The organism is Aureimonas sp. Leaf427 (genome assembly GCF_001425485.1).
Taxonomy (GTDB): domain Bacteria; phylum Pseudomonadota; class Alphaproteobacteria; order Rhizobiales; family Rhizobiaceae; genus Plantimonas.
The window spans coordinates 1-57,671 of sequence record NZ_LMQW01000051.1 but is presented as its reverse complement, the minus strand read 5'-3'; the positions used below and the strand labels follow the sequence as shown (position 1 = coordinate 57,671).

Genomic DNA, 57,671 nt, shown 5'->3' with positions numbered 1-57,671 from the left:
ATGATCGTGTAGACGCGGCGCGCCCGCTCGTCCGCCAGGAAGCGGGTGATCATCTCGACCGTCGCCTCGTGCAGAGCATCGAGATTGCGGTTCTCCAGATCGACGATCCGGCTTTCGAAAAACTGGCGCTGCGGCAGGCGGGCGCGGTCCTGCATCGCGCCGAAGAGATCGGTCTTGTCGCGAAAATGCCAGTAGATCGCGCCGCGCGTGACTTTGGCCGCCTGCGCGATAGCTTCCAGCGACGTGCGGGCGACGCCGCTTCGATCGAACAGGACTTCGGCGGCGTCGATGATCGCATCGCGCGTCGCGGCGGCCTCTTCCTTCGTTCGACGTGACAATTTCGTGTCCTTGCTTACATTCAGTCCCGTATGTAAATACCGCAGCGCAGCAGTCCACCCCTCTTGTCCGGTCGCGGATCGCCCCATGACGAATTTCAAGTTTTCCGGTCTCGCGGCCACAGCGGCCCTTTTCCTTCTGCCGACGAGCCTTGCCGAGGCGCAGGCGCCCGGCGGGGCCGCCCCGCCGCCGCCGGCCGTGACGGTGGAGACGATCGAGGAGAAGCCGCTTCCGATCACCTACGAATATGCCGGGCGCGTCGTCGCCTCGCGCGAGGTCGAGGTGCGGGCGCGCGTTCCCGGCATTCTTCTGCAGCGCACCTTCGAGGAAGGCACGCGCGTCCAGCCCGATCAGGTTCTCTTCCGCATCGACCCGCGCGAGTTCGAGGCGCAGGTGGCGCTGGCCCAGGCACAGCTCGCCCAGTCGCAGGCGACGCTGAGCCAGGCTCGCCGCACCGAGGAGCGCCAGCAGACGCTGACCCAGCGCGGCGCGGCCTCTGCGGCGACGTTCGACGACGCGACCTCCTCGCGCGAACTGGCGGAAGCGCAGGTGGAAGCCGCGCAGGCGACGCTGGAGACGGCCCGCCTGTCCCTCACCTATGCGACCGTCAACGCGCCAGTCGGCGGCATCACCAGCCTGGAGCAGGTGCCGGAAGGCAGCCTCGTCGCGGTCAACACACTTTTGACGAAGATCAGCCAGCTTGACCCGATCTACGTGAACTTCTCCGCCGCCGACACCGAGGCCGCCGCGATCCGCCGGCTCGTCGAAGGGGGCGCCGCCAGCGGCAACCGCAACGATCTCGTGGTCGAGGTCTCCTTCGGCGACGGCACGGTCTACCCCGAGAAGGGCACGATCGACTTCACCTCGTCCTCGATCGACACCGAAACGGGCACGATCCTGTCGCGCGCCGTCCTCGGCAATCCCGCCAACCGGCTGCTTCCCGGCCAGTTCGTGCGCGTTCGCGTCAGCGGCCTGACGCTGGAGAACGCGGTCTCGATCCCGACCATGGCGCTGATGCAGGGTCCGCAGGGGCCCTTCGTCTACACGGTCAATGCCGAGAACGTCGCCGAGGTCCGCCCCATCCGCACCGGAACCGAGATGGGCGACCGCACCGTCATCTCGGAAGGCCTGAAGGCCGGCGACAAGATCGTCAGCGTCGGCGTCGTCAAGGTCCGGCCTAACGCACCCGTCGCGCCGTCCGCGCCCGAGGCCGTCGCGGCCGACGGTCCCTCCGTTCCGCAGAAGGCGGCGACGCCGGCAGGCTCCAGCGAGGCGGCACCCGCCGGCAATGCCGCGGGCGCACAGGCCGGCGCCGCTGCGGCGTCCGCCAGCCAGTCGCCGAACTCCTCCACCGCGAAGGAGGGCGCGCAGTGAACGCGCGCTTCTTCGTCGACCGTCCGGTCTTCGCCTCCGTCATCTCGATCGTCATCTTCCTCGCCGGCATCATGGGCATGCGGGCGCTGCCGATCGAGCAGTATCCCGAGCTCGTGCCGCCGGAAGTGGTGGTCTCCGCCGCCTATCCCGGCGCCAGTGCCGAAACCCTCGCGCAGACCGTCTCCGCCCCCCTCGAGGAGCAGATCAACGGCGTCGAGGACATGATCTACATGAAGTCGACGAACTCCTCGTCGGGCACGGCCTCCGTCACGGTGACGTTCGCCAGCGGCACCGACCCGGATCAGGCGACGATCAACGTCAACAACCGCGTCCAGCAGGCCGTCTCCTCGCTGCCGACCGAGGTCCAGCGCCTCGGCGTCACCGTGACGAAGCGCTCGTCCTCGATCCTCGCCGTTCTGACGATGACCTCGGCGGACCCGCGCTACGACGCGACCTACGTGTCCAACTACGCGCTTCTCTACGTGCTCGACGAGCTGAAGCGCTCCTCCGGCATCGGCGACGCGCAGCTCTTCGGCCAGCGCGACTATTCCATGCGAATCTGGCTGCGGCCGGACCAGCTGGCGCAGTACAACCTGACGCCGACCGACGTCGCCACCGCCATCCGCGAGCAGAACGCGCAGTTCGCCGCCGGCCAGTTCGGCGCCGAGCCCAACCCGAACGAACTCGCCTTCACCTATTCGGTGACGACCGGCGGACGCCTGCCCGACGCGCAGGCCTTCGAGAACATCATCCTGCGCTCCAACGCCAACGCCGCCTCGCTGCTTCTCAAGGATGTGGCGCGCGTCGAGCTGGGCGCGCAGGACTATGCGTTCAACGCGACCTATAACGGCGCCTCGACCGTTCCGATCGGCATCTATCTCCAGCCCGGCGCCAACGCGCTGGAGACGCTGGAGGGCGTGCGCGCCCGGATGGACGAACTCCAGGCCTCGTTCCCAGACGGCATTTCCTATGCCATTCCCTACGACACGACGAAGTTCATCACCGCCTCGATCGAGGAGGTCATCAAGACCTTCATCGAGGCGATGGTGCTGGTCTTCGTGGTCGTCTTCGTCTTCCTCCAGAACTTCCGCGCGACGCTGATCCCGATGATCGCGGTGCCGGTGTCGATCATTGGCACGTTCGGCATGCTTCTGGTGCTCGGCTTCTCGATCAACCTCCTGACGCTCTTCGCGCTTGTCCTCGCCATCGGCATCGTCGTCGACGACGCCATCGTGGTGCTGGAGAACGTCGAGCGCATCATGACGACCGAAGGCCTGCCGCCGAAGGACGCGACGGCGAAGGCCATGTCCGAGGTGACGAGCCCGGTCATCGCGATCGTGCTCGTGCTCTGCGCCGTGTTCATCCCCGTCGCCTTCCTCGGCGGCCTCGCGGGCACGATGTATCGCCAGTTCGCCGTGACGATCGCCGTCTCGGTCACGATCTCCGGCATCGTCGCCCTCACGCTGACGCCCGCGCTCTGCGGCATCATCCTGAAGAACTCGCATTCCAAGCCCTGGGCGCCCTTCCGCTGGTTCAACACGGGCTTCGAGAAGCTGACCAACGGCTACGGAGCCGGCGTCGGCTTCCTGATGCGCCATGCCTTCCTCTCGCTGGCGCTCTTCGCCGGCATCTGCTTCGGCACCTATCATCTCTTCGCCACCCTCCCCGGCTCGCTCGTGCCGGACGAGGACCAGGGATCGAACTTCGTCGTCGGCATCCTGCCGCCGGCCTCCTCGCTCGTGCGCACGACCGAGGCGATGAAGCAGGTCAGCGAGAACATCCGCGCCAATCCCGCCGTGCAGGACGCCGTGACCTTCGCCGGTTTCGACCTTCTCTCGGGCTCGCAGAAGACGAGCGCGGGCGTCGCCTTCGTGACCTTGAAGGACTGGAAGGAGCGCACCGATCCCGCACAGGACGGCCGCAACCTGCCGGGCGCCTTCATGGGCGCCAATGCGGGCGTGCGCGACGCCATGGTGCTCGCCTTCAACCCGCCGCCGATCCAGGGCCTTTCCACGACCGGCGGCTTCGACCTCTTCGTCCAGGACCGGGGCGGCGGCGGCACGCAGCAGCTGATCGAGGCCACGGACGCACTCGTCGCCGAGGCGGCCAAGCGGCCGGAGCTTGCGGGCGTTCGCACGACCTTCACGGCGAGCGTGCCGCAGTACAAGATCGACGTCGACCGCGAGAAGGCCAAGGCCCTCGGCGTGCCGATCGAGCAGATCTTCACGACCATGCAGGCGACCTTCGGCAGCCTCTACGTCAACGACTTCACGCTGCTCGGCCGCAACTATCAGGTCAGTCTCCAGTCCGAGGCGCAGTTCCGCGAGAAGCCCGAGGACCTGAAGTTCGTCTTCGTCCAGTCGGCCTCCGGCTCGATGATCCCTCTGGATTCGCTCCTGAAGGTGACGCGCGTCGTCGGCCCCGACCTCATCGAGCGCTACAACGCCTTCACCGCCGCCAAGGTCTCGGGCGGGCCCGCGCCGGGCTATTCGTCGGGACAGGCGCTCGCCGCCATGCAGGAAATCGCGGGCGCCCTGCCCGAGGGCTACGACATCGCCTGGACCGGCTCGGCCTATCAGGAGATTCAGACCGGCGGCACGGGCGCCATCGCCATCGGCTTCGGCATCCTCATGGTCTTCCTCATCCTAGCGGCCCAGTACGAGCGCTGGTCGCTGCCGATCGCCGTCATCCTGGCGGTGCCCTTCGCCATGTGCGGCGCGCTGGTGGCGATCTGGCTGCGGGGTCTGGAGAACGACGTCTACTTCCAGATCGGTCTCGTCACCCTCGTCGGCCTCGCCGCCAAGAACGCGATCCTGATCGTGGAATTCGCGGTGATGAAGCGCGAGGAGGGCCTCAGCGCCTACGATGCGGCGCTGGAGGGAGCCAAGCTCCGCTTCCGGCCGATCGTCATGACCTCGCTCGCCTTCATCCTCGGCGTCGTGCCGCTGGCGATCTCGACGGGCGCGGGCTCGGCGAGCCGGCACTCGATCGGCACGGGCGTCATCGGCGGCATGCTGGCGGCGACCTTCATCGCGATCTTCTTCATCCCGCTCTTCTTCAAGCTCCTGACGCGGGACAAGAAGCCGAAGGCCGACGCGCCGAAGCCCGCCATCGGCCACGGGCCAAGCGACGGTGCGCCGCAGGGAACGCCCTCCGCGGCCTGACGCGGGCCCCGCCCCGCTCCGCGACCGAGCGAAGACACCCGCGCGGCGTCGCGGGGTCTTCGCTCCGGGGTCCCCGGCCCCGGCCGGGGGCGCGGCGATGTTGCGCTGCGACAACAGTCGCCAAGCCATTGCGTCCGGTCTATGATGCGCGCACTGCACGCCAGGATGCGTTCGGGGTAGGTCTCTGGCCGTGCCACCGAGCCCCGAGCATCGCGGCACGGTCTGCAGCATGCCGGAGATCTGCCTCTTGTCCTCACAGATCGGGATCGAACAGCCGGCGGGCCGGCAAGATCCTTCGCATGCGCCGAGCGGCTTCTGGACGCTTCTCCTCGGCTCGATCGGCGTCGTCTACGGCGACATCGGGACGAGTCCGCTCTACGCGCTGCGCGAGGCGCTCGTGCATTCGGCGGCGGACGGCCTGCTCGATTCCGAGGTGATCGGCGTCGTCTCCATGCTGATCTGGGCGCTGACGCTGATCGTCACGGTCAAATACGTGCTGCTGATCCTCAACGCCGACAACAACGGCGAAGGCGGCACGCTCTCGCTCCTCGCCCTCACGCAGAAGGCGCTGGGCAAGAAGAACTTCCTCGTCGTCATCGGCATCATCGGCGCTTCGCTCTTCTACGGCGACGCGGTCATCACGCCGGCCATATCCGTGCTCTCGGCCGTCGAGGGCCTGAAGCTCGTGACGCCCGCGCTGAACGACTGGGTGCTGCCGATCACGACGGCGATCCTCATTCCGCTCTTCTTCGTCCAGAGCCGCGGTACGGGGCAGATCGCCACCTATTTCGGGCCCATCACGCTCGTCTGGTTCGTCGTCATGGGCCTTCTCGGCCTCCTCCACATCGGCGACCGGCCCGACATCCTCCACGCGCTGAACCCGATGAACGCGATCTACTTCGTCGTCGACCACGGCTGGATGGCGCTGATCATCATCGGTTCGGTCTTCCTCGCCATCACCGGCGCCGAGGCGCTCTATGCCGACATGGGCCATTTCGGCCGCAAGCCGATCCGCATCGCCTGGATCGGCCTCGTCTTTCCCGCGCTGACGCTGAACTATCTCGGCCAGGGCGCGCTGATCATGGCGCGGCCGGAGACGCTGGAGAATCCGTTCTACCTGATGGCGCCGGACTGGGCTCTGATCCCGCTCGTGATCCTCGCCACGATGGCGACCGTCATCGCGAGCCAGGCCGTCATCACCGGCGCCTTCTCGCTGACGCAGCAGGCGATCCAGCTCGGCCTTCTGCCGCGCCTCGAAGTGCGCCACACGTCCGAGCAGCAGTTCGGGCAGATCTACATTCCCAAGGTCAACGCCCTTCTCTTCGTCGGCGTGATGGTGCTCGTCTGGACCTTCGAAAGCTCGGCGCGTCTGGCCAGCGCCTACGGCATCGCCGTCACCGGCAACATGGTGATCACCTCGATCCTGGCCTTCCTCTTCCTCTGGAAGTGCTGGAAGTGGTCGGTCTGGCTGTCCGCCCTCGCGATCATTCCCTTCCTCGTGATCGAGTTCATCTTCCTCGGCTCGAACCTCCTGAAGGTGCTCGACGGCGGCTATGCGCCGTTGGCGCTTGCCTCGGTCCTCTCCTTCCTCATGTGGACCTGGGTGCGCGGCACGCGGATCGTCTACGACAAGGCCCGGCGCGAGAGCATCGCGCTCGACGACCTGACGCGGATGCTGGAGCGCTCCAAGCCGATGCGCGCGCGCGGGACGGCGGTCTATCTCACCTCCGATCCCGAGACGGCGCCCTCCGCGCTCATGCACAACCTCAAGCACAATGGCGTGATCCACGAGCGCAATCTGATCATGACGATCCGCGTGGAAAACGTGCCGCGCGTGCCGCCGGCCGAGCGCGTTCACATCGAGGAGGTCTCGGAACTCTTCACCCGCGTGCTTCTCAGCTTCGGCTACATGGAAGAGCCGAACGTGCCCAAAGCCCTGTCTCTGGCGAAGAAAAAGGGGCTGAAGTTCGAGATCATGTCGACCTCCTTCTTCCTCAGCCGACGCGCCTTCCGACCGGTCGCGACCTCCGGAATGCCGCTCTGGCAGGACAAGCTCTACATCTCGATGGCCATATCGGCTGCCGATATGTCCGACTTCTATTCCCTGCCGACCAACCGCGTCGTGGAAATGGGTCAGCAATTCTCGCTATGAGGCTCGCTCCGGCCATCGTCTTGCCGAAAGCGTCATCTTTTCAGGGCATGGTCCGGCCAAGGACTGGAACAGCGGACCCCGCCCTATGATTCCCACGATGTCTCCCCGAGACGACAACCCGATCGACTGCGAGACGGGAGCCGAGGACGCGGAGACGGCGGCGGTGGTCGCAGCGCCCCCCGCGATCGTCTCCGAGGCGCCGGTCGAACCGCCGCATCTCATGAAGCGGACGCTGGCGGAAATCCTCCTCGCCATCGCCAACGACACGTCCCGCGAGCGCGTCTCGATCGCCGATCTCGTCGCGGCCATGCAGGATCGGGCCTTCGGCGCGCTCATGCTGATCTTCGCCATGCCGAACGCGATCCCGACGCCGCCGGGCACCTCGGCCATTCTCGGCGCGCCGCTGGTCTTCCTCGCCGCGCAGCTGACCTTCGGCCGCAAGCCCTGGCTTCCCGGCATCATCGCCAACCGCTCGCTGCCGCGCACCGATTTCGCCGCCATGATCGAGCGCGCCGCGCCCTGGATCGCCCGCGCCGAAAGGCTTCTGAAGCCGCGGCTCGTCGCCGTCGCGCGGCCCCCGGCGGAATACGCGGTCGGCGCGCTCTGCCTCCTGATGGCGGTCATCCTCATCCTGCCCATCCCGCTCGGCAACATGCTGCCGGCCATTACGATCTGCCTCTTCTCGCTCGGCCTTCTCGAGCGGGACGGGGTGTGGATCCTGGCGGGCGTCGTCTTCTCCTTCATCTCGAGCTTCGTCGTCTTCGGCGTCGTCTACGCGATGGTGGCGGGCCTCCTTCTCCTTTTGTCGAACATTCTCGCATAGCGAGAAACCGGGAGGCCGTCCCCGGCCGGGCACGGGGGCCGGTCGAGCATCGTTCCGGCCGGGGTCGAGGTGCCGCGGACCAGGGCGACGATCAGCCGAATTTATAGCCATGCATCCACTAAGCGTTTCCGTGGGTCGATCTTTCGCCCGAACATTGCGAAGCATCACCAGCGGCTGACGCCGGCTCGGGCTCCCCCGAGTCGGCCCTTTCGCGCGGTTTCGTCGGCGTCGCAAAGGAGATCCTGTTGGTACACGTCCTGACATTCAGGCCGGTCATCCTGCGGTTGAAGAGCATCATCGATCTGGCTCCGGACGACGAGGCGGCTTTCGAGCGGCTTCCGATGACGGTCCGGGAATTTCCGGCCGACCTCGACATCGTCCGGGACGGCGACCGGCCCCATCAGTGCTGCTTCGTCCTCCAGGGCCTGACCTGCCGCTACAAGGTGATCGCGGACGGGCGCCGGCAGATCCTGGCTTTCAACATTCCTGGCGACATGCCGGATCTTCAGAGCCTGCATCTCGACATCATGGACCACAGCGTGGCGACCGTGGTGCCGAGCCGGCTCGGCTTCGTGCCGCATGCGGCGATGCACGAGCTCTGCAACAGCCGGCCGGGCGTGGCGGCCGCGCTCTGGCGCGAGACGCTGATCGACGGCGCCACGTTCCGCGCCAAGATCACCGGCATCGGGCGCATGTCGGCGCGCGCGCGCGTCGCCCATCTCTTCTGCGAACTTCTCCTGCGGCTCGACGTCATCGGCCTTGCCGATGGCTTTCGCTACAAGCTCCCCCTCACCCAGACCGAGCTCGGCGATGCGCTCGGTCTCAGCGTCGTCCACGTCAACCGCATCCTCCAGGATCTTCGGACCGACGAGATCATCGCCGTTGAACGGCGGACGGTGACGATCCTCAACTGGGAGCAGTTGAAGGCCGTCGGCCAGTTCGACCCGACCTATCTCCAGCTTCGCGCCAAGCCCTCGGTCGAGCTTTTCGGCGGCAACTGACGGGAAAGAGCCGGTGTCCGGGCAGCCCCGGATACAAAATGTTGCACGGCCGTCATCGAACGTTATCGCGCCGCCGAAATGCGGCCATAGCTGCGGCCGATGGTCTCCCCCGACCGACACGTTCAGGGGACCGACCGATGACCGCGACCACGAACCAGCCGACAGGCGCCCGCAAGCCTCGCCCGATCTGGACCCTCGCGCGGCGGCTCGGCGTCCAGGCCGTCCTGTCCGTGACCGTCATGGCCGGGCTGCATCTCGCCTCGGTCGGCGGCTACGACATCCGCGATCTCCTGCCGGAACGCGCGCCGGGCGTGGCCGGGCCGGCTCTCCCCTCCGCCGATCCGGTCCGCGTCACGGGCGTTCCCGTCCGCTTCGACCTGCCCGTCCAGGCCGGGAGCGCGCTCGACCATATCCTGCCCAAGCCACCGGCCGAAGAGGTCGCCGCGGTCGTGCCGCCCAGCCCCGCTCCGGCGGCGGCGCGCGAGGCACGGCCGGCGGTTCTCCCGAGCGCCGCGCATGTCGCGGTGCCGACGCCACGGCCGCAGCCACGGCTCGCCGCCGCCATCCGCCCAGCCGCCGTTCCCCCGCGCCCGAGCGAGGTGCCCTTCGACGTCAGCCCGCGCGGGCTCGAGATCTACGGCGTGGCCGAACTCGCCGCCGAAGAAAGCCCGCCCATGCCGATCCAGCTCGCCGATGCCGGCTTCCGCGTCGGGGATCTCGTGCCGTCCGGCGGGGCGATCCTGACGCGCACGGCGGAGGTCACGGGATCGGCCGCCCATGCCGTGACCGGAACGGCGACGCGCCTCCTCGATCTCGTTCGATAGGGCTTTCGGCGGATCGGACGTCCGGCCTCGAGTTCGTCAGGATAAGGGGGCGCCGGGCGTCCCAAGCCAGATTGCCTGAGGGTCAGAACGAACCTGACGGACTCTGGGACAGCGGCAAGCGGACGGTCTGGCGCAGGCCGCCTTCGGTCCGGTTGGCGATGGCGATCGAGCCGCCGGCACCCTCGACGATCTCCCGCGCGATGGCAAAGCCGAGGCCCGCGCCGGGATGGGCCTGCCTTCGGGACGCATCGACGCGGAAGAAGGGCTCGAAGACCCGCGAGAGGAGGTCCTCCGGAATGCCCGGCCCGTCGTCGTCGATCTCGACGATGGCCACGTCCTCCGCTTCGCCGAGTCGGACGCGCGCGCCGCCGCCATGGGTCGCGGCGTTGTCGACGAGATTGCGCAGCGCGCGCTTCAGGCCGAAGCGCCGGCCGTCGACGTCGATGCGCGGCATCGGCAGCGCCTCCGTCACGTCGCGGCCGATCTCGCGCAGTTCCCCGGCGATCTCGCCGATCAGCGCATCCAGCGCGAAGGCGGCGCTCTCGTCGCCGCCCGCCACCTCCTCGCGCACGAGCCGGATCGCGCTGTCGGCGATGCGGTCGAGTTCGGCGAGGTCCTTCAGCCAGGTTTCCTGCTCCTCCGGCGGCAGGAACTCCGCGCGAAGCCGCATCCGCGTCATGGGCGTGCGCAGATCGTGGCCGGCGGCCGCGACGAGCCGCATCCGGCTGTCGACGGCCAGCTTCAGGCGATCGGAGAGACGGTTCAGCGCGGCGGCCGTGGCGCGCACCTCGGCCGGGCCCTTCTCGTCGATGCGCGGAATATCGCCCTGCGGCCCGACGGAAGCGACCGCCCGCTCCAGAAGCTTCAGCGGCTCCAGAATGCGGCGGGCCGCGAGCGTCGAGATCGCGACCGCACCGACGATGAGGATGGCGAGATAGGTGACGAGCGGGCTCACCGGCTGCGGCGGCGGGCCGGGAAAGGGCATGTAGGCATAGCTCGCCCCGTCGATCGGAATGGCGATGCGGCGCCGGGAGACGCCGGTGTCCTTCACCTCGACCAGGGGCACGATGTCGATGCCCATGCGCTCGGCCGCTTCCCTCAGACGGTCGGAATCCTCGCGCTCGATCCGATTCTCGGGGGGCCGGGGTCCGAGATCCAGCCCGGCTTTGGCGGCAACGGCTGTCGATCCCCCCGCGAGAACCGAGATCGCCTCCGCCTGCCGCACGAAGCTCGCCTCGAAGCTTCCATCGTCCCAGCGCCCGACGAAGCGGATGGTGATGAAACCGGCCAGAAGCACGACGCCGACGATCGAGGCGACGAGGAGGATGGCCAGCCGCGCGCCGAGCGACTTCATGGCGCGGCTCCGAGCTTCTCCACCGCGGCGGTGAACTGATAGCCGCCGTTGCGCACGGTCTTGAAGAGGCGGAACACGCCGCCGTCGCCGAGCTTTCGCCGCAGACGGCTCATCGTGACGTCGACCGAGCGGTCGAACGGATCGATGGCGCGGCCATGCAGAAGGTCGAGGAGGACGTCGCGCGACAGGACGCGGCCCGGGCGCTCCAGGAAGATGAGGAGTAGGTCGAACTCCGCGCCCGTGAGCTCCACCTCGGCGCCGGCCTCGTCCGCGACGCTGCGCCTCAAGGGATCGACGTGGAACCCGTCGAAGCGGAAGGCGCCCGTGGCCGGCGCTTCGACCGTCTCCTCGCGCCGCTCGCCAGTGCGCCGAAGCACCGCCTTGATGCGGGCGACGAGTTCCCGCGGGTTGAAGGGCTTGCCGAGATAGTCGTCGGCGCCGAGTTCGAGGCCGATGATGCGGTCCACGTCCTCCTTCAGCGCGGTGAGAAGGATGATGCCGAGGTCGGGCCGGCGGTCGCGCAGGTCGCGGCAGATGTCGAGGCCGGAGCCGTCGGGCAGCATGACGTCGAGGACGACGACCTGGACCTCGCCCTCCGCCAGCCGCGCCTCGAACTCGCGCCGGCTTCCCGCCAGCACCACCTGGAACCCTTGCTGCTCCAAGTATCGGCCCAGCAGGCGGCGGATTTCCTGATCGTCGTCGACGACGAGAATCCTGTTTCGGCTGTCCATCGGTCCAACGCCTTTCGCTTGGCCTTCCTTATCCGGCATGGCATGCGGACCGGCGAGCGCTTTTTCGTATCGAAACCTCTCCGGCCCAGGCCACAAAGCCGCGCCTCCGAGGGCCGCCTCCGCGACGCGCAACATTTCGCAACACATCGACACCACATGGTCATGGCAGGGCCATTCGAAGAGAATAGATCGGAAAGCATGGCGCGGTGTCCGAGGCCGCCCGGACCGGCGCCGTCGGTTCCGACATTGCGTCGCCGGGCCCTCGGGTCCGTCCGAGAAACAGCAGATGGAGCGTCCGTCTTTGCATCCTTCGGGACGCATGGCGCTCCAGGGAGCTGAAACGTCCGACCCTCCGGACGTTTCAGCTCCCGCCCTTTTCCGCCGGCGCCGCCGGCCTTTGCGAAAGCCCGAGCCGACGCCATGTCGAAGCCGCTCCTCTGCCTCCTGACGCTTGCGACTTTCGCATCGGCCGCCTCCGCCACCCGCGCGCAGGACGCGGCCTCGGCCGCCGTGCCCCCGACGCAGGAGCGCGTGAGCCTGACCGTCACGACCGATGCCGTGCGGCGCGAGAGCGTTGCCGCCAAGGTCTCGGGAACAGGTCTCGTCGAGGCTTGGCAGGAGGTCGCGGTGGGCGCGCCGACCGGCGGGCTGGCGCTGGTGGAGATCCTTGCCGAAGAGGGCGACCGGGTGGAAGCCGGCGCGGTCGTCGCCCGGCTGGATGCGAGCCTCATCGAGGCGGAGCTGGCGCAGTCGCAGGCCCAGCAGCGCAGCGCGGAGGCGAGCTTTTCCGCCGCCGTTTCCGCCAACGAGCGCGGCCAGCGGCTCGGCAAGTCCGGCTCGCTCGCGGCCGAGACGATCGAGGAGCGCCAGACCGCCGTCGAGACGACGCGGGCCGCGGTCGAACAGGCGAAGGCCGCCGTGAGGACGCTGGAGGTCCAGCTCGACCGAACGGTGATCCGCGCGCCCTTCGCCGGCCGGGTCTCCTCCAAGCCCGCGACGCTCGGCACCATCGTGCAGGCGGGCGCGGAAATCCTGCGGCTTCAGCGCGAGGGCCGGCTGGAAGCGGCGATCCGGCTGCCCGAGCAGTATCTCGCCCATATCGCCGTCGGCGACGCCGCCGACGTGACCGGCCCGGACGGCGCGGTCCTCCAGGCCCGGATCGCCTCCATCGCCGAAACCGTCGATTCCGCCAGCCATCTCGGCACGGTGCGGATCGGACTTCCCGGAGACACGAAGCTGAAGGCCGGCATGTTCGTTCGCGCCGGCGTCTCGGCCGGCGGCGAGCAGACGATGACGGTCGCCTCCGGCGCCTTGACCTTCCGCGAGGGGCGGCCGGCCGTCTTCGTGGTCGGCGCGAACAACCAGGTCTTCCTGAAGCCCGTCGAGGTCGGCACGCGCGGCGGCGACCGCGTCGCGGTCTCCGGTGCGCTTTCGGAGGGCGAGCGGGTCGTGACGTCGGGCGCCGGCTTCCTCAACGACGGGGCGGTCGTGCGCGTGGTCAGCCAGGCCGCCGAGACGGGCGCCCCGGTGGAGATCGTGCGTTGAACGGGATTTCCGCCTGGTCGATCCGCAACCCGATCCCGACGATCGTCCTCTTCCTGACGCTCGCCTTCACCGGCCTCTGGGGCTTCGGCCAGCTTCGCGTCAACACCATGCCGGACATCGACTTTCCGATGGTGACCGTCACCGTCGTCCAGACCGGCGCATCGCCGACGGAGATCGAGACGCAGGTCACCGATCTCGTGGAAAACGCGGTGCAGACGCTCTCCGGGGTCGAGAGCGTGACCTCCACCATTTCGGAAGGCGCCTCCACGACCGCCATCGAGTTCACGCTCGACATGGACCTGATGCAGGCGACCGACGACGTGCGCAACGCGGTGGATTCGATCGCCAGCGATTTGCCCGATGCCGCCGAGACGCCGCTGGTGGCGCGGGTCGATGCCGGCGACTTCGCGATCCTGACCTATGTCGTGGACGCGCCGGCGCTCTCGCCGGACGATCTGTCGTGGAAGATCGACAACGACGTCGCCAAGGCTCTTCTGGCGGTGGACGGCGTCTCCAAGATCACGCGCTCGGGCGGCGTCTCGCGCGCGATCCTCGTCAAGCTCGACCCGGACCGGCTGAACGCGCTCGGCGTCACCGTCGGCGACATCTCGCGGGCGCTCGCGGCGCAGAACGTCAACCAGTCGGGCGGTCGCACGGTCGTGGGCGCCGCCGAACAGTCCGTGCGCACGCTCGGCCGCGTCGATTCGATCGAGGCGCTGCGCGAGACGCCGATCGCGATCACGGGCGGTCAGTCGATGCGGCTCGCCGATTTCGGCGAGATCGTCGACGGCTGGGAGGAGCCGCGCAGCCGAGCCCGGCTCGACGGGCGGGAGGTCGTCGCCTTCTCCGTCTACAGCGCCAAGGGTTCGTCGGAGATCGCGGTGACGAACGCCGTGCGCGCCGCCATCGGGACACTGGACGCGGCGGACGCGGGCGCAAGCTATGCCGAGGTCACGTCCTCCTCGACCTTCGTGCAGGAGAGCTACGACGCCGCCTTCGAGGCGCTCTGGCTCGGCGCGGTGCTCGCGATCGTCGTCGTCTTCCTCTTCCTGCGCGACATCCGCGCGACGCTGGTCGCGGCGACCGCCCTGCCCCTGTCGCTGATCCCGACCTTCGCCGTCATGGCCTGGCTCGACCTGTCGCTGAACACGATCACGCTTCTGGCGCTCTCGCTCGTCGTCGGCATCCTGGTGGACGATGCGATCGTGGAGATCGAGAACATCGTCCGGCACATGCGCCGGAGCGGCAAGTCGGCCTACGAGGCGGCCATCGAAGCGGCCGACGAGATCGGCCTCGCCGTCGTCGCGACCACGATGACGATCGTCGCGGTCTTCGTGCCCGTCGCCTTCATGCCGGGCATTCCGGGCAAACTCTTCGTCTCCTTCGCGATCGCCGTCTGCGTGTCCGTGCTCTTCTCCCTCCTCGTCGCGCGCACGCTGACGCCGCTGATGGGCGCCTATTTCGTGAAGGCGAGCGGGGCGGACAGCCATGACGACACGCCCGGCTGGGTCTTCCTCTACCTTCGCATCCTGCGCCAGGCGCTGCGCTTTCGGTGGATCACGGTGCTTCTCGGCATCGCCTTCTTCGCCGGCTCCGTCTTCCTGGCGACGAAGCTGCCGACCGAGTTCATGCCCGCCTCGGACCAGGGGCGCTCGATCGTTTCCGTGGCGCTCCAGCCGGGCTCGACGCTGGCCGAGACCGACGCCGTGACAAAGGCCGTCAGCGCGAAGCTGAAGAGCCAGCCGGAGGTCGCCTCCGTCTTCGCCTCGATCGGCGCGACGACGGAAGGCGGGATGGGGCCGGTGCGGATGGGCGCGGGAGCGAGCGTCGTGACCGCGACGGTGACGGCCAATCTCAAGCCGCGCGAGGAGCGCACCGTCTCGCAGCAGGATTTCGAGGCGCGCTCGGTCCATCTCTTCGACGACATTCCGGGGGCGCGCATCCAGTTCGGCGCGGACGGCCAATCGGGCTCGAAGGTCGAGATCACGCTCGTCGGCGAGAACAGCGAGCTTCTGACGGCGACGGCGGCGGAGCTTGCGGCCGGAATGCGCGGCATTGCCGGCCTCTCCAACCCGATCTCGGACGCGGCCACCGCCAAGCCCGAACTGGTGATCACGCCGGACAAGGCGAAGATGGCGAGCGTCGGCGTCACCTCCGCCGAGATCGCCTCGCTCCTCAACATCGCGACGCTCGGGGATGCCGACCGGGCGCTCGCCAAGTACAATCTCGGCGATCGCCAGATCTACGTCATCCCCACGCTGTCGGACGCCGCGCGCGGCGATCTGTCGATTCTCTCCTCGCTCAGCGTCCGGGGCAGCGTCGCCACCGTGCCGCTCGGCTCGATCGCGGACTTCTCCTTCGGCGCCGGCCCGACCAGCATCAACCATGTCGACGGCGAGCGCACGGTCTCGGTCGAGGCGGAGCTGAACGGCCTGACGCTCGGCGAAGCCCGCGCCGCCATCGAGGCGCTGCCCGTGATGAAGACGCTTCCGGCGGGCATTCACGAGCGCACGCAGGGCGACGCCAAGCGCATGGCCGAGCTTTTCTCCGGCTTCACCACGGCCATCGCGGTCGGCATCCTCCTGATGTTCGGAACGCTCGTCCTCCTCTTCAACTCCTTCCTCCAGCCGGTGACGATCCTCACCGCCCTGCCCCTCTCGATCGGCGGTGCCTTCGGCTTCCTCTATGTCACCGGCGCGTCGATCGCGGTCTCGGTGCTGATCGGCGTGCTTCTCCTCATGGGCATCGCGGCCAAGAACTCGATCCTCCTCGTCGAATACGCGATCCTCGCGCGCCGCTCCGGCACGGATCGCCACACCGCGCTGATCGAGGCCGCGACCAAGCGTGCCCGCCCGATCGTCATGACCTCCATCGCCATGGCGGCGGGCATGGCCCCGATCGCGCTCGGCATCGGCGCCGACGCCGAAAGCCGGGCGCCGATGGCGATCGCCGTCATCGGCGGGCTTCTTTCCTCGACCGTGCTCAGCCTCGTCTACGTGCCGGCGGTCTATACGGTGGTGGACGACATCGAGCGCGTGCTCGGCCGCTGGCTGAAGAAGCTGCTGCCGCGCGAGGCCAGGGCGGTGGCGGAGCCGGCGGAGTAGGACCGTTCCCGGCGACCCGCGGAGCCGGCGGGAGCACGCCTCGTTTCTTGCGAAGATTTCATTCTCATCCGCCTTCGCAAAGCCGCGAAGGCGGCGGGAGGATGATGGATCGAAAGGACGAGGTGCCATGGATACGAGAGATCGCGAGGCCATCGACGGCCTTTTCACCCGGATCGAGGATGTCGAGCGGCAGGCGGGGCCGCGCGATGCCGAGGCGGAGCGGCTGATTGCCGAGCGGGTGCAGCGCCAGCCGGCGGCCCCCTACTATCTCGCGCAGACGGTCGTCATGCAGGATCTGGCGCTGACGACAATGCAGGCGAGGATCGACGAGCTGGAAAAGGCCGCGAAGGCGCAGCCAGCGGCAAGCTCGGGCGGCGGCTTCGTCTCTCGCGCGCCCGGCGCCGGCGCCGGCGCTGGCTTCGGCACGGCGGCGCGAACCTCCGTGCCCGGCGTCGGCGCGCGCGAGCCCTGGGGACAGGCCGAACCGCAACCCGGCGCCTATTCGCAGCCCGCGGCGCCGCAGGGCTACGCGCCTCAGCCTGTCGCCTATCCGCAGCAAGGTTACGCCCCGCCAACGCCAGGGTTCGGCGGCCGGATGGGAGGCGGCGGTTTCCTGGCGGGCGCGGCGCAGACGGCGGTGGGCGTCGCCGGCGGCGTCATGCTCGGCAGCGCGCTCGGCTCGATGCTCGGCGGACATGGCGGCCTGTTCGGCGGCGAAACCGCCGCGGCCGCCGGCACGACCGAGGTGACGGAGACCGTCACGAACAACATCTACGAAGCCCCGCAGGAGGATGTGCGGGATGTGTCCGATACCGGAGCGGCGGACGATGCCGGCTATCAGGATGCGTCGTTCAACGATGCCGGCACGGACGATGGGTTCGCGGCGGACGACGGTGGGTATGACGACGTTTGATATCGGGTCATGTGCGAGGGATTAGCGCGAGGCGCCCCCCTCTGCCCTGCCGGGCATCTCCCCCTCAAGGGGGAGATCGGCAGCTTTGAAGGCGTCGATCGGCTTGAGCCGTCCGCAGCGAGAATGATCTCCCCCCTTGAGGGGGAGATGGTCGGCAGACCAGAGGGGGGCGCCTCGCGCCGGCCGGCATCCATGTGCCGTGCAGCAAACGTCCACCCGCTGCGAATAATTCCGCCTCCTACTCCGCCGCCTCCGCCACCGGCACGTAATTGAGGATCGGGCCAAGCCAGCGTTCGACCTCGGCGACGGCCATGCCCTTGCGGGCCGCGTAGTCCTCGACCTGATCGCGCTCGACCTTGGCGACGCCGAAATAGTGCGACTCGGGATGGCTGAGATAGAGGCCGGAGACCGAGGAGCCCGGCCACATGGCGTAGCTCTCCGTCAGCGTCACGCCGACGGCCTTCTCCGCGTCGAGCAGCTTGAAGAGCGTCACCTTCTCCGTGTGGTCGGGCTGGGCGGGATAGCCGGGCGCGGGGCGGATGCCCTTGTAGGGCTCGCCGGCAAGGTCCTCCGGGGCGAAGGTCTCGTCGGTCGCATAGGCCCAGAACTCCCGGCGCACGCGCTCGTGCATGGCCTCGGCGAAGGCTTCGGCGAAGCGGTCGGCGAGCGCCTTGACCATGATCGAGGCGTAGTCGTCGTTCGCCTTGGCGAAGCGATTGGAGATCGCCTCCTCCTCGATGCCGGCCGTGACCACGAAGCCGCCGACATAGTCGCCCGCCCCGGAGCCGACGGGCGCCACGAAATCGGACAGGGCCATGTTCGGGCGGCCGTCGCGCTTGGAGAGCTGCTGGCGCAGGGTGAAGAAGGTGGCGAGTTCCTCTGCCCTGCTGTCGTCGGTGAAGAGGCGGATGTCGTCGCCGACGGAGCCTGCCGGCCAGAAGCCGATGACGCCCTGCGGCCGGAACCAGCTCTCCTCGATGATCTGCTTCAGCATGGCTTGCGCATCCGCGAAGAGCGACCGCGCGGCCTCGCCCTGCTTCTCGTCTTCCAGGATCTGCGGATAGCGGCCCTTCAGCTCCCAGGTCTGGAAGAAGGGCGTCCAGTCGATGTAGCGTGCCAGCGTCGCCAGATCGTAGCTCTCGAAGACGCGGGTGCCGAGGAAGCTCGGGCGCGGCGGCACGTAGGCGGACCAGTCGAGCTTCATCGCGTTCTCGCGGGCGCGTTCCAGCGGCAGGCGCTTCTTCTCGGCCTCGCTGCGCGCGTGGTTGGCGGCGACCTTCAGATACTCGTCGCGAATGCCCGCGACATAGCCGTCCCGCGCCTCCGGCGAGAGGAGGTTCGAGACGACGCCGACCGCGCGGCTCGCGTCCGTCACGTAGACGGTCTGGCCGGCATTGTAGCGCGGGTCGATCTTGACGGCGGTGTGGACGCGGCTCGTCGTGGCCCCGCCGATGAGAAGCGGGATGTGGAAGCCCTCGCGCTCCATCTCGGAGGCGACATGCACCATCTCGTCGAGCGAGGGCGTGATCAGGCCGGAGAGGCCGATCACGTCGACCTTGTGCTTCCGCGCCTCCTCCAGGATGCGCGCGGCCGGCACCATGACGCCGAGATCGATGATCTCGTAATTGTTGCAGGCGAGGACGACGCCGACGATGTTCTTGCCGATGTCGTGGACGTCGCCCTTCACGGTCGCCATCAGAACCTTGCCGGCGGCCTGCCGCTCCTCGCCGCCGTTCAGCCGCTTCTCCTCCTCCATGAAGGGCAGGAGATGGGCGACGGCCTGCTTCATCACGCGGGCGGACTTCACCACCTGCGGCAGGAACATCTTACCGGCGCCGAAGAGGTCGCCGACGACGTTCATGCCGTCCATCAGCGGGCCCTCGATGACATGCAGCGGCCGGGCGGCGGCCAGGCGCGCCTCCTCCGTATCGGCGTCGATATACTCGGTGATGCCGTTGACCAGCGCATGGGCGAGGCGCTTGTTCACCGGCCATTCGCGCCAGGCCAGATCCTGCTCGCGCGCCTGCTTTCCGGCCGAGCCGCGATAGCGCTCGGCGATCTCCAGCAGGCGGTCGGTCGCCGTGCCGCCGGCCTTGGGCTGACGGTTGAGGACGACGTCCTCACAGGCCTCGCGCAGGTCCGGGTCGATGGATTCGTAGACCGCGAGCTGGCCGGCATTGACGATGCCCATGTCCATGCCCGCCTGGATGGCGTGGTAGAGGAACACCGCGTGCATCGCCTCGCGCACGGGCTCGTTGCCGCGGAAGGAGAAGGAGAGGTTCGAGACGCCGCCGGAAATGTGGACATGCGGCAGGGTCTCCACGATCCGCCGGGTCGCCTCGATGAAGTTCACGCCGTAATTGTCGTGCTCCTCAATGCCCGTCGCCACCGCGAAGACGTTGGGGTCGAAGACGATGTCCTCCGGCGGGAAGCCGACCTGTTCGGTCAGGAGCTTGTAGGCGCGCGTGCAGATCGCGACCTTGCGCTCCTCGGTATCCGCCTGCCCCTCCTCGTCGAAGGCCATGACGACGACGGCCGCGCCATAGGCGCGCACGAGCCGGGCCTGCTTGAGGAAGGCCTCCTCGCCCTCCTTCATGGAGATCGAGTTCACCAGGGGCTTGCCCTGCACGCATTTGAGGCCGGCCTCGATGATCGACCATTTGGAACTGTCGATCATGACGGGAACGCGGGCGATGTCGGGCTCGGCGGCGATGAGGTTCAGAAACTCGACCATCGCCTTCTCGGAGTCGATCAGGCCTTCGTCCATGTTGATGTCGATGACCTGCGCGCCGTTCTCGACCTGATCGCGCGCCACCGGCAGCGCGGCGTCGAAGTCGCCGGCCGTCACGAGCTTGCGGAATTTGGCCGAGCCCGTGACGTTGGTGCGCTCGCCGACATTCACGAAGGGAATCTCCTTCGTCAGCACGAAAGGCTCCAGCCCCGACAGGCGCATCTGCGGGACATGCTCGGGGATGGCACGCGGCGACTTGCCGGCGACGGCTTTCGCGATGGCGCGGATGTGCTCGGGCGTCGAGCCGCAGCAGCCGCCGACGATGTTGACGAGGCCCTCGTCGGCAAAGCCCGCGATCTGCGCGGCCATCATTTCGGGGCTCTCGTCGTACTGGCCGAACTCGTTGGGCAGGCCGGCATTCGGATAGGCGCAGACATAGGTGTCGGCGACGGAGGAGATTTCGGCGAGATGCCCGCGCATTGCGTTGGCGCCGAGCGCGCAGTTGAGGCCGATCGTGAAGGGGCTGGCATGGCGCACGGAATGCCAGAAGGCGGTCGGCGTCTGGCCGGAGAGCGTGCGGCCGGAGAGGTCCGTGATCGTGCCGGAGATCATGACCGGCAGCGTGACGCCCTTCTCCTCGAAGACCTGCGAGCAGGCGAAGATCGCGGCCTTGGCGTTCAGCGTGTCGAAGATCGTCTCGATCAGGATGAGGTCGGCGCCGCCGTCGATGAGGCCGTGGATCTGCTCGGCATAGGCGATGCGCAGCTCGTCGAAGGAGACGGCGCGAAAGCCCGGCCGGTTCACGTCCGGCGAGATCGAGGCGGTGCGGTTGGTCGGCCCGAGCGCGCCGGCTACGAAGCGGCGCTTGCCGTCTTCGGCCTCGGCCCGCAGGCACGCCCGACGCACGAGGCGCGCGCCGTCGCGGTTCAGCTCGTAGACCTGATCTTCCATGCCGTAATCGGCCTGGGCGATGGAGGTGGAGGAGAAGGTGTTGGTCTCGATGATGTCCGCGCCCGCGATCGCATAGGCGTAGTGGATGTCCTCGATGGCCTTGGGCTGCGTCAGGATCAGAAGATCGTTGTTGCCCTGGAGGTGGCACTCGCAGCCGACGAACTTGTCGCCGCGGAAATGCTCCTCGTGGAAGCCGAGCCCCTGGATCTGCGTGCCCATGGCGCCGTCGAGAACGAGAATGCGCTCGGCAGCGGCGCGCTTCAGGGCCGTCAGCGAGTCCTCGCGAACGGGCGCTGCGTCGAAGAGGCGGTCGGTGAGGTTGGTCATGGGCACCCGGCGATCAGCTTGGGACGGTGTCTCGTCGATCATATAAACACATCCTTATATGAGAATAAGATGCTTGACGAGACGCGGTCGCTCCGCAGTTTATCTTCCTTCTAGGCGCGAACGAGCACGGCAGGAAGACGATGATCCCCGCAGCCTTCTTCGAGCGCCCCTCCTCCCTCGTCGCCGCCGAGCTGATCGGCGCGACGCTTCTCGTCGACGGCGTCGGCGGCATCGTCGTGGAGACGGAGGCCTATGACGAGACCGACCCGGCCTCGCACACGTTCGGCGGAATGACGCCGCGCAACGCCTCGATGTTCGGCCCCGCCGGCCATGCCTATGTCTACCGGTCCTACGGCATCCACTGGTGCCTCAACGTCGTCTGCGAGCGGGCGGGACACGGCAGCGGCGTGCTGATCCGCGCGCTGGAGCCGACGGCGGGGATCGAGACCATGCGCGAGCGGCGGGGCGTGGCCGATATCAGGCTCCTCGCCTCCGGCCCCGGCCGCCTCGGACAGGCGCTCGGCATCGACCGGAGCCTCGACGGGCGCGCGCTCGACGCGCCCCCTTTCGAGCTTCGCGCCGGCACCGCCCGAATCGAAACGGCCGCCGGTCTGCGCATCGGGATCACGCGCGGCGCCGATACGCCCTGGCGCTTCGTCGCCGCCGGCTCGCGCTTCCTGTCGAAGCCGCATCGCGCGAGCATCGCCTAGATTCGAGGCGCATCCGCTTTGCGCTCAGGCTTGAGGCGGTGCTAAGGATAAGGCTCCCTTTGAGCCATCGGATGCGCCGCCATGTCGAATGCCCTGCCGAACTCGATCTACGCCAAAGACGTCGAGTACCTGCTGCACGCCGTCACCAATGCGCGCAAGCACGAGGAGATCGGCCCGATCGTCATCGACCGGGGCGAAGGCGTCTATGTCTACGACACGGAGGGCCGCAAATATATCGAGGCGATGTCGGGTCTCTGGAGCGTCGCGGTCGGCTTCGGCGAGAAGCGGCTGGCGGATGCGGCCTATGCCCAGCTCCAGAAGCTGCCCTACTACCATTCGTTCAGCCACAAATCGAACGAGCCGGCCATCCTGCTCGCCGAGCGGCTGATCCAGATCAGCCCGGAGCGCCTGCGCAAGGTGTTCTTCACCAATTCGGGCTCGGAGGCGAACGACACCGTCGTCAAGATGGTCTGGTACATGAACAATGCGCTGGGGCGGCCCGAGAAGAAAGGCTTCGTCGCCCGGATCAACGGCTATCACGGCATCACGATCACGTCCGGCTCGCTGACGGGCCTGCCGACGAACCATCGCGATTTCGACCTGCCGAACATTCCGGTCAAGCACCTGACCTGCCCGCATTTCTGGCGCTTCGGCCTGCCCGGCGAGAGCGAAGAGCAGTTCACGGACCGGCTCGTCGCGGAGTTCGAGGCCTACCTGGAGGAGGTCGGCGCCGACACGATCGCGGCTTTCATCGGCGAGCCGTTGATGGGCGCGGGCGGCGTGCTGCCGCCCCCCGTCGGCTACTGGCCGAAGATCCAGGAGGTCTGCCGGAAGAACGACATCCTTCTCGTCGCGGACGAGGTCATCAACGGATTCGGTCGGCTCGGCACGATGTTCGCCTGCGACTATTACGGGATCGACCCGGACATTCTCGTCGTCTCCAAGCAGATCACCTCGTCCTATCAGCCGCTCGCCGCCATCCTCATGTCGGACGCGGTCTATCAGGCGATCGCGGACAACACGGCCAAGATCGGCACGTTCGGACACGGCTTCACGGCCGGCGCCCATCCCGTCGCCATGGCGGTGGGGCTCGAAAATCTCGCCATCATCGAGGAGCGCGAGCTCGTCGCCAATGCGGCGGCCATGGGCGAGATCCTGCAGCGCGAGCTGCGCCGCCGCTTCTCCGATCATCCGCTCGTCGGCGAGGTTCGCGGCGTCGGGCTGATCGCGGCGGTGGAGCTGGTGGCGGACAAGGCGACGAAGCAGAAGTTCGATCCCGTCGGCAAGGCGGGCGGCTATCTCTTCAACAAGGGCCACGAGCACGGCGTCATCATCCGCGCCATCGGCGACCAGATCGCCTTCTGCCCGCCGATGATCATCACCGAGCCCGAGCTGATGGACATGCTGGACCGCTTCGCCCTCGCCCTCGACGACACCACGGCCTTTCTCGGCCGCTGATCGGAGGCGTCGTTCATGCTCGCCATCAATCCCGCCCTGGCGCGGGTGCCCGCGCCGCCGATCAGCCAGGCGGCGCGCTGGGCGCAGACCTATGACGGCCGCGCCGGCCCGCTGATCAACCTCAGCCAGGCCGTGCCCGGCAACGCGCCGCCCGAGGACCTCGCCCGGCGCCTCGGCGAGGCCGCCGCCAGCGCGGAGGGCGCGCGCTACGGCGCGGTGCTCGGCGACACCGTGCTGCGCGAGGCCTATTCGGCCGACGTCTCGGCGCTCTACGGCGCGCCCGTGGCGCCGTCCGAAGTGGCCGTCACGGCGGGCTGCAACCAAGCCTTCTTCGTCGCCGTCATGACGGTGGCGGGGGCCGGCGACGCGGTGATCCTGCCGGTGCCCTTCTACTTCAACCACCAGATGACGCTCGACATGCTCGGCATCGAGATCCGCCCTCTGGAAACGCGGCCCGAGGACGGGTTCGTGCCGACGCTGGACGGGCTGAAGACTGCAATGAGCGACAAGGTGAAGGCGGTCGCGCTGGTCACGCCGAACAATCCGACCGGGGCGATCTATCCGCCGGAGACGATCGAGGCGATCTACGATTTCTGCGCCGAGAACGGACTCTGGCTGATCCTCGACGAGACCTATCGCGACTTCCTGCCGGCCGGAAACCGCGCCCCGCACGGGCTCTTCGGCAAGCCCGACTGGCGCGAGCATCTGGTCGGGCTCTACTCCTTCTCCAAGTCCTACGCCATTCCGGGCCATCGCATGGGCGCGATGACGGGCGGCGCGGATTTCCTGGCCGAGGCCGAGAAGGTGCTGGATTCGCTCCAGATCTGCGCGCCGCGCCCGCCCCAGGCGGTGCTCGCCTGGGCGATCGGGGGGCTCACCGACTACCGCCGGACGACGGCCGCCGAGATCGAGGCGCGCGCCGAGGTCTTCCGCAACGCCATGGCGCCGCATCCCGACTGGCGCATCGAGCAGCTCGGCGCCTATTTCGCCTATGTGCGCCACCCGTTTCCGGGCATTCCGGCCGCGGTCGTGGCCGAGCGGCTGGCGCGCGAGCTCGGCATCGTGACCCTGCCCGGCCCCTTCTTCGGGCCCGGCAACGAGAACCATCTGCGCATCGCCTTCGCCAACGTCTCCTCCGAGCGGCTCGGCCATCTCGGCGAACGGCTGGCGCTGGCGCAGGCGCTCTTCGCGGAGGAGACCGTCCATGGATGAGGCAAGGCTCGCCGCGCTCCGCGAGCGCTTTTCCGGCGCGAACGAAAGCACCATCCACGACGAGCATTTCGCCGGCATCGCCAAGCGGCTGATCAATCCGAGCGGCACGCGCGTCGCGCCCTTCGCGGGCCTGCCGACGCTGCTCGACATGCCGTTTCGCACCATCGACTGGTCGGCGCCCGATCTGGCCGAGCTCGACGTCGCGCTGATAGGCGCGCCGATGGATCTCGGCGTGACCAACCGCAACGGCAGCCGCTTCGGCCCGCGCGCGCTGCGCGCCATCGAGCGGATCGGCCCGTACAACCATGTTCTGAAGACCATGCCGGGATCGGAACTGGCCGTCGCCGATATCGGCGACGTGCCCTTCCGCAGCCGGTTCGATCTGGCGCGTTCGCACGAGGACATCGAGGCGACCATCGCGAAGATCGTGGCGGCCGGCGTGATCCCGCTGACCGTCGGCGGCGATCATTCGATCACGCTGCCGATCCTGCGCGCCATCGGCGCCGGGCGTCCGGTCGGCATGATCCATATCGACGCCCATTGCGACACGTCCGGCCCGTTCGACGGGTGCAAGTTCCACCATGGCGGGCCCTTCCGCCATGCGGTCCTGGAGGGCGTGCTCGATCCCGAGCGCACGATCCAGATCGGCATTCGCGGCAGTTCCGAATATCTCTGGGAGTTCTCGAAGGCCTCCGGCATGACCGTGATCCATGCCGAGGACATGCCCGGCATGGGCATCGAGGCGATCGCTTCGGAGGCGCGGCGCGTCGTCGGCGACGGGCCGGTCTATCTCTCCTTCGACATCGACAGCCTCGACCCCGCCTTCGCGCCGGGAACGGGCACGCCGGAGATCGGGGGCCCCGCGACGCGGGAGATCCAGGCGCTGATCCGGGCGCTCGCAGGAATCGCGCTCGTCGGCGGCGACGTGGTCGAAGTCGCGCCGCAATACGATGCGACCACCAACACCGCACAGGCGGGGGCACAGATGCTCTTCGAGATTCTCAGCCTCGTGCCCTTCGCGCCCTCCGAAACCCGGCGGACGCAGCCTTAAGGAAGACGCCATTGCAAGTCAGGGCCTGCCAGATCGACGCCGAACTCGGCACGCCCGAAGCCCGACGCTCCGCCATCCGCTGGCTCGTCGCGGATGCCGCGAGCGACGGGGCCGATGTCATCGTCTTTCCCGAACTCGCGCTGACGGGCTACGGCGCCGGCGACATGATCGGCAGCGATGCGCGGACCGGAACGGGGGCGGCGCTCGCCGAGCTGAAGCGGCTGGCGGACGAGCACCGCATCACCATCGTGACCGGTCTTGCCGTCCTCGGCGCGGGCGGCGTGCTGAATGCCGCCGTGGCGGCCCAGCCCGGCGCCGAGCCGATCGTCTATGCCAAGCGCCATCTCTACGGCGACTACGAGAAGGCGCTCTTCGTGCCCGGGCGCGCGCCCTCGCCGATCTTCGAGGTCGCGGGCATGAAGGCGGGGATGCTCGTCTGCTTCGACGTCGAGTTTCCCGAGCGGGTGCGCGAGCTGGCATTGGCGGGCGCCGAGATCGTCTTCGTGCCGACCGCCCTTCCCCGCAGCGAAAGCGCGCGCTTCGTCGCCGAGCATGTCGTGCCGGTCCGCGCCTTCGAGAACCAGATCTTCGTCGTCTATGTCGATCATTGCGGCGAGGACGAGCGCTTCGCCTATCAGGGCCTTTCCTGCATCGCCGCGCCCGACGGCACGCGTCTTGCGACCGCCCCGGCGGACCAGCTGGCGATCCTCAGCGTCACGATCGAGCCCGGCGATTACGAAGCCGCGCGGGAGCAGAACCCGTATCTGCAGGAACTCGCCGAATCCCGCCTGCGATAAGCGCCGGCCGCGCTCCGTGGGCAGGGACGCGTCGTCGCCCGCGGCTTTCGAAGCCCTTAATCAGCCCTTCGTGGCGAGCGCCGCGAACTCCTCCGCCGTCGCGTAGGAGGACTGCGTGCCGCGCCGGGTGATGGAGTGGCCTGCATAGGCGGCGGCTCGGTCCAGCGCCTCGCGCAGCGCCATGCCGCCCGCATAGAAATGCGCGAAGGACCCGATGAAGGCGTCGCCGGCGCCGGTCGTATCGACGGGCTCCACGCGGATCGGCTTGACGTGATGCACCCCGGCGGCCTCGACGAGCAGCGCGCCGCGGCTGCCGAGCGTCACGATCACAACCTTGATCCCGCGCGCGATCAGCGAGCGCGCAGCGGCCTCGACCTCGGCCTCCGTGCCCGTCGGAAGCCCCGTGAGCAGCGCCAGTTCGGTCTCGTTGGGCACGACGAAGGTCGCCGAGGCGATGCGCGCGGGATCGAGGCCGGCCACGGCCGGTGCCGGGTTCACCAGCGTCTCGATGCCGTGCTCGGCGGCGAAGGCGACCGTGCGATAGACCGTCTCCAGCGGAACCTCCATCTGAAGGAGGATCAGCTTGGCCGAGCGCAGGGCCTCGCCGGCCGCGTCGACATCGGCGGGCGAGAGCCGGTCGTTCGCGCCGCGCACGATGAGAATGCGGTTCTCGCCGGATTCCTCGACGAGGATCGTCGCGACGCCGGAGGCGCCTTCGGCGCGGCCGACATGGGCGGTGTCGATGCCGTTCGCGGCGAAGTTCTTCAGCTGCGCATCGGCGAAGGCGTCGTCGCCGACCTTCGACACCATCACCACATCGGAGCCGAGCCGCGCGGCGGCGACCGCCTGGTTGGCACCCTTGCCGCCATGGCCCATGGCGAAGGCGGGAGCGTCCAGCGTCTCGCCGGCCTCCGGCATGCGGCCGACATAGGTGACGAGGTCCATCATGTTGGAGCCGACGACGGCGATGCGAGCGGACATGGCGTTTCTCCCATGGGCCGATGCGCCGGGCGCATGCGGGCAGGCCGGCGGTGTTCCACATCGCTCGCCGCGCCGTCAAGCAAGAGCGTCGGACGGTCCATGGAACCGGGTTCCGTGACCGCCCGACGCTCCTCGAAGCAGAAGGGCTTGACCCTCCCCTTACTGGAAGGATCATCGTCCCCGTCGTGGCGCCGGAAGCCTCGCCAGAGCCCGCGCCTTACCGACGAGACAGGAGATTTCCATGACCCTTCGCCGCCTCCGCCACGCGATCCTCGCGGCCGCGCTTTTCTCGGCCGGCCCGGCCCTTGCCGAGGAGGCCGGCAAGGCCGCCGATCCGCATGCCGGCCATTCGATGAGCCCGATGGCCGCCGAGACGCCCGCCGCCTGCAAGGCCGCCGAGCCCAAGGCGGACGCGGCCGGCGGCATGGCGCCGGGCATGGCGATGCAGGGCTCGATGAGCGGTGATCTTTCGCCCGTCCAGGCCGCGAACATGGCGGCCATGGAGGTGATGCACGGGCCGATGACGGCGGCCGCCGCGATCGAGGATGCCGATCTCGCCTTCAATTGCGGGATGATCGCCCATCATCGCGGCGCCATCGCCATGGCGAAGGTCGAGCTGGAACACGGCAAGGACACAGCCTCTCGGACGCTCGCGGAAAAGATCATCGCCGCGCAGGAGACGGAAATCGCAGAAATGACCGCCTGGGTGGAGGCCCACGCGAAGTAGCGCGGCGGGCGCCGTGGGATAAGCCGCACCTCCCGCCGATCCGCCCGGCCAAAGCGTTGACCGGGCGGCGGCTGAGGCTATCATGTCGCACACACAAGAGCTTTGGGAGGAGCTTCGCATCGTGCCGTCGCCTGCCTCCGGGCTCTCCATCGAAACGGGTCTTCCGCAGGGCGCGCGCGACGACGCGCCGCCGGTGGAGACGGTCGTAGCCGGCCCCGCCGCTTCGGCCGGGCCCGCCTCTCATCCGACACGAGCGAAAGCCTTTCTGCCTTGAGCGACTACGACATCCGCGATCCGCGCTTCTCGCGCCTCATCTTCGGCCCGGCCAAGCTGGAGCATCTCTGGACCGGCGGACGCTGGGTGGAAGGCCCGGTCTATGTCCCGGCGGCGAAGTCGGTCGTCTGGTCGGACATTCCGAACGACAGGCTGCTGCGCTTCGACGAGGGCAGCGGCGCCGTCTCGGTCTTCGAGAAGCCCTGCGGCTATCACAACGGCCACACGCTGGACCATCAGGGTCGAATCATCGCCTGCGAACATGGCGGGCGCCGCATCTCGCGGCTGGAGTTCGACGGCCGCTGGAAGGGGCTCGTCGACAATTTCGAGGGCAAGCGCCTGAACTCGCCGAACGACGCCGTGGTGAAGTCGGACGGCTCGATCTGGTTCTCGGACCCGACCTACGGCATAGATACCCATTACGAGGGCCACCAGAGCGCACCCGAGCTCGACGGCTCGAACGTCTATCGGCTCCACCCGGAGAGCGGCGCTCTCGAATGCCTCATCACCGACATGGTGAAGCCGAACGGGCTCTGCTTCTCGCCGGACGAGAGCCTGCTTTACGTCGCCGACACCGGCGCGACGCATCGGCCCGACATGGAAGGGCTGATGCGCGTCTACGATATCGACGCCGGCGGAAAGGCCGTGAACGGCCGCCACTTCGCGACCTGCCCCTCCGGCCTCTTCGACGGCATCCGCGCCGACACGAACGGGAACATCTGGGCCTCCACGGGCGCGGGCGTCGCTGTCTACGCGCCCGACGGCACTCATATCGGCGGGATCAACGTTCCCGAGATCGTCTCCAACCTCTGCTTCGGCGGCCCGAAGCGGAACCGGCTCTACATCACCGGCCAGACCTCGCTCTACTCGATCTACGTCAATGCCCACGCGGCGGGCTGGACCGCCTGACAGGCACGGAGGCGCCGAAGGCCTGTCAGGTTCATACGGAACCAGACAGGCTCTCGATTCCATTTTTGTCGTTTGTCTATCAGGGATAACCGGTTCCCGCTTATCCCTAACAAACTCGAGGACCGGCATCGAAATGCCGATCTCTTCTCGCGAGAAACGCGCTCAGACGAGCGCGGTCGGCATCGGCCGGCCCGCGAAATGCGCTTCGAGATTGGCGAGGACGAGGTCGCCCATGGCCTTGCGCGTCTCCACCGTGTTGCTGCCGATATGGGGCGCCAGCACGGTGTTCGGCAGGCCGAAGAAGGCTTCTGGCACGCGCGGCTCGTCGGCGAAGACGTCGAGCGCGGCGCCGGCGATCACGCCCGAGCGCAGCGCCTCGATCAGCACGGATTCGTCCACCAGCGAGCCGCGGGCGATGTTGACGAGGATGCCACGCGGCCCCAGCGCCTGGAGCACGGCGCGGTCGACGACGTTGTGCGTCTCCGGCGAGGCGGAGGCGGCGACGACGAGGATGTCGGACGCTTCGGCGAGACCGATGATACTTTCCTGGAAGAGATAGTCGACGTCGTGCGGCCGGCGGCCGGAATAGGCGATCGGGCAGCCGAAGGCCTGGAAGCGGCGCGCGATCGCGCGACCGATGCGGCCGAGACCATAGATGCCGACGCGGCGCCCGGAAAGCCGAAGCCCGGTCGGCCGATCGCCCTGAAGCCAAGCGCCGGAGCGAACATGCGCATCGGCCGGAACGAGGCCGCGCAAGAGCGCGATCGTGAGGCCGACCGCGAGATCGGCGACGTCGTCGGTCAGGACATCCGGCGTGTTGGAAACGCGGATGCCGCGCGCCTTGGCGTGGTCGAGATCGACCTTGTCGAAGCCGACGCCGTTGATCGAGACGACCTCCAGCCCGGGAAGCTTGTCGGCGAAGTCCCTGGTCACGCCGATATGACCGCCCGTGACGATCGCGCGCACCGCTCCCGCATCGAGGCCCGCCACGGAAGCCGGATCGTCGGTCGGCGCGAGCCGCGTGACCTCGTAACGCTCGTGTAGAACGGCCTCCACATCGGGCGTCAGATGGCAGAGCTGAACGAGGGAAGGCTTCATCGGGAGGGTCCGGTCATCGAGGGGTTTGGAAGCGCCCGTATTGGGGAACGGGCAGGCGCTCAGCTGTGCTGAAGAACGCCGTTTCGGCAGGTTTTCCACGATCGCGGTGCCGAGGCAAGGTGACGGGGAATGGCCGCGGAGCGACGCGCCGCGAGGACGGATCGTTTGCAAGGCGGGACGACAGGTGGTCACATCACGGTCGAAATTGTCGCGGACCATCGCAACGTCCGCGGGGGAAGCGGCGTTAGCCACTCCGTGGTTAATGGAAAATCGGAAAAGGGATAGCGATGCGTGAGGACGGTATACCCGAGGAGGTTATCGAGGCGATCGAGGACGGCGTGCCGCCCGTGCGCGCCTTTCGCGTCGAGACCGAGATCACGGTCGGCGAGCTTGCGGAAGACACCGGCATTCCGCCGGCCCGGATCGACGCCATCGAAGACGGCGCCACTCCGAAGCCGGATGAACTGAAGGCGATCGGCGAAGCGCTTCACGTGCCGCCGGACGTGCTTCTGGTTCCCTCCGCCGTCTGACGGAAGGTCCTTCCGCCGGCCTTCGTGGCCGGCCCCGGGAAGTTCGGCCCGGCCGTGCCGGGCCTTTTCGTGTCGGGGCCTGACTTGTCAGATACCCTGACGATCCTTTTCCTCTTCGAAGGAAACGGCCACGTCGGCATTGGCGGACAGCCAGACCTTGTCGCCCTCGACCTCGGCGATAAGCCCTGTCGAGATGAAATGGTGGTGGCCCCTGTGGGAGCCCTCCCCGCTGTCCTTCTTGGTCAGCTTGATCCGGTCGCCTTCGACCTTGTCGACCGTGCCGATATGGACGCCGTCGGCTCCGACGACTTCCATATGTTCCTTGATGGCGGATGTGTTGGACACGCTTCAGTCTCCTTGACGATGTCGAGTTGAAACGCGCGGCGCCCCGCTTGGATGCACGCAAGCTCGCGGGAGCGATCCGATGCGCGGCCTGCCCTCAGCTCCGCTTGGGAAGACCGTTCTGCTCGGCGACGATGTCGGCGAGGAAGGGCACGAAGTCGCCGCCCCGGCCAATGCCGTCCGCCGTCGCATAGGAGTTCTTCACGGCGCTGGAGACGTGGCTGGCGACGCCCGCCTCGTTCGCCATGCCGACGAGATAGCGCATGTCCTTGTGGGCGTTGCGGATGGAGAACTTGTGCGCCTCCGGATCGCGCCCGACGACGTAGCCCATGAAGGTCTGGTAGAAGCCGCAATCCATCCGGCCGCCCGCGATCACGCCGTGGAAGGTCTCGGCCGAGACGCCCGCCTTCTCGCCGATGGCGAGCGCCTCGGCATAGAGCGCGGCATAGCCGAGCGAGAGGAAGTTGTTCAGGAGCTTCATCGTGTGTCCGGCGCCGGGGCCGCCGGTATGGATGATGCGGCCGGACCAGGTTCCGACGATCGGCTTCACCCGCTCGAAGACGTCGGGCTCGGCGCCGACCATGGAATCCAGCTCGCCCGCCCAGGCCTCCTTCGGCGTGCGGCCGAGCGGCGCATCGACGAAGGCGACTCCCTTCTCGGCGGCGAGATCGTAGAGCCGGCGGGTGGAAACGGGATTGGCGGTCGAGGTGTCGATGATGACGAGGCCCGGCCTCGCATTGGCCAGCAGCCCGTCCGGCCCGGCGACGACGGCTTCCACCTCCGGCGAGCCGGGCAGGCAGAGGACGACGACATCGCAGGCCCCGGCGATCTCGGCGACGGAAGCCGCCTCCACGGCGCCGCGGCCGACGAGATCCTCGATCGCCTCGCGGCGGCGGTTGGCCAGCGCGTGGAGGGCATAGCCCTTCTCGACGATGTTCTTGGCCATGCCGTGGCCCATGTAGCCGAGGCCGATGAAACCGACGGTTTCGCCCTTGCCATTTCCTGCGGACATAAGCTTCCCTCCCATTGGATGGGGTGATGACTATCACCGCGTCGCAATGCCGTCCCGACAAAGATCGCGTCCTTCCAGTCGCGGCGGGGCGGCCGGGAGGACGGGACATGACGGACGGCGCTTGCAAGGTCGCGGTGATCGGGCTCGGCTCGATGGGGCTCGGCATGGCGAAGGCCGGCCTTCGCGCGAGGCTCGCCGTCTCCGGCTACGACGTGGCGCCCGGCCAGCGCGAGGCGCTCGGCGCCGAAGGCGGACGCGTGGCCGAAAGCGCCGCGGACGCGGCCGAGGGCGCGGACATCCTCGTCGCCGTCGTCGTGAACGCGGCTCAGACGGAGGCGATCCTCTTCGGCGACGGGCGAGCCGCCGACAGGATGGCGAAAGGCGGCGTCGTCGTCTCCTGCGCCACCATGGCGCCCGCCGACGCGCGCCGCCTCGGCGCGGCGGCGGAGGCGAAGGGCCTTCTCTATCTCGACGCGCCGATGAGCGGCGGGGCCGCGCGCGCCTCGACGGGCGAGCTGACCTTCATGGCATCGGGCAGCCCGGCTGCCTTCGCCAGGGCCGAACCGGCGCTGTCCGCCATGGCCGCGACCGTGCACCGGCTCGGCGACGAGGCCGGCATCGGCGCGTCCTTCAAGATGGTGAACCAGCTCCTCGCCGGCGTTCACATCGCCGCCGCCTGCGAGGCCATGACCTTCGCCGCCAAGCTCGGGCTCGACCTTCCCAAGGTCTACGAGGTGATCACCCAGTCGGCCGGCAACAGCTGGATGTTCGAGAACCGCGTTCCCCACATCCTCGACGCCGACTACACACCCCGCAGCGCCGTCGAGATCTTCGTCAAGGACCTCGGCATCGTCGCCGACATGGGCCGCGCCGAACGCTTTCCGACCCAGCTCGCGGGGGCGTCCCTGCAGATGTATCTCATGACGGCGGCGGCCGGGATGGGGCGCGACGACGATGCGTCGGTGGCCCGGATGATCGCGGGGGTGACGGGGGTGCGGCTGCCGGAGTGAGGAAGGTATAGCCCCGATGTCTAGCGAGGATCGACTGAAGCGATCTCAACCGACAAGCGGATGTAGACGCAGGGTTATCGTCAACGTGGTGACATCGGAACAAGCCGTACGGCTCTCTGACGTCAGGACTACTTGGCTCGTCGTGCCGGCACTGGACGATACAGAAGGACCCGTCCCTGCGGACGGACTTGGAGCAGGACGTCGAATTCGGCAATATTGGCCGTCAGGAGCGTGAGGCCGAACTTCTCCGTTTGAAGAAACAAGGTGCAGTCGTTCAGGGCTTTCATCTTGTCGTCATTGGCATAGCCCTGCGTGCGGCCGAGCATTCCGGCAAGGACCGCGGCCCGGCCGATGACGTCGGCGTCCGGCACGAGTTGTCGGTGCTCCGGCATTGCCCGGACGAGGCGCTCGATCCCAGCCTTCACGGCCGGGCTGCGCTGGTCGTCCTCACGGAGCTGCCCGAGGCCGAACATCAGTTCCCCGACGGCGACCATCGAGTGGTTCACGATCCGGATGTCCATCAGCCTGTCGACGGCGTCGGGCGCGGTGCCCTTCAACTGGTCGATATAGACGCAGGTATCGAGGAGCAGCGGGCCGCCGGCGCTCGCCTCGTCGCCGATATAGGGCAAATGGTCGTCCGCGCGCCGGGCGAGCGTTCGACCGGGATCGCTTCTCCTGACGCGCTCGGCTGTGCCGAAGTCGAAGCCCACGATGTCAGAATCCGAGGTCCATGTCAGGATCGATCGTCCCGCGCACGGCATGGAACGCCTCGGCAAAGTCGTCCTCGATCGCGATGGTCGCCAAAGCGAACTCGATGAGCTCGGTGTCGGAGGCAAGCCCCGTCCTGGCCTTGGCCTTCGCGATCAGTTCGCTGCTGACACGGCCCGCGATGCGTCCGTCCTTCGCCACGGTCAGGCCCTCACTGGCAGCGGCGTGCATGACGGCATCGACCATCTTGCCGCTCTGGATCGAGCGGACGGCAAGGTCGTTGCCCAAAGTGCGTTTGCCGATACCCGATGGATCATCGACATCCAGAACCGTCTTGCTTGGACGAGAGCGGCCTTGATTTTTTGCCATGCCATACCCTCGTTCAACGTTTTGTATTTTCGTACAACATAGCGGAATGGCCCAGTTTCTCAACGGGAGTGTTTCCGCACCGAACCCGATGGATAGAGGCCCGCCCAAGCCGCCGCTCACCCGTACCGCGCCATCGACAGATCCGACACGTCCATGTTCGTCCTCACCCCCGAGACGAGATCCGCCAGGATCTTCGCCGAGCCGCAGGACATGGTCCAGCCGAGCGTGCCGTGGCCGGTGTTGAGCATGAGGTTGGTGTAGCGGGTCCGGCCGATGATGGGGGTGCCGTCGGGGGTCATGGGGCGCAGGCCCGTCCAGAAGGTGGCGGCCTTCAGGTCGCCGCCGGGGAAAAGGTCGGAGACCGACTGCTCCAGCGTCGCGCGCCGGGCGGGAGGAAGGTCGGAGGAGAAGCCGGAGAGTTCGGCCATGCCGCCGACGCGGATGCGGTCGCCGAGGCGGGTGATGGCGATCTTGTAGGTTTCGTCCATGACGGTCGAGACCGGCGCGCGGCTCTCGTCCACGATGGGCGCGGTGATCGAATAGCCCTTCACGGGATAGACCGGGATCTTGATGCCGAGCGGCCTCAGAAGCTTGGGGCTGTAGCTGCCGAGCGCGACGACCACGAGATCGCCGGCGATCGGCCCGGCGCTCGTCTCGACGGAGGTGACGCGGTCGCCCTCCGCCGAAAGGCGCGTGATGTCGGTGCCGTAGAGAAAGGTGACGCCGAGGCCTTCGGCGATCTTCGCGAGGCCTTGCGTGAACTTGAAGCAGTCGCCGGTCTCGTCGTTCGGCAGGCGGAGGCCGCCGACCAGCGTCTGCCGGACATGGCCGAGCGCCGGCTCGGCGCGCACGCAGCCGTCCACATCCAGCACTTCGAAGGGCACGCCGCCCTCCTTCAGAACCTCCACGTCCTTGGCGATGCCGTCCAGCTGCTTCTGCGTGCGGAAGACCTGGAGCGTGCCGGCCATGCGCTCGTCGTAGGATATGCCGGTCTCGTCGCGCAGCGCCATCAGGCAGTCGCGGCTATATTCGGCGACGCGGACCATGCGCGACTTGTTCAGCTGGTAGCGCTCGGACGTGCAGTTGGCGAGCATCTGCGCAATCCAGGCGTACATGGCGGGATCGGCGTTCGGCCGGATGATCAGCGGCGAATGCTTCATCATCAGCCATTTCACCGCCTTCTGCGGAATGCCGGGAGCCGCCCAGGGCGAGGAATAGCCGGGCGATATCTCGCCGGCATTGGCGAAGCTCGTCTCCAGAGCCGCCGCCGGCTGGCGGTCGATCACCGTCACCTCGTGGCCGGCCTTCGCCAGGTAGTAGGCGCTGGTGACGCCGATGACGCCGCTGCCGAGAATGGTGACCTTCATGGGAGGATTCCATCGAGGTTGGAGGCCGAAAGAACGCGGCGGGCATAGCGGCGGCCAAGGCCGGTGAGGATCTCGTACGGGATGGTGCCGGCATCCGCCGCGACCATCTCCAGCGTCTGGTTCGGCCCGATCAGCTCGACCGTGTCGCCGAGCGTCAGCGCGCCGTCGAGCAGGCCGGAGACGTCGAGGATGATCGAATCCATCGAGACGCGCCCGGCGATCGGAAGGCGGACGGACCCTTTGTAGGCTGCACCGACGCCGCTGAGGCAGCGCGGCCAGCCGTCGGCATAGCCGACGGCGATCGTGGCGAGCCGCATCGGGCGGTCGGACACCAGCGTGCAGCCGTAGCCGATGGGCGTTCCCGCCGGCACCGCGCGCGTCTGGATCACGCGGGCATCGAGCCGGATGACCGGCTTCATGGGGTTCGCACGCCCGGCGGTCGGGCCGACGCCGTAGAGCGCGACGCCGGGACGCACGAGGTCCTGCCGGAAATCGCCGCCGATCGCCGTCGCGCCGGAATTGGCGATGGAGAGCGGCGCCTTGGGCAGGCGGGCGGCGAGGTCGAGGAAGCGGGCGAGCTGTTCGGGATTGTAGGCGCTCTCCGCCTCGTCGCCGCAGGCCAGATGCGTCATGACGAGGCGAAGCTCGATGCCGGCAAGGCTGCCCTCCCCCTCGGTCAGCACCTCGACCTCGGCGGCGGAGAGGCCGAGACGCGACATGCCACTGTCCACCTGGAGCCCCGCCGGCAGTGCGCGGCCCATGCGCGCGGCCAGCTCGCGCCAGGCGGCCACCTGTTCGAGGCCGTTCAGGACGGGAACGATGCCGGCTTCGGCGCAGAGGGATTCCGAGCCCGGCTGCAGGCCGTTCAGCACATAGGTCTCGGCGTCGGTGCCGATATGGGGCGCGAGATCGAGGGCTTCGGAGAGATGGGCGACGAAGAAGTCGCGGCAGCCGGCGCGGATCAGGGCGGGCGCGACCGTAGCGACGCCGAGCCCATAGGCATCGGCCTTGACGACGGCAGCGCAGCGAGCGGGCGCGGCGAGCGCTGCAAGGGCGCGATAGTTCTCCACCAGGGCGTGGAGATCGATGGTCAGCAGCCCGCCGGCGCCCCTGTCGTCCTTCGTCCGGGCAAGGTCCATGCGCGGCCTCCGCAATCGAGCTGTTTCATCGAGTGTAGCCCCGGTTTTTGCGAAGAGGCTTGTGTTCCCTCGAAGCCTCTTGCGAAGATCGTCCCGCCTTCGAACCTTCTTCGACACCTGAGCACGATTCCGCCATGAGCGATCTCGACACGATCGACCGCAACATCGTCCGCCTTCTCAGGCTGGACGGGCGCATGAGCAATGCGCGGCTGGCCGAGGAGGTCGGCCTTTCGCAATCGGCCTGCCTGCGGCGCGTCCAGCTTCTGGAAGAGCGCGGGACGATCCAGGGCTACACCGCCATCGTGGCGGGGCCGAACGAGGCTGAAGCGATGGTCGCGATCGTGCGCATCACGCTGGACCGGCAGAGCGAGGAGTTCCTCGACCGGTTCGAGGCGGCGGTGCGCCGGCATCCCGAAATCCGCGAATGCTATCTGATGACCGGCGACGCCGACTACATCCTGCGGCTCGAGGCGCGCAACGCGGCGGATTACGAGATCGTCCACAAGGAGATTCTCTCCCGCCTGCCCGGTGTCTCGCGCATCCATTCGAGCATCGCGATCCGCAGCGTCCTCTCCTCCGTCCGGCGCCGCCGCTGAGACGCGGCGCGGATTCCGGCAGGCCACGGTGCAAGGCGAGACGGCCTCGGACGCCGAAAGATCTGGAAGGCCGACGGTCCCGCCTATACGAAGCCTGCGGCCCGTTGCGGGCGGCCCGCCGGGACCCAAGGGCCAAGACCTTCGACGAGAGGAATGCGGACGATGCGCACGGCACTGATCGCCTGGGACTACCCGCCGAGCCCGACCGGGCTTTCGACCGCCGCGCGCGAGATCGCCGAGAGCCTTGCCGAGGCCGGAACGGACGTCACCGTCTTCACCCTCGACCGGTCCGGGCGGTCGCAGTCCGCCGGCGTCTCGATCGTCGGATGCGAGATCGGCAAGCGGAGCCCGCTCGGGCCACTCGCGGCGCCCCTCGCCGTTCGCCGCGCCGTGCTTGCGCTGCACCGGGAGAAGGCGTTCGATCTGGTGGAGGCGACGAACTGGCATGGACCGGGGGCCCTGCTCGCCGGGCGGCCGGGCTTCGCCTTCGTCACGCGCAATTCGACGCCGGCGGCCCTCTCCCGCGAGCCCGGCGGCTCGGTCGCCGCCCGGCTCGACGGCTGGATCGTCGATCGGCTGGAGGCGCGAAGCGCGAAGCGAAGCGACGGGCTGATCTCGAACACCGGCAGTCATGCGGCGGAGATCGCCGAAGCCTATCGTCTGCCGAAGGACGGCACGCCCCATGCCGCGATCGGCCTCAGCCTGAAGCCCGAGACCGTCGCGCGCGGCCGCGCGGCGCCCTATCCGGGCGAGGGCCCGGCGGGTGGAAGCGGCACGGTGCGCATCCTCTTCGTCGGCAAGGCCGAGCGGCGGAAGGGCTTCGATCTGATCCTCGACGCCGCCGAGCGGCTGTCCTGCATCGATCCGCCGCTCGATTTCGAGCTGGTGCTCGTCGGCATCGAGCCCTCCGATCTGCCGGCCGGGGTTCCCGCTTCGGCCCGCGCGCGCATCCGCGCGGCCGGACGGCTGCCGGCTGAAGCGGTGGAGATCGAGTACGAGCGGGCCCACATCATCCTGGCGCCCTCGCGCTACGAGTCCTTCGGCCTCGTCTATCAGGAGGCGCTGGCCTTTGGCCGACCGGTCGTCGCCTGTTCGGAGGATGCGAGCGCCCGCGCCTTCATCGGCGCACCCGGCGCAGGCCTTCTGGCGGAGCCGAACGGCGCCGATCTGGCGCGGGCGCTGAAGACGCTGATCGAGGATGCCGGGCTTCGGCAAGCGCTGCGCGCCCGCGCCTTCGAGGCCTCCGGCCGCTTTTCGCGCCGGACGCTCGGAGCGGAAACGCTGTCGCTCTACGAAAAGGCGCTCGGCCGCCATCGCGAGCGAACGGCGGCGACGTCCCCATAGGACTCCGTTCCCGCCTTGAAAGGGTCCGCGCCTGCGACCTGAAGCGCCTGCGGCTTCGAGGATCGTTCGGCGCGGGATCGACGTTCTCTCTTCATGACGTGTCGAAGGACACAGGTGCCGGGCGACCCCATCTCCAGGGGTCGCCCGTGGAGGAGTTGCGTCGATGTTGCAGACCGTCACGATCGAGACCCGCGCCGCCGAGGCCGAGCATATCGGCCCGCTTCGGCCCGTGGGCGCGACGGCCGCGCTCATCCATCGCAAGGTCGGCGCGCTCGAAGGACGCCCGCTCCTCTACGTCGCGCAGACCGCGCGGCGGGCACAGGACATTCTGGTGATCCTGAAGGCCTTCGCGCCCGAGCGGGACGCGGCCTTCCTGCCGCCCTGGGACAGCCTGCCCGGTGACGGCGTCGGCCCCTCCCCCGCCGTGATGGGTCGGCGGATGAGCGTGTTGCGCTGGCTGACCGACGAGGCCAAGCGCCCTCCGGTGCTTCTGACGACCGCCGAGGCGCTCCTGCGCCGCGTGCCGCCGCGCTCGGCCTGGAGCGGCTGCCATGTCGAGCTCTTCGCCGGAGACGAGATCGACCCTCAGGCGCTGGGACGCCGTCTTGCCGAGATCGGCTATGTCGTGGACGACCGGGTGGACGAGCCCGGCGAGGCCGCGGTTCGCGGCCGGGTGGTCGACATCTTCCCCGCCGCCGCGCCGCGCCCCTGCCGCATCGAGCACGAGAACGGCCGCATCACCGCCATCCGCTCCTACGATCCGCTGACCCAACTCTCGGTCGCGACGTCGGAGCACCTGATCGTCGATCCCGCGAGCGAACTGATCGGGGCAGCGGCAAGCGCTGCCGGCCGCGAGCCGGATCTCGTGCGCCATTACGGGACGCTCGAGACGCTCTTCGACTACCTGCCGGATGCCGTCGTGCTCATGGAAGAGGGCGTCGATCGGCGCGCGGATTCCTTCTTCGAGCAGATCGCGGAGGAGAGCGGCGAGCGGGTCAGGCGCGGTCCGGACAAGACCTTCCTGAAGCCCGCCGAGTTCTCCCGCGAGATCGCCGCGCGGCTCGATGCGGTCGTCGAGGACAAGGAGGACGACGAGGATGCGCATGTGCCGCGCTTCGTCACCTCCGAGGCGCCGCTGGAGGCTTTCGCGGCGCATGCCGGACAGGCTCTCGACGCCGGCCTTCGCGTCGTCTTCGCGGCGCCGACGCAGCCGGCGCTCCAGGCTTGGCTGAGGCCGGCGGAAAAGGCGCTCGGGCGCGAGGCGACGTCCGTCGCGGGATGGGACGAGGTCCTATCCGCGAAGCCCGGCGCCTTCCTGTCGCTGATCGCACCGCTCGCCGAAGGGTTCCGCCAGGGAGAGATTCTCGTCGTTGCCGCGCGGGATGTCGTGGGCCATCGCGCGGGCTCCGCGTCGGAGGGCCCGAGCGCCGCGCTTCCCAGCGCCTCCACCCGTTTCGAGTTCGGCGATGCCGTCGTCCATCTCGACCACGGCGTCGGCATCCTGGAGGGGCTCGAACGGCTCGGCGACGGCACGGAAGCCATTCGCCTGCGCTACGCCGACGATGCGACGCTGCTCGTGCCCATGTCGGAAATCTCCGCCCTCTGGCGCTACGGCAGCGCCGCCGGCATCCGTCTCGACCGGCTGAAGGGCGAAGGCTGGGTGAAGCGTCGGAACGAGATCATGAGCGGCATCAAGGCGACCGCCGACGGGCTCGTCGCGCTCGCGGCCGAGAAGGCCGAGCGCCGCTGCGACGCGCTTCGCCCGGAGACGAGGCGCTTCGAGCGGTTCTGCGCGCGTTTCTCCTACGAGCTGACGCGCGACCAGGAAGCGGCGACGGAGGCGATCCTGGAGGATCTCGCCTCCGGGCGCCCGATGGACCGGCTGGTCTGCGGCGATGTCGGCTTCGGCAAGACGGAGGTCGCGCTCCGGGCTGCGGCGGCGGCCGTTTTCTCCGGCCGGCAGGTCGCCATCGTGGCGCCGACGACGGTGCTGGCGCAGCAGCATTTCCGCCTGTTCCAGAAGCGCTTCGCCCGCCTCGGCGTCGAGGTGGCGCAGCTCTCGCGGCTCGGCGGGGTGGCGGAGGCCAAGCGCGTCAAGGCGGGCCTTGCCGACGGATCGATCCACCTCGTCGTCGGCACGCATGCGGTGGCCGCCAAGGGCGTCTCGTTCCACAACCTCGCCCTCGTCGTGATCGACGAGGAGCAGCGTTTCGGGACCGCGCACAAGGCGGCGCTGCGCGCGCTCGGCGCCGATGCCCATGTGCTCGCCATGACGGCGACGCCGATCCCCCGCACGCTCCAGGCCGGCTTCGTCGGGCTGCACGAGCTCAGCGTCATCGCGACGCCGCCGGTGCTGCGCCAGCCGATCGCGACGCGCGTCGCCCCCTTCGAGGACGACATGGTCCGCGAGGCTCTGCTGCGCGAGAAGAAGCGCGGCGGGCGCAGCTTCGTCGTCTGTCCGCGCATCGAGGATATCGAGCCGATGGCCGAGCGCTTGAGCCGGCTCGTGCCCGACCTTTCCGTCGCGACCGTCCATGGGCAGATGCCGGCCGAAGCGCTGGACGAGGCGATGCTGGCCTTTGCCGGCGGCGAGGGCGACGTGCTTCTGGCGACCAACATCATCGAAAGCGGCCTCGACGTGCCCGGCGCCAACACGATGATCGTTTGGCGCCCCGATCGCTTCGGCCTCGGGCAGCTTCACCAGCTGCGCGGGCGCGTCGGGCGCGGCAGCCGGCGGGGCATCGCGATCCTCGCGACCGATCCGGCAAAGCCCCTGGCGGAGACGACGGAAAAGCGGCTGCGGGCGCTGGAAGCACTGAACCGTCTCGGCGCGGGTTTCGAAATCAGCGCGCGCGATCTCGACATGCGTGGCGCCGGCGAGCTTCTCGGCGACGAGCAGGCGGGCCATCTGCAGCTGATCGGCCTCTCGCTCTACCGGCATTTTTTGGAACACGCGCTCGCCGTCGCTTCCGGCCACGAGGTCTCGGAGGACCGCGTGGCGGACCTTCGCCTCGGCGTCGAAGGCGGCATTCCGGCGGACTACATTCCCGAGCCCGAAATGCGCATCAATCTCGCCGCGCGCATCGCCGGCGCCCGCGACACGGCCGCGCTCGACCTTCTCGTGGCGGAGGTCGAGGACCGCTTCGGGGCCCTGCCGGCGGAACTGGTGCTCGCCTTCGACCTCGCACGGCTGCGCTGCGCCTGCCGCAGCCTCGGCATCCACCGGCTGGACGCCGGGCCGAAGGCGGTGGCGGCAAGCTTCGATCTAGCGCGCGCCGAGACGCTGTCCGCATCGGCCGACCTCTCAGGCGAGCCGGACCTGCGCTGGTCCGCGCATCGGCTGATCGACAGCTCGATCTCGCGCAGTGGCGCGGACCCCGTCGCCGCAGCCCTGCGTCTAACGGAGACGATCGAACGGCTGGCCCGGCCCGCCATCGCCGCCAAGCGCGGACGCAAGACGGCGGCCGCAAAGACGCCGGCGCGCGCGCGCACCGCGCGCGGAGCCCGTCAGCAGGCGACAGCCAGCGGCGGGGCCATGTCCGCGGTATAGGTTCGCGCCACGCCGCGCCCCGCTGCCTTCGCCGCATATAGCGCCTGGTCGGCCCGGCGCATCGTCTCGGACAGGTCGGGGTTGTCGGCGCCGACGCTCGCCATGCCGATGGAAACCGAGATCGACAGGCGCTGCGAACCGAGATCGCAGGGCTCGTCGCAGGACACGAGGATGGTGCGGGCCATACCCTCCGCCGTCGGCCTGTCCGGGGCGAGAATCGCGAACTCGTCGCCGCCGAGACGCGCCGCGACGGCCCGATCGGCGGTGATGCTGCGCAGCCGGTCGGCGAACTGCCGGATCAGGATGTCGCCGGCGTCGTGACCCAGCGTGTCGTTGACGCGCTTGAACCGGTCGATGTCGAGATAGAGCAGCGTCGTCTCCCGCTCGCTTTCGGCCGCGGTGCCTTCCGCCTCGGCGAAGCACTGGGCGAAGGCCATCCGGTTGAGCAGCCCGGTCAAGGGATCGCGGCGAGCGAGGTCGAAGGCGCGCGCCTAGCTCGCGACGAGCTTGGCGTTCAGCGCCTCCAGTTCCGCGATGCGGCGCGCCAGCTCCTCGGCGAGGCCGAGATCGGAGGACCAGCGCTCCGACAGGGCGGACGCCATCTGGCGAAGCTCGTCGGCGTCGAACGGCTTGACGATGTAGAAGACGTGGCGCGCGCTGCCGGTGGCGGCCCCGATATCGGCCGGCCGGTGATCGGAATAGCCGGTGACGATGACGAGATTGACATGCGCGTCGAGGATGCGGATGCGGCGCGCGGCCTCCAGCCCGTCGATGCCGGGCGGCATGCGCATGTCGAGGAAGACGACGCCGTAGGGCCGTCCCTCCGAGAGAGCGGTTTCCACCGCGCGCACGGCCTCCTCGCCCTGCCGGCAATAGGTGATCTCGTTGATCGGCGCACGCGCGGCGCTCTCCTCGGGCGCCCCGAAGAGTTCCCGGGAGAGGGCGTCCATCTCGCCGCCGGGCGTCTCGGGTTCGGCCGTCAGTCCGTCGAGCACGCGCCGATAGGCTTCGTGAACATGGGCGTCGTCGTCGACGACGAGGACCCGGCGGAGGCGTCGATGTCCGGTCATGCAGCGACCCTCTCTTCGAGATCGGCGACCGGCAGGGTCAGGCACAGCGTCGCGCCCTCCCCGCGACCGCGGCTTTCGGCGCGAAGGCCGCCGCCCATAGCCCGCGCCGCATTGGCGCACCAGTGAAGCCCGAGACCGCCGGTCCGATCGCGGCGCGTGGAAAAGCCCTTGCGGAAGATCGCCTCGATGTCGGCCTCAAGGATGCCGTCTCCGTTGTCCGTCACGTCGATCCGGATGGCGGGCCTTCCGTCGATTTCGGCCGGGCCCGTCGTCAGCTCGATCCGCCCCGCGCGCGGCCCCGCCGCCTCGATGGCCTGAACGGCGTTGACGACGAGATTGTCGAGGATCTGGTCGATCACGACGCGATGCCCGAGAGCCGCAGGGCCGGGATGCACGGTCGCGATCGCCGTCAGATCGGGCCGGTCTCCGAGGCGCCGGACGGTGCGCGTCAGGGCATCGGCCAGATCCACCGGTTCGGGGACACGGTCGGTCTGGGCGAGACGGTCCTCCTCGCGCAGGATCTCTTCCACATGCTGCAGCCTTTCGCCCATCAGCTGCAGGTCGCCCTGCCGGGCGCCGCTGGCCTTCAGCGCCTCGCGCGCCGACAGGACGAGCAGTCCCTGCAGCTTGGCGGTCCGCGCGGCATCGACGCCGTCGCGGCCTAGCTCGTCCAGGACGCGCGCCATGTTGGTCCGCCAGCCGGCGCTCTCGCGACGTTCGAGGTCCCAGGCCATCGCGGCGATGGGACTGACGGCATTGCGGATGTTGTGCAGAAGGCCCGCCGCCTGATCGGCCGCGCCGTGCCTGTAATCGCTGCGTCGAAGCTCGCTTCGCAAATCGGCCAGTTGCTCGGCCATGCGGTTGAACGAGGCGATCGTCTCGCTCAGCTCGTCGGCAGCCCCGTCCTGCGGCATGGGATCGAGATCGCCGGATGCCGCGACTTGGCCCAGATGGGCGCGCATCCGCTCGATCCGCTGCACGGCGATCCGGCGAATGGCGAGGCTGAGGCAGACGAGGATGGCCAGCATCGAGACGAACATCAGGCCGCTCGCCCACCAGATCGCCGTCTGGCCGGCCGCGACGTTGCGGCGCGTCGTCGTCGTCACCAGCTCGGCCACGGGCCGGCCGTCGAGGGAGGTCAGGGTCCGGCGCGTCTCGATGAAGGTCGGCTCGCGAAGGAAGGCGGGCCTAGCCTCGGCGCCGGGCTCGGCCGGGTCCAGGCGGAATTTGACCTTCGTCATGGCATTGAGGTCCGCGACGTCGATCTTCCGACCGAAGAGAATCGCGCCTCGGGTGCCGGCCGGCCCGCCGAAGCGCGCATAGCCGATGGCGACGGGACCTTGATCGACGAGAACGAGGCCCGATCCGGCGCCCGCCTTGCCGGGATCGCCTTTCAGAACAGCCGCGAGGGAACGGGTTGCCAGCGGGAGCGACGTCTCGCCGGGGATGACGCTCCCCGTGCCGTCGAGGCTTGCAGAGACCGTGATCCGGCCATCGGCACCGAGGACGGCAGCATAGTCGAGCCCGAGCGCCTTCATCGCCTCGGGGCCGGGCGCCTCCTTCATGGGTCCAGCCGCCTGCGAGCCCTGGCCCGCACCGCCGGCGATCGCGGCCGCGTAGAAGGCCGCTGCGTCGGCGATCCGCTCCTCAGCGGCTTCGATGGCCTCCAACGCGCGGCCTTCGTTGCGTTCGCTCGCGGCTTCTTCGAGTTTGTAGAAAAGCGGCATGATGGTCGTCTGGACGACGATGGCATTCACGCCGGCCGCCGCCACCATCGCGGCAACGAGCGTCAGGTTGATCTTCTTGACGATGCGCATTCAGTGCGTCTCCAGCTTCCGCCGGAGACATTACCCAAAGGCAATTAAAACGACGTTGCAATCGGAAGCTTCAGTGAGCGTCTGTCTTGCCGCCGCCAGCCGTGTCGGACGTGTGCGACCGTTGGCCGGTGACCGCCTTCCAGATCGGAGCGATGACCCGCGAGACGACCGGGATCAGCGCGCCGCCGACGACGAGGCCGACGAGGCCGGCTCCGGCGGCCGTCACCAGCCATTCGAGGATCGCGGTGAGCGCGGGGATCGCGGCGCCGATCGAGACGGCGACGCCGTGGATCGCATGCTCGATGCCGGCGAAGCCGTAGGTCGCCAGACCGTGGACGATGATTCCGCCGCCGACCCAGATCATGGCCGCCGTGCCGACCACGCCGAGAAGCTTCAGGAAATAGGGCATGCCAAGGACGAGCCCCCGGCCGACGCCGCGCCACAGCCCGGCGAGAGCGGACGTGGACCGGCTGGCGGCCATGGCGACGCCGACATCGTCGGCCTTAACGATCAGCGCGACGCCGCCATAGACGACGACCGTGATGCCGATGCCGACGACGGCGAGCACGATCGCCTCCATCCAGATCGAGCTGTCGGGAACGCTGGCGAGCGTGATCGCCATGATCTCGGCGGAGAGGATGAAGTCGGTCTTGATGGCGCTCGCCACCTTCTCGTCCTCCAGCGTCTGCGGATTGATCGCGACGGAGCCGATCTTGGCCTCGTGCGCCTCGGCCTTGTGCGGCACGATCCACTCGTAGACCTTCTCAGTGCCCTCGTAGCAGAGATAGGCGCCGCCCAGCATCAGCAGCGGCGTGATCGCCCAGGGCGCGAAGACGCTGAAGGCGAGCGCGGCGGGCAGGAGGAAGACCAGCTTGTTCTTGAGCGAGCCGAGCGCGATGCGCCAGACGATCGGTAGCTCGCGGGCGGGCTCGAACCCGGTGACGTAGCGCGGCGTCACGGCGGCATCGTCGATCACGACGCCGGCCGCCTTCGCTCCGGCCTTGGCGGCCTGCCCGGCGATATCGTCCAGCGACGCGGCGGCGACCCTGGCCAGGGCCGCGACATCGTCGAGGAGCGCGATCAGTCCAATGCTCAAGGGCCTAGTCCTTCCGGTTCGTATGCCGTCACTGCTTAGCAACCGGGGGGACGGGAGGGAACGCGCAAAACCGGCAAGCCCAGCGAAGATTCGGCTCAGCGAGCGGTCGAACCCTATCGCGGATGCAAGCGCACCGGGAACGATTGCCCCCGATGGCCGCGATCGACGCGCATGGTTTTGCGTTCTCTCGCCGGCCGATTGACAGGAGGCGGTGGGGCACCGACGATCGGCCTACTAATTCAGTCGACTGAATGGAGAGCCGACGTGTTCCGCAAAACTGCCTTCGCCCTCGGGTTCGCCCTTCTCGCCTCGTCTTCGGCCCTGGCCCAGACGACCCTTCTCAACGTCTCCTACGACCCGACGCGAGAGCTTTACCGCGACTTCAACCAAGCCTTCTCCAAGCATCTCGAAGCCGGCGGCAAGGAGGCCGTCGCCGTCCAGATGTCGCATGGCGGATCGGGCGCGCAGGCCCGCACCGTCATCGACGGTCTCGACGCCGACGTCGTGACGCTGGCGCTCGAAGCCGACATCAACGCCATCGCGGAGAAGACCGGCAAGATCCCGGCCGACTGGCGCGGCAAGCTGCCCAACAACTCGGCGCCCTACACGTCGACCATCGTCTTCCTCGTGCGCAAGGACAATCCGAAGGCGATCAAGGACTGGGGCGATCTCGTCAAGGACGGCATCCAGGTCATCACGCCGAACCCGAAAACCTCGGGCGGCGCGCGCTGGAACTATCTGGCCGCCTGGGCCTACGCCAACAAGGCCTTCGGCAACGACGAGGCCAAGACCAAGGAGTTCGTCGGCAAGCTCTATCGCAACGTGCCCGTGCTCGACACCGGCGCGCGCGGCTCGACCACGACCTTCGTCCAGCGCGGCATCGGCGACGTGCTGCTCGCCTGGGAGAACGAGGCGTTCCTGGCCATCGAGGAGCTCGGCCCCGACCAGTTCGAGATCGTCGTGCCGACCATCTCGGTCCTCGCCGAGCCGCCAGTCGCGCTGGTCGACGGCAATGTCGACAAGAAGGGCACGCGCGAGGTCGCGACCGAATATCTGAACTACCTCTACTCCCCGGAGGGCCAGACCATCGCGGCCAAGCACTTCTATCGTCCGGCCGAGCCCGATGAAGTGACGGACAAGGCGCTGCTCGATCGCTTCCCCAAGGTCGAGCTCGTGTCGATCGACGACGCGCAGTTCGGCGGCTGGAAGAAGGCGCAGCCGGCCCACTTCGCCGATGGCGGGATCTTCGACGAGATCTACAAGCCCGCCAACTGATCACCCTCCTCGCCTCGCCCATTCGGCGAAGCTTGATGTGAAGAGCGGACGCAGGCGCGGCAGCGCGCTTGCGTCCGTGGCATATGCGAGCCAGTAGAGACGCCACCGGCGTTTTTAGAACGCTTCGCGATTTCGATACCCAGCCGCGTTCGCGACCCTCGTCCCGCAAAGGCGCGCGAGCGCACAACGACGATCCACGAAAGGCCTGCCGCACGTCATGACGGGACGCTTCGCCCTCAAGCGACCGAGCGTCGTGCCCGGTTTCGGGCTCGCCTTCGGATTCACGCTCTTCTACCTCGCCCTCGTCGTCCTCATTCCGCTCGGCGCCCTCGTGCTGCGCGCGGCGGGCCTCGGGTTCGGCGATTTCCTGGCGCTGGCGTCGGACCGACGGGTGCTCTCCGCGCTCTGGCTCTCCTTCTCCGCCTCGCTGGCGGCGGCGGCCATCAACGCGGTCTTCGGCCTTCTCGTCGCCTGGGTGCTGGTGCGCTACCGCTTTCCCGGCCGGCGGCTCGTGGATGCCGCGATCGACCTTCCCTTCGCGCTGCCGACCGCCGTCGCCGGCATCGCGCTGACCGCGCTCTACGCGCCGAACGGCTGGGTCGGACAGGCCTTCGCGCCCTCCGGCATCTTCGGCTTCCTCTTCGGGCCGCAGGGCCTTCGCATCGCCTATACGCCGCTCGGCGTCGTCGTGGCGCTGACCTTCGTCTCGCTGCCCTTCGTGGTGCGCACGGTCCAGCCGGTTCTGGAAGAGGTGGACGCCGAACTCGAACAGGCCGCGGCCACGCTCGGCGCCAACCGCTTCCAGACCGTGACGCGCGTCGTCCTGCCGATCGTCATGCCCTCGCTCGTCACCGGCTTCGCGCTCGCGCTCGCCCGGGCGGTCGGCGAATACGGCTCGGTGATCTTCATCGCCGGCAACATTCCCTACGTCTCGGAAATCGCGCCGCTCATCATCGTCATCCGGCTGGAGGAGTTCAACTATGCGGGCGCGACCGCGGTGGCGGCGATGATGCTGACGATCTCCTTCGCCATGCTTCTCGTCATCAACCTTCTCCAAGCCTGGAGCCGGAGGCGCTACGGCCATGCCAGCTGACACAGCCACCGCCAAGATCCCCCGCCCGGTCACGACCGAGAGCCCGCTCGTGAAGTGGGTGCTGATCTCGATCGCGCTCCTCTTCCTCGGCTTCTTCCTCTTCCTGCCGCTCGTCGCGGTCTTCGTGGAAGCCTTCCGCAACGGCGTTTCGGCCTATTTCTCGGCGCTGGCCGAGCCCGACGCGCTGGCCGCGATCCGGTTGACGCTGATCGTCGCGGCGATCTCCGTGCCGCTGAACGTCGTCTTCGGTCTTGCCGCCGCCTGGGCGGTCGCCAAGTTCGACTTCAAGGGCAAGAGCCTTCTCATCACGCTGATCGACCTGCCGTTCTCGGTCTCGCCGGTCATTGCCGGCCTGATCTTCGTGCTTCTCTTCGGCGCACAGGGCTATCTGTCGACGCTGGTGGCGGCGAGCGGCGTGAAGATCGTCTTCGCCATTCCCGGCATCGTGCTCGCCACGATCTTCGTGACGCTGCCCTTCGTCGCGCGCGAGCTGATCCCGCTGATGCAGGAACAGGGGACCGGCGACGAGGAGGCGGCCGTCTCGCTCGGCGCATCCGGCTGGAGCACGTTCCGGCGCGTGACGCTGCCCAACGTGAAGTGGGCGCTCCTCTACGGCGTCCTTCTCTGCAACGCCCGCGCCATGGGCGAGTTCGGGGCGGTGTCGGTGATCTCCGGGCGCATCCGGGGCGTCACGAACACGATGCCGCTGCATGTGGAGATTCTCTACAACGAGTACGCCTTCTCCGCCGCCTTCGCGGTGGCGACCCTCCTCGCCTTCCTCGCCTTCGTGACGCTCGGCTTCAAGGCCCTGCTCGAAGCGCGCTACTCCGGCGACATCGCCGCCACCGGCCGCGCCGGCCACTGAACGGATCAGACACCATGGATATCGGCGTCAGGAACATCCGCAAGGAGTTCGACCGCTACCCCGCCCTCCACGACGTCTCGCTCGACATCCGATCGGGCGAGCTGATCGCGCTGCTCGGCCCCTCCGGCTCCGGCAAGACGACGCTGCTGCGGCTGATCGCGGGCCTCGAGTTTCCGACCAGCGGCACCATCCACTTCGGCTCGGACGATGCCTCGACCAAGAGCGTGCAGGAGCGGAACGTCGGCTTCGTGTTCCAGCACTATGCGCTGTTCAAGCACATGACGGTCGCCGAGAATATCGGCTTCGGCCTCTCCGTGCGGCCGCGCGGGCAGCGCCCTCCGGCAGCCGAGATCCGCCGCAAGGCCGCCGAGCTGCTCGATCTCGTCCAGCTCGGCGGTCTCGGCAAGCGCTATCCGGCCCAGCTCTCCGGCGGCCAGCGCCAGCGCGTGGCACTGGCGCGGGCGCTGGCGATAGAGCCGCGCGTCCTTCTTCTCGACGAGCCCTTCGGCGCGCTCGACGCCAAGGTGCGCAAGGAACTGCGCCGTTGGCTGCGCGAGCTGCACGACCGCACGGGCCACACGACCGTCTTCGTCACGCACGACCAGGAGGAGGCGCTGGAGCTGGCCGACCGGGTTGTCGTGATGAGCCAGGGCCGGATCGAGCAGGTGGGCGGAGCCGACGACATCTACGACCGCCCCGCCTCGCCCTTCGTCTTCTCCTTCATCGGCGCGTCCAACGCGCTTCCCGTCGTCGTCTCGAACGGAGAGGCCCTCTATCGGGGCCATGCGCTCGGGTCCGGGCTCGGCCAGGGAACGGCGGACGGGCCGGCCAAGCTCTACGCGCGCCCCCACGACATGGAAGTGGCGACGCCCGGGCCGGGCGCCTTGGGCGGAACCGTCACGCTGTCGCGCCGCGCCGGCGGCTCGCGTATTCTGGAGCTGGCTCTCGACGAGACGGGCGAGCGCATCGAGGTCGATGTGCCCGCCGAGACGGGGTTCGATCCCGCCAAGGGTGCGTCCGTCGCGGTGCGCCCCCGCAAGGCCCGCCTCTTCCGGGACGAACAGACGGGCGCCTGAGCGCCCGCCTCCATCTTCATACCGGCGGCCCGACCTTCGTCCGGTCGAAGGTCAGGGCGTTTAGGCGTCAGCTGCTGCGCGCCGGTCGGCACGGGATAGCGGCGATCCTATTCCAGGGCCGCTGGCATCAGAGCGTCTCGGGAGCGGGCTCGGCCTGATCGGCGGGATCTTTCGGGATGCCGCCCGGCGCCTCCGCCCGTTCTTCATCGTCCGCCAGCTCTTCCAGCGCCTCCATCTCGTCGATGACGCCGTCCTCGATCATGCTCTTTCGATCGCGAATTTCCGGCGGAAGGTCTTCGATGGTGCTCGACATGGTATTTCTCCCTTACATTCATCGGGAGAACGGGCCGGCGGGCGCGAAGGTTCACGCTCCCGCGCCTCGCGCGGCCTCCGCATCGATCCGCCGCAGCGTCGCCTCGTCGGCCTCGCCGCCGTAGAAGACCGCGAGAGCCTTCGCAAAGATCGGCTCCGCCGGATCGGCGGCAGCAAAGAGCGTCATCGAGGAGCGGAACTTCAGGTCGTCCGGCGAGCCGAAGATGGCATTCGCCGTTTTGCCGGGGTGGGCGAGAACGAGCCGCGTCGCCTCGATCAGCCGCGCTCCGAGCTCGGGATGGGCGAGATAGGCCCGCGCCTCCTCGCGGGACGCGAGGGCATAGAAGCGCGCGGTCGGGCTGTTGCCGAGCCCCGCGATCTGCGGAAAAACGAACCACATCCAGTGGCTGACCTTCCGGCCGGCGGCGAGTTCCTGCCGAACGGCGGCGAGAACCCGGTCCTGCGCTTCGACGAAGCGATCGAGATCGGCCACGGGCGCGTCCTCCTCGGCAACCGCGACGGTTTGCCGTTCCGGGTGGAATGTGGTTCGAAAGAACGGTCGGGCGAGATCGCAGGCGCGAGAGAATCGGCGCGGCGGTGCGGCATGGCCTGCGACGGATCGAGACGAACGGGAGCGAGAGGCTGCACGATACCCAACTCATCGCCACGATCGCCGTCGGCTTCGTGCTCGCCTTCGTCTTCGGCTATCTGGCGAGCCGGCTGAAGCTGCCGCCGCTGGTCGGCTATCTCGTCGCCGGCATCTTCGCGGGACCGTTCACGCCGGGGCTCCAGGCGGACGTCCAGTTGGCCGGGCAGCTCGCCGAGATCGGCGTCATCCTCCTGATGTTCGGCGTCGGCCTGCATTTCTCGATCCAGGACCTGATGGCCGTGCGCTGCGTCGCCATTCCCGGCGCGATCGGCCAGATCCTGCTCGCGACGCTTCTCGGCATGGGGCTCGCGCATCTCTTCGGCTGGTCGCTCGGCGGTGGCATCGTCTTCGGGCTCAGCCTCTCCGTCGCCTCGACGGTGGTGCTTCTGAAGGCGCTGGAGGAAAGCAACCTCCTCGACACGCCGAAGGGCCGCGTCGCCGTCGGCTGGCTGATCGTGGAAGACCTCGCCATGGTTCTGGCGCTCGTTCTTCTGCCGGCCTTTTCCGGTCTGCTCGGCGGGGCGGAGGAGGTCGCGGGCCATGCTGCGGCCGGCGCGAGCGAGGCCTCGCTCGTCTGGACGCTCGCCGTCACGCTCGGCAAGGTCGCCGCCTTCGTCGCGCTCGCCATCCTCATCGGCCCCCGCGTGGTGCCCTGGCTCCTCGCCGAGGTCGCGCGCACCGGATCGCGCGAGCTCTTCACGCTCTCGGTGCTCGCCATCGCGCTCGGCATCGCCTTCGGCTCGGCGAAGGTCTTCGGCGTGTCCTTCGCGCTCGGCGCCTTCTTCGCGGGCGTCGTCCTCTCGGAATCCCATTTCAGCCATCGTGCGGCGCGCGATTCTCTGCCGTTGCAGGATGCGTTCTCGGTTCTGTTCTTCGTCTCCGTCGGCATGCTCTTCGATCCGACGATCATCCTGCGCCAGCCGCTGGAGGTTCTGGCGACGCTCGCCATCGTCATGCTCGGCAAGGGCGTGATCGCGCTCGGCATCGTCCTCGTGCTCGGCTATCCCGTGGGACTCGGGCTCGGCGTCGCGGCCAGCCTCGCGCAGATCGGCGAGTTCTCCTTCATCCTCGCCGGGCTCGGCCTGTCGCTTGGCCTTCTGCCGGACGAGGGACACGACCTGATCCTCGCCGCCGCGATCCTTTCCATCACGCTCAATCCCCTCGCCTTCCAGGCCGCGAACGCGCTTCGCACCTTGGTGCGGGAAAAGGGCTCGCCGAGGCTGCTCGCGCATGGACAGGCCGGCTTTGCCGCGCTCGACGCGGAGCTTGCCGCCAACCGCCGGCGCAACGAGGAGAAGGGCGCGGCCCGCGCGCTCGAACTGAAGTCGCTTCTCGACACGTTTCCGGTGCTTGCCCCCGTCGGCGAGGACGAGCAGGAGGAGCTTCTCCTTCTCTTCCAGCCACGCCGCGCGACGCCCGGCACCCGCGTCATCCGGCGCGGCGACCGGGCGGACGGGATGTATTTCATCGCGGCCGGCCGGGTCGAGGTCGAAGTGCCCGGCGGCAATGTCGATCTCTCCGCCGGCGCCTTCTTCGGCGAGATGGCGCTGCTCACGGGCTCGCGCCGCACCGCCGACGTGACGGCGACCGACTATTGCGAGTTCCTGATGCTGGAGCGTCGCGACTTCTCGCTCTTCATGTCGCGCCATCCGCAGGTACGCGCAGCCGTCAAAGCGATGGCGGCCGAGCGCCTGGAGCGCAACCGCCGGAGCGCCGAGGGCGGCGAGACGGAGCTGGACCCCGCCGAGGCATCGGCCGCGACGTAGGGCGACAGCGATGCGGTCGGCGGGACCGCCAATGCGGCCCCGCCGACCCCGGAAGCTTCGGACGGATCTACGGGCTTTTCGGCCAGAAAATTGCGGGTGCGCGAACGCGCCCTATCGAGCGATGTCGAATGCGATGATAGGACCACATTCGTTTCGCGAACGAACATCCGGGTGATGCCATGCCACATCAGCAGACGGGAAAGCGGCCGACGGCGGCTGAGAGCTTCCGCACCCGTCTCGGCCTCGTCATCGAGCGCACGGGGATGCGGCCGGCCGCCTTCTCGCGCTTTGCACAGGTGGATCGGTCGACGCTCTCGCAGCTTCTCGCCGCCGACAGCCCGCGCCTGCCCCGTGCCGATACGCTGATCGCGATCGCCACGGCCTGCCACGTCTCGGTCGACTGGCTGCTCGGCCTCAGCCAGCGCGAGGAGGTGGGCGCCGAGATCATCGAGGCCATGCTGCAGATCGAGCCGCACGAGCGCTCGCCGATCGACGAGCGCTTCGTCGCCTGGCTGCGGGAAGCGGAGGGCTATCGCATCCGCACCGTGCCGGAGAACCTACCGGATTTTCTGAAGACGGAGGACGTGTTGCGCTTCGAGTACCGGTCCGCCGCCTTCGGCTCGCCGGACTCGGCGGTCGGCGCGGTCGGCGCGCGGCTCGATCTGATGCGCCGGCCGGACAGCGAGCTCGAAATCGCCGCCGCCGTGCAGTCCTTCATCACGCTCGCCCATGGCAGCGGAAAGTGGGAGGGCCTGCCGCTCGCCATGCGCATCGAGCAGATCGAGCACCTGAAGCATCTCTATTCGGAGCTGTATCCGAGCCTTCGCATCTACGGCTACACGCTGAGCGAGGTCTATTCGAGCCCGTTCACGGTGTTCGGGCCGAAGCGCGTCGCGCTGTTTCTCGGCACGAGCTATCTCGTGCTGAACGCCGTCGAGCATGTGCGCCTGTTCGGCCGGCGCTTCGACGAGCTGATCCGGCTCGCCGTCATCCAGCCGCACCAGATCGAAGGCTTCCTCGACGATCTCCTCACGGAGATCAGGTGAGGAGAAGGTTGTCCGCCGGCAGGGAGGCCGCCTCCCGCGCCGGGGCCGGATGGCGCCTTACGGGATGCACGACGCTGTCATGCGAGGCGAAGAGGAATCTTCGGAAGACCTCGCCATAGCCGTCGTAGACATGGCCGCCATTCTCCAGAAGCAGCCGCGCGCGGTTCTCGCGATACCAGGCGGGGATCTCGTACCAGGGCATGGCGGGCCGCTCGTGATGGACCGCGTGCAGGTTGTTGTGAAGGAAGAGTAGCCCGAAGACCGTGCTGTTCTCCACGATCGCCGTACGCTCGGCGACGCCGTCGGCCGCCTTGTGTTCGGCGAAGGAGCGGATCAGCAGCAGCGAGACCGACGGGTAGATCACCGCCAGGATGTAGAAGCCGAGATCGATGCGGCAGACGAGCACGATCCAGGCGACGACCGGCACGGTCCAGAGAACATGCTCGGCCCAGATGCGGCGCGTCAGGCGGTCCCGGTCGCGGATCTTGGCGGCTTCCTCGCCGAGGAAATGGAGGATCATCCAGGCGGGGCCGAGGACGAGGCGCCCGGCCAGCGTCTTCTGCGCCGTCAGCATCCAGCGGCCGAGAGGGCCGAGGCGCGTCCAGTCCTCGGGCGTCAGATAGCGTGATTCCGGGTCGTCCAGCGGGTCGGTCAAGCGGTCGTCGCGATGGTGGCTGAGATGGGAAAGGCGATAGGTCTCGTAGGGCAGCCAGAGCGAGAGCGGCACCATGCCGAGCATGCGGTTGAATCCGCGCGAGCGCGTGGGATGGCCGTGGAGGATCTCGTGCTGGAGCGAACTCTGCCAGGCGACGAGCCAGGTCGCGACGGCAGCGAAGAGCCACCACGGCATGGAATCGTGCCAGAAGGTCACGGCGAGAAACCCGCCATAGATGAGGCCGGCGAGCGCGAGGGTCGGGCCCTCGACCGCCCGGCGCCTTGCCGCCTTCGGCCGTCCGTTCTGGCTTTTCACGGCTTCGATCCCCTGTCAGACTTCGGTCGTTCCCCGCTTTCATGAGAGCGCCGCCGGGACCGCCGCATCAAGGATCGTGATGCGTCACTACGCCGCGTATCGATACAAATATCCTAAGAACGATGATAATATCGCGCTTTGCTACCTTTTCATCGAAAAGCGACAAAGAAATACGTATGCGTCCTTACGATATGACGTCGCGATAGGCCGCTGGCGTCGGAAGGAAGGGTCCGCAGTCGTCTGTCAGACTGACGTTGGAGGCTGGCGCGATCCGTATCGAAGAAGGGTCGGCTCCGGCGGCACGATCGGTTATGAGGGGAGGCTCGTCCGTTTTGCCGCCGTCTCGGCGGGCGGGAGGAAGAGCCCTCTGTCCCAGACCGTTCTCGGAGACCCGCATGACCCTCGTTCTCGTTCCCGGCGCCGTGACGCTCGAAATCCTCGAGGGGATCTATCGGGGCGACGAGCCGGTGCGGCTCGATCCCGCCTGCCGGCCGGCCGTGGAAGCGGCGGCACGACGGATCGCGGAGATCGCGGCGGGCGATGCCGCCGTCTACGGCATCAACACGGGCTTCGGAAAGCTCGCGAGCGTGCGTATCGCGCCGGGCGACGTCGAGACGCTCCAGCGCAATCTCATCCTCTCCCATTGCTGCGGCGTCGGCGCGCCGCTGGAGCGCGGCGTCGTCCGGCTGATCATGGCGACCAAGCTTCTCTCGCTCGGCCACGGCGCTTCCGGCGTGCGGCCCGAGATCGTGGCGCTGATCGAGGCGATGCTGGAGGCCGACATCCTGCCGGTCATTCCCGGCCAGGGCTCGGTCGGAGCCTCCGGTGATCTCGCACCCCTCGCCCATATGGCGGCCGCGATGATCGGCGAAGGCGAGGTGATTTCGGACGGCGAGCGCATGGGCTCGCGCGCCGCGCTGGAGGCCGCGGGCCTCGCGCCGGTCGTGCTCGCGGCCAAGGAGGGGCTTGCCCTGATCAACGGCACGCAGGTCTCGACCGCGCTGGCGCTGGCGGGCCTCTTCCGCGCGATGCGGGCCTTCCAGGCCTCGCTCGTCACCGGCGCGCTTTCGACGGACGCCGCCATGGGCTCCTCCGCGCCCTTCCACGCCGAGATTCACACGCTTCGCGGCCATCGCGGCCAGATCGATGCCGGCGCGGCGCTTCGGGCCTTGCTGGCGGGCTCGGCCATCCGCGACAGCCATCTCGACGGCGACGAGCGCGTGCAGGACCCCTATTGCCTGCGCTGCCAGCCGCAGGTCGGCGGCGCCTGTCTCGACATTCTGCGCCAGGCCGGACGCACGCTGGAGATCGAGGCGAACGCGGTGACGGACAATCCGCTCGTCCTGTCGGACGGCACGGTCGTCTCCGGCGGCAATTTCCACGCCGAGCCCGTCGCCTTCGCGGCCGATACGATCGCGCTCGCCATCTGCGAGATCGGCTCGATCGCCCAGCGGCGCATCGCGCTTCTCGTCGATCCGACGCTCTCCTTCGGCCTGCCCGCCTTCCTCGCCCGCAAGCCCGGCCTCAACTCCGGCCTGATGATCGCGGAAGTGACCTCGGCCGCCTTGATGAGCGAAAACAAGCAGATGGCGCATCCGGCCTCGGTCGATTCGACGCCGACCTCCGCCAATCAGGAGGATCACGTCTCCATGGCCTGCCATGGCGCACGGCGGCTTCTCGCGATGACCGAGAACCTCTTCGCCATCATCGGCATCGAGGCGGTGACGGCGGCCGAAGGCATCGACCACCGCGCGCCGCTTCAGACGGGGTCGGAGCTTCTGAAGGCGCTCGGCGTGATCCGCGGCGTGATCCAGCCGCTTGTGTCGGACCGCTACATGGCGGGCGATCTGGCGGTGGCAGGAGAGCTCGTGCGGTCGGGCACGCTGACGAAGGTCGTCTCGGCCGGCGTTCTGCCGGCTCTCTGAGGGCGGCACTCACGGTGTGACTCGATGAAGGATTTCGCGTTCGTTATGGCGTGATTCACTGCCGCGCCCTACGAGCGGGATACGACGATGGCGCATGGCCTGCCGATCATGACGGACGTTGCGAGCCCTTTGGAGTTGCGTCGGTTTGCCAAGTGGGAGCCGCACGGCCCACGGTGCAACCGATGCTGACCGTCGCCA

Annotated in this window: 46 protein-coding genes and 1 pseudogene (1 of these 47 running past the window's edge); 28 read left to right on the top strand and 19 right to left on the bottom strand. The window is 68.4% G+C overall.

What is annotated here, in order from left to right; all coding sequences use genetic code 11:
• Positions 1–338 carry the 5' portion of a TetR family transcriptional regulator gene (locus ASG62_RS21055; protein WP_162245987.1) on the bottom strand. The gene continues 280 nt to the left of window position 1, outside the view, so the window shows 338 of its 618 coding nt (coding positions 1–338); the start codon lies at positions 336–338; the stop codon falls past the left edge of the window.
• Positions 339–423: 85 nt separating this feature from the next.
• On the opposite strand from ASG62_RS21055, the gene ASG62_RS21050 reads away from it, so the two are divergent.
• From ASG62_RS21050 to ASG62_RS21025, 6 genes are all read left to right on the top strand, one after another.
• Positions 424–1,710 carry an efflux RND transporter periplasmic adaptor subunit gene (locus ASG62_RS21050; RefSeq protein WP_082536970.1) on the top strand — a complete coding sequence of 429 codons (1,287 nt, stop codon included), beginning with the start codon at positions 424–426 and terminating at the stop codon, positions 1,708–1,710.
• Positions 1,707–4,874 carry an efflux RND transporter permease subunit gene (locus ASG62_RS21045; RefSeq protein WP_056689938.1) on the top strand — a complete coding sequence of 1,056 codons (3,168 nt, stop codon included), beginning with the start codon at positions 1,707–1,709 and terminating at the stop codon, positions 4,872–4,874. The genes ASG62_RS21050 and ASG62_RS21045 overlap by 4 nt, the downstream gene beginning before the upstream one ends.
• A gap of 229 nt (positions 4,875–5,103) precedes the next feature.
• Positions 5,104–7,026 carry a potassium transporter Kup gene (locus ASG62_RS21040; RefSeq protein WP_082536969.1) on the top strand — a complete coding sequence of 641 codons (1,923 nt, stop codon included), beginning with the start codon at positions 5,104–5,106 and terminating at the stop codon, positions 7,024–7,026.
• 220 nt (positions 7,027–7,246) lie between these two features.
• Positions 7,247–7,849 (top strand): exopolysaccharide biosynthesis protein, encoded by a 603-nt coding sequence (locus tag ASG62_RS21035; RefSeq protein WP_056690737.1) that lies wholly within the window; start codon positions 7,247–7,249, stop codon positions 7,847–7,849.
• A 245-nt stretch (positions 7,850–8,094) separates the two neighbouring features.
• Positions 8,095–8,850 (top strand): Crp/Fnr family transcriptional regulator, encoded by a 756-nt coding sequence (locus ASG62_RS21030; protein ID WP_244487461.1) that lies wholly within the window; start codon positions 8,095–8,097, stop codon positions 8,848–8,850.
• A 137-nt stretch (positions 8,851–8,987) separates the two neighbouring features.
• Complete coding sequence (locus tag ASG62_RS21025) at positions 8,988–9,674, top strand: hypothetical protein (protein WP_056689928.1); 687 nt, start codon at positions 8,988–8,990, stop codon at positions 9,672–9,674.
• Positions 9,675–9,756: 82 nt separating this feature from the next.
• Here the strand turns inward: ASG62_RS21025 and ASG62_RS21020 are convergent, their stop codons facing one another.
• Complete coding sequence (locus tag ASG62_RS21020; RefSeq protein ID WP_056689925.1) at positions 9,757–11,028, bottom strand: ATP-binding protein; 1,272 nt, start codon at positions 11,026–11,028, stop codon at positions 9,757–9,759.
• On the bottom strand, positions 11,025–11,759 hold the full coding sequence (locus ASG62_RS21015; protein WP_056689921.1) for a response regulator transcription factor: 735 nt from the start codon (positions 11,757–11,759) through the stop codon (positions 11,025–11,027). The genes ASG62_RS21020 and ASG62_RS21015 overlap by 4 nt, the downstream gene beginning before the upstream one ends.
• A gap of 420 nt (positions 11,760–12,179) precedes the next feature.
• Here ASG62_RS21015 and ASG62_RS21010 point away from each other — a divergent pair, with 420 nt between their 5' ends.
• From ASG62_RS21010 to ASG62_RS21000, 3 genes are all read left to right on the top strand, one after another.
• Positions 12,180–13,304 (top strand): efflux RND transporter periplasmic adaptor subunit, encoded by a 1,125-nt coding sequence (locus tag ASG62_RS21010; RefSeq protein WP_056689918.1) that lies wholly within the window; start codon positions 12,180–12,182, stop codon positions 13,302–13,304.
• Positions 13,301–16,408, top strand: coding sequence for an efflux RND transporter permease subunit (locus tag ASG62_RS21005; RefSeq protein WP_056689915.1), 3,108 nt, complete (start codon positions 13,301–13,303; stop codon positions 16,406–16,408). The genes ASG62_RS21010 and ASG62_RS21005 overlap by 4 nt, the downstream gene beginning before the upstream one ends.
• A gap of 127 nt (positions 16,409–16,535) precedes the next feature.
• Positions 16,536–17,321 (top strand): DUF2076 domain-containing protein, encoded by a 786-nt coding sequence (locus ASG62_RS21000; protein WP_056689910.1) that lies wholly within the window; start codon positions 16,536–16,538, stop codon positions 17,319–17,321.
• A gap of 238 nt (positions 17,322–17,559) precedes the next feature.
• Here the strand turns inward: ASG62_RS21000 and metH are convergent, their stop codons facing one another.
• Entirely contained in the window at positions 17,560–21,330 is a 3,771-nt protein-coding gene (gene metH, locus ASG62_RS20995; protein WP_056689906.1) for a methionine synthase, read from the bottom strand.
• Between the two features lie 140 nt (positions 21,331–21,470).
• On the opposite strand from metH, the gene ASG62_RS20990 reads away from it, so the two are divergent.
• From ASG62_RS20990 to ASG62_RS20970, 5 genes are all read left to right on the top strand, one after another.
• Positions 21,471–22,040: a DNA-3-methyladenine glycosylase gene (locus ASG62_RS20990; RefSeq protein ID WP_056689901.1), complete on the top strand. Its 570-nt coding sequence runs from the start codon at positions 21,471–21,473 to the stop codon at positions 22,038–22,040.
• Positions 22,041–22,121: 81 nt separating this feature from the next.
• Complete coding sequence (locus tag ASG62_RS20985) at positions 22,122–23,498, top strand: aspartate aminotransferase family protein (protein ID WP_056689892.1); 1,377 nt, start codon at positions 22,122–22,124, stop codon at positions 23,496–23,498.
• Between the two features lie 15 nt (positions 23,499–23,513).
• Positions 23,514–24,710 (top strand): aminotransferase, encoded by a 1,197-nt coding sequence (locus ASG62_RS20980; protein WP_056689887.1) that lies wholly within the window; start codon positions 23,514–23,516, stop codon positions 24,708–24,710.
• Positions 24,703–25,761, top strand: a complete 1,059-nt coding sequence (speB, locus tag ASG62_RS20975) for an agmatinase (RefSeq protein WP_056689883.1) — start codon at positions 24,703–24,705, stop codon at positions 25,759–25,761. Before ASG62_RS20980 ends, speB begins: the two co-directional genes overlap by 8 nt.
• 11 nt (positions 25,762–25,772) lie before the next feature.
• A complete protein-coding gene (locus ASG62_RS20970; RefSeq protein WP_056689879.1) occupies positions 25,773–26,558 on the top strand; it encodes a nitrilase-related carbon-nitrogen hydrolase in 786 nt (261 codons plus the stop codon).
• Positions 26,559–26,618: 60 nt separating this feature from the next.
• Here ASG62_RS20970 and rbsK read toward each other — a convergent pair whose 3' ends face one another.
• Positions 26,619–27,539 (bottom strand): ribokinase, encoded by a 921-nt coding sequence (gene rbsK / locus ASG62_RS20965; protein WP_056689875.1) that lies wholly within the window; start codon positions 27,537–27,539, stop codon positions 26,619–26,621.
• 241 nt (positions 27,540–27,780) lie between these two features.
• On the opposite strand from rbsK, the gene ASG62_RS20960 reads away from it, so the two are divergent.
• Entirely contained in the window at positions 27,781–28,266 is a 486-nt protein-coding gene (locus tag ASG62_RS20960; protein WP_056689872.1) for a DUF305 domain-containing protein, read from the top strand.
• Positions 28,267–28,536: 270 nt separating this feature from the next.
• Positions 28,537–29,448 (top strand): SMP-30/gluconolactonase/LRE family protein, encoded by a 912-nt coding sequence (locus tag ASG62_RS20955; protein ID WP_056689868.1) that lies wholly within the window; start codon positions 28,537–28,539, stop codon positions 29,446–29,448.
• Between the two features lie 162 nt (positions 29,449–29,610).
• Here ASG62_RS20955 and ASG62_RS20950 read toward each other — a convergent pair whose 3' ends face one another.
• Entirely contained in the window at positions 29,611–30,546 is a 936-nt protein-coding gene (locus ASG62_RS20950) for a 2-hydroxyacid dehydrogenase (protein ID WP_056689866.1), read from the bottom strand.
• 287 nt (positions 30,547–30,833) lie between these two features.
• On the opposite strand from ASG62_RS20950, the gene ASG62_RS20945 reads away from it, so the two are divergent.
• Positions 30,834–31,076 (top strand): helix-turn-helix domain-containing protein, encoded by a 243-nt coding sequence (locus ASG62_RS20945; protein WP_056689863.1) that lies wholly within the window; start codon positions 30,834–30,836, stop codon positions 31,074–31,076.
• 87 nt (positions 31,077–31,163) lie between these two features.
• Here the strand turns inward: ASG62_RS20945 and ASG62_RS20940 are convergent, their stop codons facing one another.
• Entirely contained in the window at positions 31,164–31,421 is a 258-nt protein-coding gene (locus ASG62_RS20940) for a DUF2171 domain-containing protein (protein ID WP_056689860.1), read from the bottom strand.
• A gap of 94 nt (positions 31,422–31,515) precedes the next feature.
• Positions 31,516–32,430, bottom strand: a complete 915-nt coding sequence (locus ASG62_RS20935) for an NAD(P)-dependent oxidoreductase (RefSeq protein ID WP_056689858.1) — start codon at positions 32,428–32,430, stop codon at positions 31,516–31,518.
• 107 nt (positions 32,431–32,537) lie between these two features.
• Between ASG62_RS20935 and ltnD the strand changes: the two genes are divergently transcribed.
• Positions 32,538–33,440: an L-threonate dehydrogenase gene (gene ltnD, locus ASG62_RS20930; protein WP_056689855.1), complete on the top strand. Its 903-nt coding sequence runs from the start codon at positions 32,538–32,540 to the stop codon at positions 33,438–33,440.
• 128 nt (positions 33,441–33,568) lie between these two features.
• Here ltnD and ASG62_RS20925 read toward each other — a convergent pair whose 3' ends face one another.
• From ASG62_RS20925 to alr, 4 genes are read right to left on the bottom strand one after another with little or no spacing between them, the layout of a single operon-like run.
• Complete coding sequence (locus ASG62_RS20925; RefSeq protein WP_320409393.1) at positions 33,569–34,150, bottom strand: DNA-binding protein; 582 nt, start codon at positions 34,148–34,150, stop codon at positions 33,569–33,571.
• Positions 34,151–34,154: 4 nt separating this feature from the next.
• Positions 34,155–34,637 carry a hypothetical protein gene (locus tag ASG62_RS27730; protein WP_244488609.1) on the bottom strand — a complete coding sequence of 161 codons (483 nt, stop codon included), beginning with the start codon at positions 34,635–34,637 and terminating at the stop codon, positions 34,155–34,157.
• On the bottom strand, positions 34,634–35,884 hold the full coding sequence (locus ASG62_RS20915; RefSeq protein ID WP_056689849.1) for a D-amino acid dehydrogenase: 1,251 nt from the start codon (positions 35,882–35,884) through the stop codon (positions 34,634–34,636). The genes ASG62_RS27730 and ASG62_RS20915 overlap by 4 nt, the downstream gene beginning before the upstream one ends.
• Entirely contained in the window at positions 35,881–37,023 is a 1,143-nt protein-coding gene (gene alr / locus ASG62_RS20910) for an alanine racemase (RefSeq protein ID WP_056689845.1), read from the bottom strand. Before alr ends, ASG62_RS20915 begins: the two co-directional genes overlap by 4 nt.
• 134 nt (positions 37,024–37,157) lie before the next feature.
• Between alr and ASG62_RS20905 the strand changes: the two genes are divergently transcribed.
• The 3 genes from ASG62_RS20905 to ASG62_RS20895 all read left to right on the top strand — a co-directional run bounded on the left by ASG62_RS20905 (position 37,158) and on the right by ASG62_RS20895 (position 42,513).
• Positions 37,158–37,619 (top strand): Lrp/AsnC family transcriptional regulator, encoded by a 462-nt coding sequence (locus tag ASG62_RS20905; protein ID WP_056689843.1) that lies wholly within the window; start codon positions 37,158–37,160, stop codon positions 37,617–37,619.
• Positions 37,620–37,781: 162 nt separating this feature from the next.
• A complete protein-coding gene (locus ASG62_RS20900) occupies positions 37,782–38,963 on the top strand; it encodes a glycosyltransferase family 4 protein (protein WP_056690732.1) in 1,182 nt (393 codons plus the stop codon).
• A gap of 163 nt (positions 38,964–39,126) precedes the next feature.
• Positions 39,127–42,513 carry a DEAD/DEAH box helicase gene (locus ASG62_RS20895; protein ID WP_082536968.1) on the top strand — a complete coding sequence of 1,129 codons (3,387 nt, stop codon included), beginning with the start codon at positions 39,127–39,129 and terminating at the stop codon, positions 42,511–42,513.
• On the opposite strand, the pseudogene ASG62_RS20890 reads toward ASG62_RS20895, so the two are convergent.
• From ASG62_RS20890 to ASG62_RS20875, 4 genes and pseudogenes are all read right to left on the bottom strand, one after another.
• Positions 42,471–42,977 (bottom strand): annotated as a pseudogene (locus ASG62_RS20890) (GGDEF domain-containing protein); the annotation flags it as partial. The gene ASG62_RS20895 and the pseudogene ASG62_RS20890 overlap by 43 nt on opposite strands.
• A 27-nt stretch (positions 42,978–43,004) precedes the next feature.
• Positions 43,005–43,583, bottom strand: coding sequence for a response regulator (locus ASG62_RS20885; RefSeq protein WP_056689836.1), 579 nt, complete (start codon positions 43,581–43,583; stop codon positions 43,005–43,007).
• Positions 43,580–45,400 (bottom strand): ATP-binding protein, encoded by a 1,821-nt coding sequence (locus tag ASG62_RS20880; RefSeq protein ID WP_056689832.1) that lies wholly within the window; start codon positions 45,398–45,400, stop codon positions 43,580–43,582. The genes ASG62_RS20885 and ASG62_RS20880 overlap by 4 nt, the downstream gene beginning before the upstream one ends.
• Before the next feature lie 70 nt (positions 45,401–45,470).
• Positions 45,471–46,496, bottom strand: coding sequence for a DUF808 domain-containing protein (locus ASG62_RS20875; RefSeq protein WP_056689829.1), 1,026 nt, complete (start codon positions 46,494–46,496; stop codon positions 45,471–45,473).
• A gap of 264 nt (positions 46,497–46,760) precedes the next feature.
• On the opposite strand from ASG62_RS20875, the gene ASG62_RS20870 reads away from it, so the two are divergent.
• From ASG62_RS20870 to ASG62_RS20855, 4 genes are all read left to right on the top strand, one after another.
• Complete coding sequence (locus tag ASG62_RS20870) at positions 46,761–47,771, top strand: sulfate ABC transporter substrate-binding protein (RefSeq protein ID WP_056689826.1); 1,011 nt, start codon at positions 46,761–46,763, stop codon at positions 47,769–47,771.
• Between the two features lie 217 nt (positions 47,772–47,988).
• Complete coding sequence (gene cysT, locus ASG62_RS20865; protein WP_056689823.1) at positions 47,989–48,864, top strand: sulfate ABC transporter permease subunit CysT; 876 nt, start codon at positions 47,989–47,991, stop codon at positions 48,862–48,864.
• Positions 48,854–49,729: a sulfate ABC transporter permease subunit CysW gene (cysW, locus tag ASG62_RS20860; RefSeq protein ID WP_056689820.1), complete on the top strand. Its 876-nt coding sequence runs from the start codon at positions 48,854–48,856 to the stop codon at positions 49,727–49,729. Before cysT ends, cysW begins: the two co-directional genes overlap by 11 nt.
• A gap of 14 nt (positions 49,730–49,743) precedes the next feature.
• Positions 49,744–50,805: a sulfate/molybdate ABC transporter ATP-binding protein gene (locus tag ASG62_RS20855; RefSeq protein WP_056689817.1), complete on the top strand. Its 1,062-nt coding sequence runs from the start codon at positions 49,744–49,746 to the stop codon at positions 50,803–50,805.
• Positions 50,806–50,932: 127 nt separating this feature from the next.
• On the opposite strand, the gene ASG62_RS20850 is transcribed toward ASG62_RS20855, so the two are convergent.
• Both ASG62_RS20850 and ASG62_RS20845 read right to left on the bottom strand, forming a co-directional pair.
• Positions 50,933–51,118, bottom strand: coding sequence for a hypothetical protein (locus ASG62_RS20850; protein WP_056689814.1), 186 nt, complete (start codon positions 51,116–51,118; stop codon positions 50,933–50,935).
• Between the two features lie 51 nt (positions 51,119–51,169).
• Positions 51,170–51,610, bottom strand: coding sequence for a DUF1810 domain-containing protein (locus tag ASG62_RS20845; protein WP_056689811.1), 441 nt, complete (start codon positions 51,608–51,610; stop codon positions 51,170–51,172).
• Positions 51,611–51,759: 149 nt separating this feature from the next.
• Here ASG62_RS20845 and ASG62_RS20840 point away from each other — a divergent pair, with 149 nt between their 5' ends.
• Both ASG62_RS20840 and ASG62_RS20835 read left to right on the top strand, forming a co-directional pair.
• Positions 51,760–53,532 (top strand): cation:proton antiporter, encoded by a 1,773-nt coding sequence (locus ASG62_RS20840; protein WP_056690729.1) that lies wholly within the window; start codon positions 51,760–51,762, stop codon positions 53,530–53,532.
• Between the two features lie 179 nt (positions 53,533–53,711).
• Positions 53,712–54,578, top strand: a complete 867-nt coding sequence (locus ASG62_RS20835; protein ID WP_056689808.1) for a helix-turn-helix domain-containing protein — start codon at positions 53,712–53,714, stop codon at positions 54,576–54,578.
• Here ASG62_RS20835 and ASG62_RS20830 read toward each other — a convergent pair.
• Positions 54,571–55,548, bottom strand: a complete 978-nt coding sequence (locus tag ASG62_RS20830) for a fatty acid desaturase (RefSeq protein WP_056689805.1) — start codon at positions 55,546–55,548, stop codon at positions 54,571–54,573. The two genes, ASG62_RS20835 and ASG62_RS20830, sit on opposite strands and share 8 nt — an antisense overlap.
• Positions 55,549–55,943: 395 nt before the next feature.
• Between ASG62_RS20830 and hutH the strand changes: the two genes are divergently transcribed.
• Complete coding sequence (gene hutH, locus ASG62_RS20825; protein WP_056689802.1) at positions 55,944–57,473, top strand: histidine ammonia-lyase; 1,530 nt, start codon at positions 55,944–55,946, stop codon at positions 57,471–57,473.
• Positions 57,474–57,671 lie beyond the last annotated feature (198 nt).

Excerpts from the sequence above, each read along its gene's own strand:
- ASG62_RS21050 (WP_082536970.1), top strand. The coding sequence starts at position 424 with ATGACGAATTTCAAGTTTTCCGGTCTCGCGGCCACAGCGGCCCTTTTC.
- ASG62_RS21040 (WP_082536969.1), top strand. The coding sequence starts at position 5,104 with ATGCCGGAGATCTGCCTCTTGTCCTCACAGATCGGGATCGAACAGCCG.
- ASG62_RS21035 (WP_056690737.1), top strand. The coding sequence starts at position 7,247 with ATGAAGCGGACGCTGGCGGAAATCCTCCTCGCCATCGCCAACGACACG.
- ASG62_RS21025 (WP_056689928.1), top strand. The coding sequence starts at position 8,988 with ATGACCGCGACCACGAACCAGCCGACAGGCGCCCGCAAGCCTCGCCCG.
- ASG62_RS21020 (WP_056689925.1), bottom strand. The coding sequence starts at position 11,028 with ATGAAGTCGCTCGGCGCGCGGCTGGCCATCCTCCTCGTCGCCTCGATC.
- ASG62_RS21015 (WP_056689921.1), bottom strand. The coding sequence starts at position 11,759 with ATGGACAGCCGAAACAGGATTCTCGTCGTCGACGACGATCAGGAAATC.
- ASG62_RS21010 (WP_056689918.1), top strand. The coding sequence starts at position 12,180 with ATGTCGAAGCCGCTCCTCTGCCTCCTGACGCTTGCGACTTTCGCATCG.
- ASG62_RS21000 (WP_056689910.1), top strand. The coding sequence starts at position 16,536 with ATGGATACGAGAGATCGCGAGGCCATCGACGGCCTTTTCACCCGGATC.
- metH (WP_056689906.1), bottom strand. The coding sequence starts at position 21,330 with ATGACCAACCTCACCGACCGCCTCTTCGACGCAGCGCCCGTTCGCGAG.
- ASG62_RS20990 (WP_056689901.1), top strand. The coding sequence starts at position 21,471 with ATGATCCCCGCAGCCTTCTTCGAGCGCCCCTCCTCCCTCGTCGCCGCC.
- ASG62_RS20985 (WP_056689892.1), top strand. The coding sequence starts at position 22,122 with ATGTCGAATGCCCTGCCGAACTCGATCTACGCCAAAGACGTCGAGTAC.
- ASG62_RS20980 (WP_056689887.1), top strand. The coding sequence starts at position 23,514 with ATGCTCGCCATCAATCCCGCCCTGGCGCGGGTGCCCGCGCCGCCGATC.
- speB (WP_056689883.1), top strand. The coding sequence starts at position 24,703 with ATGGATGAGGCAAGGCTCGCCGCGCTCCGCGAGCGCTTTTCCGGCGCG.
- rbsK (WP_056689875.1), bottom strand. The coding sequence starts at position 27,539 with ATGTCCGCTCGCATCGCCGTCGTCGGCTCCAACATGATGGACCTCGTC.
- ASG62_RS20960 (WP_056689872.1), top strand. The coding sequence starts at position 27,781 with ATGACCCTTCGCCGCCTCCGCCACGCGATCCTCGCGGCCGCGCTTTTC.
- ASG62_RS20950 (WP_056689866.1), bottom strand. The coding sequence starts at position 30,546 with ATGAAGCCTTCCCTCGTTCAGCTCTGCCATCTGACGCCCGATGTGGAG.
- ASG62_RS20945 (WP_056689863.1), top strand. The coding sequence starts at position 30,834 with ATGCGTGAGGACGGTATACCCGAGGAGGTTATCGAGGCGATCGAGGAC.
- ASG62_RS20935 (WP_056689858.1), bottom strand. The coding sequence starts at position 32,430 with ATGTCCGCAGGAAATGGCAAGGGCGAAACCGTCGGTTTCATCGGCCTC.
- ltnD (WP_056689855.1), top strand. The coding sequence starts at position 32,538 with ATGACGGACGGCGCTTGCAAGGTCGCGGTGATCGGGCTCGGCTCGATG.
- ASG62_RS20915 (WP_056689849.1), bottom strand. The coding sequence starts at position 35,884 with ATGAAGGTCACCATTCTCGGCAGCGGCGTCATCGGCGTCACCAGCGCC.
- alr (WP_056689845.1), bottom strand. The coding sequence starts at position 37,023 with ATGGACCTTGCCCGGACGAAGGACGACAGGGGCGCCGGCGGGCTGCTG.
- ASG62_RS20905 (WP_056689843.1), top strand. The coding sequence starts at position 37,158 with ATGAGCGATCTCGACACGATCGACCGCAACATCGTCCGCCTTCTCAGG.
- ASG62_RS20900 (WP_056690732.1), top strand. The coding sequence starts at position 37,782 with ATGCGCACGGCACTGATCGCCTGGGACTACCCGCCGAGCCCGACCGGG.
- ASG62_RS20895 (WP_082536968.1), top strand. The coding sequence starts at position 39,127 with ATGTTGCAGACCGTCACGATCGAGACCCGCGCCGCCGAGGCCGAGCAT.
- ASG62_RS20885 (WP_056689836.1), bottom strand. The coding sequence starts at position 43,583 with ATGACCGGACATCGACGCCTCCGCCGGGTCCTCGTCGTCGACGACGAC.
- ASG62_RS20880 (WP_056689832.1), bottom strand. The coding sequence starts at position 45,400 with ATGCGCATCGTCAAGAAGATCAACCTGACGCTCGTTGCCGCGATGGTG.
- cysT (WP_056689823.1), top strand. The coding sequence starts at position 47,989 with ATGACGGGACGCTTCGCCCTCAAGCGACCGAGCGTCGTGCCCGGTTTC.
- cysW (WP_056689820.1), top strand. The coding sequence starts at position 48,854 with ATGCCAGCTGACACAGCCACCGCCAAGATCCCCCGCCCGGTCACGACC.
- ASG62_RS20855 (WP_056689817.1), top strand. The coding sequence starts at position 49,744 with ATGGATATCGGCGTCAGGAACATCCGCAAGGAGTTCGACCGCTACCCC.
- ASG62_RS20850 (WP_056689814.1), bottom strand. The coding sequence starts at position 51,118 with ATGTCGAGCACCATCGAAGACCTTCCGCCGGAAATTCGCGATCGAAAG.
- ASG62_RS20835 (WP_056689808.1), top strand. The coding sequence starts at position 53,712 with ATGCCACATCAGCAGACGGGAAAGCGGCCGACGGCGGCTGAGAGCTTC.
- hutH (WP_056689802.1), top strand. The coding sequence starts at position 55,944 with ATGACCCTCGTTCTCGTTCCCGGCGCCGTGACGCTCGAAATCCTCGAG.